The organism is Amycolatopsis sp. NPDC058986 (assembly GCF_042741125.1).
Lineage (GTDB): Bacteria > Actinomycetota > Actinomycetes > Mycobacteriales > Pseudonocardiaceae > Amycolatopsis.
This window is the reverse complement of sequence record NZ_JBHYJW010000008.1, coordinates 180,874-230,031: the sequence shown is the minus strand read 5'-3', so window position 1 is coordinate 230,031 and position 49,158 is coordinate 180,874. Positions and strand designations below refer to the sequence as shown.

Here is a 49,158-nt window from a genome sequence, read left to right as displayed (position 1 = left end):
CTCGCGGTGGTGCTCACCCCGGACTCGGGTCCCGCGGCGGAGGTCCGTGCGGGCCTGGCGATGCAGCGGGTTCTGTTGACCGCGACCTCGGTGCGCGTGGCGACGTCGTTCCTGTCCCAGCCGTTCGAAGTGGCTTCGACACGAGACGGGATCACCGAGCTGTTCCGTCCGTTCGGCCGTCCGCACACCGTGCTGCGTCTGGGCTACGGCTACTCGGCCGCGTCGTGGACGGGCCGCCGTCCGGTCCACGACGTCGTGGTGCCCGCCGGAAGAAGAGGACGCGATGGAGGATGGCGATGACGAGGTCACCGCACGGAGAATGGACACTCGGGGACATCGAAGTGCTGGCGAGGGCGGTGGTGCGTGCTCCGTCGGTGCACAACATCCAGCCGTGGACGCTGGAGGTCGGTGACGACGAGCTGTTCCTGCGTGAACGCCGTGATCTCGCGTTGCCCGAGCATGATCCGCGGGGCCGTGATCGGCTCGTCTCGTGCGGGGCGGCGCTGGCGAACCTGGAGCTCGCGGTGCGGGTGCTGGGCCGCCGGCTGCGCACGGAGACGTTCCCGGATCCCCGGCAGCCGGAACTCGTGGCCGTCCTGCGCCCGGATGGTGCCCGGCCGCCGGACGCGGGGGAGCTGCACCGGTTTTCCGCGATCGCGCGGCGTCGTAGCCATCGACAGCGTTTCTCGGCTCATCCGGTGTCGGCATACGCGCTCGCGGAGATCGTGAACGCGGGGGAAGTGGGCCGGGTGCAGGCGCGGCCGGTGACCGGTGAGCGCGAGCTGTCGGAGCTGGCGGACTTGCTCGAGTTCGCCGCGGAGGCTTACCAGCACGATTACGGCTATCAGCGTGAGCTGGCATTGTGGACGATCCACGACGAATATTCCCACCGGCATGGTGTGGGTATCGCGGGTAGCTGCCTGCCGCCGTCGACGTTGCCGTGGGCGGGGCTGGTGCGGTCGGCTACCGCATTGCCGGACCGTGCGGTGCTGCGGCGGAGGCTGGCCGACGAGACGTTGCTGGTGTTCATGACCGTCGACGACGCGCCTGTCGATCATCTGCACGCCGGTGTCGCCCTGGAGAACTCCTGGCTCGCGGCTGTCGACGGCGGGCTCGTCGCGTCGGTCCTGACTCAGCCGTTGCATCTGCCCGAGGTGCGTTCGGCGCTGTGTGAAGACCTGGGACTCACCGGTTTCCCGCAGGCGCTGATGCGCGTAGGACACCCGTTGGGCGACGTCGGCCAGAGCCCGCGCCGCGCCATCGACGAAGTCCTGCGGAAGGCCGCCGTTTCACCGGCTAGAACAGCCCCATCCCGAACGCGGTGACTGCCACGACGAACAAGGCGACCTGGTGGTACATCTCCGGCAGCCGGAGTTTCAGACAGGTGGTGACGAGGCCGTCCTCGCGGTCGTGCAGCGCGGTCTCGGCCCGCAGGGCGACCATGGCGATCGGGTAGACGTGCCCGATGATCAGCCGGCCCGCGAACATCATGGCCGCGGGCACGGTTGCCGCGATGAGGAGCATGATCGCTTTTCCCTGTGCGAAGCCATAGGCGACCAGGGCCGAGTCCAGCGCGATGAGAAAGCCGGTCAGCCGGACCAGCAGTGTGGTCTGATGGCGGACGGTCTCCAGGGCCTGTCGTAGTTCGAAGCGCAGGTAATCCTCGGATGTGCCGTGTTCTCCGGTGCCGGCCACGAGACTCCAACCCCCGCAAGGCACCCGCGATGACGCTGCCCGGCGAGATCTTCCACCAGCGCCACCCTTCCGCGCCCTATGCGACCTGGGACATGATCCGCCACCGAGTAGTACACAGTGGACACACGAAGGCGCGGGCAGGGGCGACGGCGGAGCACGCGCCGGGCCGAGTCCTCAGATCCGGTTGCGGGCGATGAGCTGGGCGGCGATGACGTTGCGCTGGATTTCGTTGGTGCCTTCACCGACGATCATCAGCGGGGCGTCGCGGAAGTAGCGTTCGACGTCGTATTCCTTGGAGTAGCCGTAGCCGCCGTGGACGCGGACGGCGTCGAGGGCGACCTGCATCGCCGACTCGGACGCGAACAGCTTGGCCATCCCGGCTTCCATGTCGGCGCGTTCGCCCGCGTCGAGGCGTTCGGCGGCGTCGAGCGTGAGCAGCCGTGCGGCGCGCATTTTCGTGGCCATGTCGGCCAGGAGATTGCCGACGGACTGGTGTTTCCAGATCGGCTTGCCGAAGGATTCCCGTTCCTGCGCGTACTTCACGGCGTCGTCCAGCGCGGCTTGCCCGACGCCCAGCGCGCGGGAGGCGACCTGGATACGGCCGACCTCCAGCCCTCGCATCATGTGTCCCCAGCCCTCGTTCGGGCTGCCGCCGAGCACGGCGTCACCGGGTACGGACACGCCGTCGAAGACCAGTTCGCACGCCTCGACCCCGCGATAGCCGAGCTTCGGGAGTTTTTTCGAGATGGTCAGGCCGTCACCGGGTTCGACGAGCAGGACGCTCATGCCGCGGTGGGCGGGTTTCACGTCGCGGTCGGTGAGGCACAGCAGGCCGATCAGCCCGGAGTGCGCGGCGTTGGAGATCCATGTCTTCGAGCCGGTGACGGACCAGCCTTCGCCGTCGGGGGTGGCGTGAGTGCGCATGGCCTGCAGGTCGCTGCCGCCGCCGGATTCGGTGAGGGCCATGGTCGCGCGGATGGTGCCTTCGGCCATCTTCGGCAGATACTTCGCGCGCTGCTCCGGCGTCCCGAAGGTCTTGATCAGGTAGGTGATCACGGAGTGGCCGCCGATCGCCCCGGCCAGGCTCATCCACCCGCGCGCAAGTTCCTCGGTGACCCGGGCGAAACACGCGGTGCTGACATCGACACCGCCGTACTCGGCCGGTGCGAGGAGTCCGAAGAAGCCGAGTTTCTTCATCTCGTCGATGAATTCGGCGGGGTAGATGTCGTCGGCTTCGAATTCGCGGACACGCGGGCGAACCCGTTCGTCGACGAATTCGGCAACCAGGGCCACCATCTGCTTCTCGTCGTCGGTGAGCGTCATGCTCGCATCCCTTCTCGTTGCCGCGGGAGGCGAGCACCAGCGCACCTTGCACCGGGCGAGCGCGTCGACGTCGGCCGGGTCGTCATCGCCGGGCCCTGCGGATCAGGCCGCCGCCGATGATCAACCGCTGGATTTCGCTGGTGCCTTCGTAGAGCCGCAGCAGGCGCACGTCGCGGTAGATCCGCTCGACCGGGACCTCGCGCATGTAGCCGCTGCCGCCGTGGATCTGCACCGCGAGGTCGGCCACGTTCCCGGCCATTTCGGTGCAGAACAGTTTCGCCGCCGACGGCCCGAGCCGCCGGTCCTCTCCGGACACGTAGCGCGCCGCCGTCTCCCGCACCAGGGCGCGTCCCGCCAGCACGCCGGTCTGCTGGTCGGCCAGCATCGCCTGCACCAGCTGGAACTCGCCGATCGGCGTGCCGCCCTGGGTGGCTGTCGCGGCGTAGGCGACGGATTCGTCGAGCGCGCGCTGCGCGGTGCCGACCGCGAGGGCGGCGATGTGGACGCGGCCGCGGGCCAGCGACGTCATCGCGGCGCGGTATCCGGCGTCCTCGTCACCGCCGACCAGGCTCGACCCCGGCACCCGGACCCCGGCGAACGAGACGGTGGCGGTCCAGGCACCTTCCTGGCCCATTTTCCTGTCCTTGACGCCGACTTCGAGGCCGGGCGCGTCCGCCGGGACCAGGAAGACCGCGATGCCGGTACCGGACTCGCCGGCGGGCCGGGTCCGGGCGAACACGACGAACAGACCCGCGATGGGAGCGTTGGTGATGAAGCACTTTTCGCCGTCGATCACCCAGTCGTCACCGTCCCGGACGGCCTTGGTGCGCAGTCCGGCCGGGTTCGATCCCGCTCCCGGCTCGGTGAGCGCGAAGGACGCCACCACCTCACCCGAGGCGATGCGCTCCAGCCACTGTGCCTTCTGCTCGGCGGTGCCGAAGTTCACCAGCACCTGACCGGCGATGCCGTTGTTGGTGCCGAACATCGAGCGCAGGGCGAGCGACGTGTAGCCGAGCTCCATCGCCAGTTCGACGTCCTGCGTCAAGTCGAGGCCGAGCCCGCCCCATTCCTGGGGGATGGCGTAGCCGAACAGGCCCATCTCCGCCACTTGCTCGCGCAGATCGCCGGGGATCGCGTCGCGGTCCATGATCTCCTGCTCACGCGGGAGCACCTTCGCACGGACGAAGTCGCGCACCAGCTCCAGAATCGGCCGGAAGTCCTCGGGGGTCACCGCTGCTGCCATGTCCTTCACTATGGACCGCGCCGCCGATAGTGAAAATACTTGATCGGAAATCACGAACGTGGTCACACGATCCGGCCGGTCCGCCGGTAAGTCATGAGTAGCTGTCCGCGCCGGAGGTGGTTGTCGCCGGACCCGAGCAGGTGTTCCGGAGCGCGACGGTCAATGCCTGCCGGTGGAGAGCGTCGAGGCGCTGCTGGATCTCGGCGGAGATCTTCGCGACCGAAGCGTCGATTTCGCAAGTGAGTGTGGGCTGCCGGACGGAAGCCGTCGCCGCCAGCTGCTCGATGATCCCCGTCGTGATCCGGTCCAGCTGGGGCCGGACCTCGGTGGCCAGATCCGGCCGGTGGGTGGGGCGAAGTTCCGGATGTGCGGTCCACAGCGCGTAGAGGCCGCGCTGCACGATCTTGTTCGCCTCGATCTGGTCCTGGAAGAACCGGACACTCGCCGCCGGATCGATCCCGGCGGCGAGCGACAACTGCCGGACCGAGTCGAGGACCTTTTGCTCCCGCACCGGGTCGTCGATCGGCTGATCCGTACCGAACTTCGCCGCCGCGACCTTGTCGCCGAGCAGGATTCGCCGCACCGCCAGATCCGTCAACGCACCCAGCGGCCCCCACGCCCGGAGCGTCGGAGCCGGCACGGGCGTGGGCACGGTGGCCGAGGCCTCCGAAACACCACCGAGCAGCAATGCGCCGATCATCGCGGACACCACCAGCGGACGGGTCAAACCTCGCACACCAGACATCGGGCCATCCTTCCGGAGTTGGACTACGTTCCCGCGTGCCAGTCAATCGCGAGAAACTGCCGCGAACCACCCCCGTCATCTTCGCCGAAGCCGGCAGGCGGCCGGGACCCGGCAGCCCGGGGCCGTCGCCCGGCCGAGTGCGGCCGATGTCCGTTGTGGACGTTCGCCGTAGATGGTCTCGCAGACGTCCTGATCTCCGGTGGGCCTCGACGGAGTGCGCGGATCACGGCCGCTTTGCCGGCGACAGCGCGTCCGTGCCCGCCGCGGTGACGGTGATGCCGACGTCCAGGGCGCCGAGGCCGGGCTGGGTGGCGATCAGGCCGCGGCCCCTCAGCCCGTCGAGCACCTCGGCCGTCCACTGGGGCACCACGCCGGCTTCTGCCCCGTCCGGGCCGCGCCAGCGGTAGCCTGCCGGGCCGCCCCACGTGCCGCGGTGGAAGAGCACCTCGTCGGCCGCCACGTAGCGCAGCGCGTCGAGTTCCTGGTCGTTCATGTCGCACCTCGTTGTGCTCCATGGCGCGGCGGGGCCGCGCGTGGCGGTCGAGCGGGCGTCCCCGCGGTCGCGGGCAGGGACGCCGACAGGTTTCGGGACGCTGTCGGACACTATGATCACGTGTCCGAAGAGGACGGAACATCCGGACAATTACGTAGATCGCTCCCCGAACCGGTGTTTACGTCGGATTCCGTACCTACGCACTTGCCGCGCCGCCACCCTCGCCGGGCTGGGCCCGGCACGGCTCGGCGACGCCCGCACCATCGCCGCCGCACTCACCCTCCGCGAACTCGGCCACCAGTGACCATCCGTCCACAATGGAGCGCCGCGAGGAGCGCGCCGGGTGCTGGCCGGTGAAGAAGAACCGGAAACTCCCGATCGTCTGGGCCCGTCCCACGGCCAAGCGGTGGCGCGGCCTTTCGCCGGCGCCACCGCGTGGCTGCTTTCAGCAGGACAGGCCGCTCCCGGAGAGCGGGTCCCGCCCGCGGGTACGGGATCGGCTCAGACGAGCAGGACCCGGCGCCCCCGCGTGTGTCCCGCCTGGCTGTCCGCGTGCGCCGCCGCGGCCTCGGCGAGCGGGTACGACTGGCCGACCGGGATGTGGAGCTTCCCGCGTGAAATGAGGTCGACGGCTTCGGCGAGCGCTTCGGGCATGTTGCCGCCGACGCCGGCGAATCGGATACCCAGCATCGGCGCCTCGAGGTCGGCGATGGTGATCACCTTGTCCGGGTCCCCGGTCAGGTCGAGGAGCCCGCGGATGACGCCTTTGCCGTTGAGATCCAGAGCGGCGTCGACCTGGCCGAGCTGACGTACCCGATCGACCCAGCCCGGGCCGTAGGTGGTGGCGAGGGCGCCGAGGCCGCGTACGTAGTCCTGGTTCGCGGCCCCGGCGGTGCCGATCACCGTGATTCCCCGGTCGCGGGCGATCTGCAGCACCGCCGACCCGACTCCGCCGGCCGCTCCGCTGACCAGCAGCGTCTGTCCGGGCTGGACGCCGACCATGCGGATGATCCGAAGCGCGGTCTCGACCACCGACGGGTATCCGGCCGCTTCGGCGAAGGTCAACCCGCCGGGTAGGCGTGCCCAGGAGGAGAGGACGGCGAACTCGGCGTAGGTGCTCGAGCCCCGGCCGAACACGGAGTCGCCGACCTCGATACCGGTGACGCCGTCGCCTACCTCGTCCACCACGCCCGAAGCGTCCTGGCCGACGCCGGCGGGCAGCGGGATCGGGCGGATCCGCTGGAACTGGCCCTCGCGAACCCGCCAATCGTGCGGGTTCACGCCGACCGCCCGCACGGCGACGCGTATCTGGCCAGGGCCGGCGTGGGGCTCGGCCACCTCCGTCAGTTCCAGGACGTCCGGACCGCCGTACTCGGCGAAGCGCATTGCTTTCATGGTTCCACCTTAAGACTAACGGTTAGTGTTTTGTAACTGCATCTATCATGGAACTGATAGCGCATGAGGGATCGGCTCAGACGCTGAGCCGGGCGGCGTCGGCCTCGGTGACGGAGACCTCCAGCGCGGCCGGATGCAGCTCGATCGTTTCGGGGGCACCGTCGACGAGGTCGAGCAGCCGGGGCAGGTATCGGGTCAGCACACCGGTGTTGTGGGTGTCGAGGGCGGCACGCGAGGGGTACTTTTCGACCACGGTCACCCGCAGCGGGTCGGAGTCCGGCTCGACGTAGAAGGCGTAGCGCAGCGTGTCGGGTTCGCCGCGCAGTACTTCGGGGACCAGTTCGGAGAACAGCGCGAGCATCTCGGGGCCGCGCCCCGGCTTGGCCTGGAGACGGGCGATGACGACGATCTCGGGCAACGGGGCTCCTCGCGGTAGTGGTGGTGGTGGGTGCTCATGCGCCGAGTACCGGCAGGTGCAGCGAAGAGGGCGCCGGTCCGCCGTGGTGCACGGTGTGCTGTGCGGTGACCGCCTCGTCGAGGGTGCCGAACTCCGGAACGGCGCGGGTGTGCAGATTGCGGCTGTAGCGGGGGAAGCTGAACCCGGCGATCTGCACCCGGATGCGGTGGCCGCGGCGGAACCGGTGCGCGACGTCGTGCAGGGTGACCGTGACGCGGCTGGGCTCTTCGGGGTCGAGCCAGTCGGTGTCGCCGCCGTTGCGGTAGCGGGCGCGCTGCGCGCCTTCGGCGACGTTGAGGGCGAAGCCGCCGGGTTCGACGTCCACGAGGGTGACGCACAGATCCGCGTCCGGCGCGGTGCTGGTGACGAACGCGACCAGCTCGGGCTGTCCGGCGATCGTCACGTCCTCGGCCAGTGGAGCGCTTGTGTAGACGAGCAGGTCGCCGCGCCCGTCGACCGCGCGCTGATCCTGGATGCCTCCTGGCGCCGCGGCGGGTTCACCCTCGAACATGATCACGCCGCCGTGGGTGGGGAAGGGGTCGTGCGGGTCGGCGGTGAACGTGTCGGAGCCCGCGGTCGTGATGTGTTCTTCCGTGTGCGTCAGCAAGCCGTCGCCGTCCGCCGTCCGCGCGTCGCCGCCGGAGGAGAGTGCCCACTGCTCGACGGTCGCCGCGGGTGGCCACGCGGGGGCGTGTGCCCAGGTGTCCGACCCGCCGACGAAGTAGGCGACCGGTCCGGGGCCGGACAGGTATGGCGCGGCCGCGGGGTAGGCCGAGCCGTCTCCGCCGCGCAGGTGGCGGTCGAAGAACGCGGCGAGCACCGGGCTCCAGGTCGGCACGCCGGCCGCGGCGTTGGGCAGTACCCGCGCACCGACGTCGCCGAACGCGCTGTAGGTGCTCATGTGGGTCCACGGCCCGGCGATCATGCTCGCCCGCTCGTTGCCCGCCAGCCGGGTGGCCAGCCGGAACTGGGTGGGGCTGGTGAAGTCCCGGTACCCGGTGACCTGCAGGAACGGGATGGTGATCCGCTCGGGCTCGGTGAGCAGGGTGGGCCGGTCCCAGAACGGGTCGTGCGGTGACCGCAGCCAGTCCGTCCAAAAGGGAGCGATCCGGGGATCGTCGAGCGGGGCGATGCCGGTCAGGGGCAGCCGGCCCACGGTGGCGCGGCGGTCGGCGAAGGCCTCGCTCAGCTGCTTGAGCGCGCGCTCCTGTTCGGCCGCGCTCAGCGAGGTGTGGTCGAGGCCCTCCAGGGCCATGCCGAGTCCGTACAGGGTCAGGAAGCTCAGTTCGAACGGCCCGCCGGGGCGGGCGGTGTGGGCCATGTCGGCGGTGCCGATCAGCGCGACCGCCGCCTTGAGGCGTGGATTGCGGGCGGCGACGGCCTGCAGCACGGTCATGCCGAGGTAGGACGAGCCGTAGATCCCGACGTTGCCGTCGCTCCAGGGCTGTGCCGCGGCCCAGTCGACCGCGTCGGAGGAGTCGTTGTACTCCTGGGTGATGAAGCCGAACTCGCCGCCGGACCCGAACCGGCCGCGGGTGTCCTGCACGAGCACCGCGAAGCCCTGCCGGGCCAGCCACACCGGGTCGGCCACCAGCGACGAGACCCGGAAGACACCCGCGCGGTCGTAGGGGGTTCGGTGCAGCAGCACCGGCCAGCGGCCGTCCTCGTCCGGGCGGTACAGGTCGCCGGTGAGCGTGACGCCGTCCCGGGTCGTCATCTCGATGCCGGCGTCGATGCGGGGTTGGTACATGTTCGCTCCTCCAAGGGAAACAAGGGAAACAAGGGAAACAAGGGAAACTCTGCCGTCGAGTCGTGCCTGCCGGGCGGGAGTGCGTCGGCCGTCGTCACGGGCCGGGTCCGCGGGGCCTGACGGGACCGAACGTAGCACTAACGGTTAGCTCATAGCAACGGTTAGGGTTTTGTGTCTGATAGCATCAGCGGGTGACCGCACCGACCGGACGCCGCGAGCGCAAGAAGGCCGCGACTCGTCAGAAGATCGCCGAGACCGCCCTCCGGCTGTTTCTGGAACGCGGATACGACGCGGTGGGTATCCGCGACGTGGCCGCCGAGGCCGACGTGGCCGTCACCACCGTCTTCTCCCACTTCGCCTCGAAGGAGGCTCTGGTTTTCGAGCAGGACCAGGACTTCGAGCACCGCCTCACCCAGGCGGTCTCCGACCGGGCGCCGGACGAGCCGCTCATTCCCGTGCTGCGCCAGGAGATCCTGGCGATGGTGCGGCATTGCACGGGCGACGGCGCGGCGCCGCTCTGGCGCATGATCGAGGGCTCGCCTGCCTTGCGGCAGTACGAGGAGTCGATGCGGTTGCGTCATGCGGAGTCACTGGCCGCGGCCATCGCCGCCGATCCCGGTCTGCCCCAGAGCACCACCGCCTGCCGCACGATCGCGAGGTTCGTGATCGACGCCTACTCGGTGGCTCGCGAGGCGGCCGACCCGGATGCCACGGTCGACGAGATCTTCCCGATGATCGAGGCGGCCTGGGCCGTCACTCGCCGTTCGTGACCTTGGCGGGAAACGGTTCCTCCAGGTGCTGTCACGGCGGCGCGGCCGGGCCGCCACCACGGCGTGAGCACGACGGTGCGTGGTTCAGCCGAACCGGTTCGGGTCGGTGAACCCCAGCGCGCACACCGGATCCCGGCCGAGCACCAGATCGGCGAGCACGTCACCGATGCCCGTGGCGTGCTTCGCCCCGTGCGCGTTGCAACCGCCCGCGATCACCAGGCGAGGGTCGCGGCGTGGCCGTCCGAGCACGAACTGCCCGTCCGGCGTCCGGCTGAACATGCACACCGCGACCTTCGCCGGTACGGGGTCCAGCCCTGGCAGCACTTCGGGCAGCAGGGGAGTGAGCGCCTGCCAGTCCGAGGCGGACACCGAGCGATCCTCGCCGTCCAGGTCGAAGGGGCGCGGATCGTCCCCGCCGTCCTCCAGCCCGAGCTTGACCTCGTGTTCGCCTTCCCTGCCGTTGCCCCAGAGGACGCGGCCGTCGTCGAGCTGCCGCATGAACACCGGGAACCGGTGCAGCGCGAACGGCTCCCGGTCGCCGTCCGGGGCGAACCAGTTGATCGGCATCCGGATGGCGTCCAGTGGCAGACCGGGAACCAGGGTGGGCAGCCACGCGCCTGCCGTGACCACCACCTGACCGGTCCGGAACGTCCTGGCCGGTGTGTGCACCAGGACGCCACCGGGGATCAGCTCGATGCCGGTGACCGTGGTGTGCGGATGGATGCGCGCGCCACCGGCCTCGGCCAGCCGGACGGCGGCGCGGACCGCGGCCTCCGGGCGGAGGATGCCTGCCGAGGGTTCCCACACTCCGATGTGGTCCGGGTGCAGGCCGGTGTGCTGCGGGTACCGTGCCCGCAGGTCGGCGGCGGCGAGCCGTTCGACGTCGACACCGTGCTCGGCCGCGGCGCGCAGGGTCCCACCGACCGTCTTCCCGTCCTCCGGGCCGATCAGCAGGCCGCCGACCGGATGGAAAAGATGGCTGCCCGCACTGGTTTCCAGTTCCCGCCACAACGCGAGCGAGCGTCTGGCCAGCGGCACCAGGCCGGGGTGTTCCAGGCAGGTGATGCGAAACATCCGGCTGCCGCCGTGGGACGAGCCGAACGCGTGGCCGATCCCGTGCCGTTCGACGCCGATCACGTCGACGCCACGCTGACGCAGCCGCCACAGCGCGGCCGAACCCCATGCGCCGAGCCCGATCACCAGCACGTCGGCATCCTGCCGGGTCATCCGCGCCGTCCTTCCGTTGCCGGCTCGGGGCACTACCCGGCCTGCCTGCCGGCGATTCCCCAGTGCGACGCCGGGATTCCTTCCAGTACCACCCAGGTCTGCTCACGGGCGTCCGGGCCGAGCGCGGCGCCCACCGCTTCGGTGAGCCGCTCGATCAGTGTCCGCTCGGTGTCCTCGGTCAGCCTGCCTTCCAGCAGCTTGACGGTGATCAGCGGCATGGGATCCTCCTTGGCCGGCGGGACGGACGTGGCACGGAACCGGCGAGCTCCCGCAGGCTGTCGTCCAGCACGTCCAGCAGGTAGCGCACCTGGTCGTCGGTGAGCTCCGGGTGGCACGGCAGGTTCACGTGCTGCTCGAACCAGAGACGCTCGGCGACCGGGCACTCGCCGTCGCCGTGCCCTCGGTGCCGCCACTCCGGAGTGAGGTGCAGCGGGAAGTACCGGAGCTGGATCTCCACTCCGCGCCGGTCGAGTACCCGGATCAGTTCGTCCCGGATCTCCCTCTCCGCGACGAAGAACGTGTAGAGGTGACAGGCGTGCCGGACACCACCGGGGGTGGTGGGCACCCGGACGAACGGGTACCCGCCGAGCACGTCGTCGATCCGGGCCGCGATGGCCCGGCGCCGCTCGACCAGCGCGTCGAGCTTGTCCAGCTGGGCGAGGCCCACCGCGGCCGCCGCCTCGGACAGGGTCGCGTTGGTGCCCGCCCGGCGGATACCGGTGCAGGAATGCCGGTAGACGTCGGCGGAGTACTTCATCCACGGCAACGCGACCGGGGGGTCGGCAGGCCAGGGGGCGGAGCTGAACGTGCCGTCGATCTCGTTGGAGCGTAGCCGTTCGAGCCGTTCCGCCCAGTCCTCCCGGTGACAGGTGATCATGCCGCCTTCGCCGAGAGTGGTGATGTTCTTGGAGCTGTGGAAGCTGAAACAGCCGAGGTCGCCGAGTGCGCCCGGACGCCGGGCGTGGTAGGCGGCGCCGAGCGCGTGCGCGCAGTCCTCGACCACGGTGATGCCCCGCGGCCGCGCCAGCGCCATGATCTCGTCCATCCGCGCCGGGTACCCGCCGAAGTGCACCAGCAGGATTGCCTTGGTGCGGCGGGAAAGGAGCGGACGCAGCGCGTCCGGGTCGAGGTTCAGCGAAACCGGGTCGATATCGCAGAACCGGACGTCGACGTCGTAGTCCAGCAGCGGCTGAATGGTGCCCTGGTAGGTCTGCGGGGTCACCACGACCTCGTCGCCCGGTTCCAGGTCGAGCAGGTGGATGGCGAGCTCCAGCGCGACGGTACCGCTGGTCACCGACACCGCGTGCCTGCTTCCGATGTGCGCGCGGAACCGCTCCTCGAACCGGGTCCGCCAGCCGCCCTGCGACAGTGGATCACCGGACTGGACGACCTCGGTGAGCGCGGCCAGGTCGGTGTGGTCGAGCACGCTGCCTCGGCGAGCCCAGGGTACCCGGTACCGGGAGTCCACTGTGGACTGTGGCGTCACCACGGGAAACGCCAGGCGGCACAGCGGGACTTCCTGGTGCGGTTCGGCTTCGCGCGTCTCGCCGTGGACGCTCGAGCCGGTCCGGACCCCGCTCGGGGCCGGCTGGGTGACCGTTGCCGCACAACGAACTCCTCGGGACGGGGCCGGAAGGTGCCGGCCGGACGAAACTCCTGCGGAAACCGGGCTCAGTGGCTACCGGCCTTGGCGGTCAGCCTGGCCGCCAGCGCCTTCTTGTCGATCTTGCCGAGACCGGTGAGCGGGAACGAGTCCACGACCTCGATCCGGTCCGGCAGCTTGAACTCCGCGAGCCCCCTGGCGAGCAGGAACCTGGTGATCTCGGCCAGGGTCGGTGCGGTGTTCGCCGCGATCAGGTAGGCATGGGTTCGCTCGCCGAGCACCTCGTCGGGGGTGGCGACCACCGAGGCCTGGCGGATGCCGGGGTGCGCCATCAGGTGGGCCTCGACCTCCGGCGCGGACACCTTGTCGCCGCCCCGGATGATGACGTCCTTGCTCCGGCCCTCGACCACGATGTTGCCGTCCTCGGTGCGGCGAACCAGGTCGCCGGTGCGGTAGAAGCCGTCTTCGGTGAACGCGATGGCGTTGTGTTCCGGCGCGCGGTAGTACCCGCGCAGGGTGTACGGCCCCTTGGTCAGCAGCTCGCCGACCTCGCCGGTCGGCACCTCCCGGTCCGCGGAGTCGACCACGCGCAGTTCGTCGGCGGGGGAAAGGGGGCTGCCCTGCACGGTGAGCACCGTCTCGGGGGAGTCGTCCCGGCGCGTCATGCACAGCAGTCCCTCGGCCATGCCGAACACCTGCTGCAGCCGGCAGCCGAAGGCGGGTTCGATCCGGGCCGCGACCGAGGTGTGCAGTTTGGCACTGCCGATCTGCAGCAACTCCAGGCTGGACAGGTCATGTGCGGTCCACTCCACGGCTTCCAGCCACAGGTGCGCGATGGACGGCACGATCGAGGTGAACGTCGGCCGTTCGCGCTCCAGCAGGGCGAAGCACTCGTCCGGGCTCGGGCTGCTCGCCATGATCACGGTGCCACCGGCGACGAAGGTGCCGATGATGCCGGGGCAGCCCCAGGGGAAGTTGAACTCCACCGGGAGCACCGTCAGGTAACGGGAGCCGGTGTCCAGCTCACAGGCCTGTGCCGAAACCCTTGCCTGGTACAGATAGTCGTCGTGGGTGCGGGGGATCAGCTTGGGCAGCGCCGTGGTTCCGCCCGACAGCAGGAAGAACGCCACGTCCGCCGGGTCGGGGCCGGGGAGGGTGACCGGGTCGGCGTCGAGTCCGGAAAGCGCGGTGAACTCCTCGGCGGCACCGGCAACGATGACGTGCCGGAGCGAGTGCACCGACTCGCGTACGTCCCTGGCCAGGGCACGGTAGTCGAAGCCGTTGTGGGTGTCCGCGATGAAGTAGGCGACCGCGTCGGAGTGCGAGCACAGATGCTTGATCTCGTTGCCGCGGTGTGCGGGCAGGGCGAAGACGGGCAGCGCGCCGAGGCGGAACAGGGCGAAGCAGACGACCACGAACTCCGGGATGTTCGGGAGCTGGACGACGACCCGGTCGCGCGGGGCGATACCGAGCCCGCGGAGACCGGCGGCCAGCCGGTCCGCCCGCCGGTCGAGTTCGGCGTAGGTCAGCCGGGTGGTCTCGCCGATCAGCGCCTCCTTGCCGCCGAGGGTGGCCGCGCGCCGGCGCAGCAGATCGCCGAGCAGTTCCCCGCGCCAGTAACCGGCCGCGCGATAGCGTGCGGCGTCCTCGGCGGGGCATGGAACACATCCGTCAAGCATGGTGTGCTTTCCCTACTTTCTGCATCGCGGTGGCGCGGCGTCGCAAAATCGCCCGGCCGGCGTTCACAGTTGCTCGGAGGTGACCGGGAATCGGTAAGACATTGCCTTCGTGCACGGTTTCGGTGAGTGGCATTCGCCCGGAGTCGGCAAGGTATTTCAGATAATGGAATGCCGCTCGGCTGTTCCGGTACCACCGTTTGCGCGCGCGGGTTGCTCCGCTCGGGGCAAGGTTTTGCCTGTGGGCTGGCATTTTTGCAGGTGGTTGCCGGTGGTCGAGTATCGGATCGGCTCTTGTCCGCACACGAAGTCGTGGTTGGCAAAACTGTTGTGCTAACTGGTTGCGAACTGGTTGCGAACTTTTCGACAGGGTCGAACTTGCGGTTCGTGAATCAATTGTGTTAGGCAGGAACGGTAACGGCACCACGACCGATCGTGACTGTTTTCGTGTTCCAGGCCGCGTGCTGCCGCCCGTGTAGTGGGAGACCGAATATGGGGTGTTGTCGTGGATTTCGGTGTCAACCTGTTTCCCGTGCTCAGTCCCGCGGAGAAGAGTGCGAGTGACTACTTCGACGAAAGCCTCGGCATGGTCGGGCTCGCCGAACGGCTCGGCTTCGAACACGTGCAGATCGTCGAACACCATGGTTCGCCCTACGGTGGGTACAGCCCGGACCCGGTGACCTTCCTCGCCGCGGCGGCGCGGAGCACCAGCCGGATCAGGCTGGCCACCGGTGCGGTGATCCCGGCGTTCATCCACCCGGTGAAGCTCGCCGGCAAGCTGGCCATGCTGGACAACCTCTGTCACGGCAGGCTGGACGTCGGGTTCGGCCGGGCCTTCCTGCCCGACGAGTTCGAGCTCTTCGGGGTGCCGATGGCGGAAAGCCACGCGCGGTTCACCGAGGGCATCGAGGCGTGCCGGCGGCTGTGGTCCGAGCAGGACGTGGTCTGGGACGGCCCGTTCCACCGGTTCGGGCCGGTGACCCTGTTGCCGCGTCCGGTGCAGCGGCCGCACCCGCCGATCTTCGTCGCTTCCGCGACCAGCCCGGACACCTGCGCCGCGGCGGGGAAGGCGGGTCACTTCCTGCAGGCCGTCCCTTCGGTGACCACCACCGGGCGATTGCAGGAAATGCTCACCGCCTACCGCGAAGCCCGTGCCGCGGCCGGGCACGACCCGGCCGCCACGCGCATACAGATCAAGTACACCTGCTATCTGTCGGCCGACCGCGCCGAGGCACTGCGCACAGGCGAGACCTACGAACGCAACTACGTCGCCAAGATGGGGGAGGCGATCCGGTCCTGGGCCACCACCCGCAGCGCGCAGTACCCCGGCTACGAGAAGTTCGTGGACAAGGTCGCCGGCTACGACTTCGGCCGCTCCCTGGCCGACGACAAGGTGCTCGCCGGCACCCCGGACGACGTGCGCGGGCAGCTCGACCGCATCGCCGAACGGTTCGGTGACGACGTCACGGTGAGTCTCCAGTTCAACCCCGGATACCTGCCGGTCGGCCAGGCGCGGGCCGCGATGGAGATGTTCGCCCGGCACTTCATGCCGGTCTCGGCGGCCGTGCCGGTGCCGTGATCGCCGTCCGCTCCATCTCCGACCTACGCGAGGGGAACACGTGTCCGCCGGAAACCTTGATCTGGACCTGATCCGCCGGACGGTTGCGGAACTGCTGAACGTCGAGCCGGAAGTGGTCGGCGACGACGACCCGCTCATCGAACTGGGTATGGACTCCGTCAAGCTGATGCGCCTGGTCGGGCGCTGGCAGCGCGGCGGTGTGCCGGTCACCTTCAGAGAGCTGATCGAGCGGCGCACCATCGGCGGGTGGTGGGAGCTGCTCGCCGGGCGCCGGCCCGAGGAGGTCGCCCCACCGGCCACGGAACCGGTCGTCGAGCCGGGCGCACCGTTCTCGCTGACCGGGGTGCAACAGGCGTACTGGATCGGCCGTGGCGACGAGCAGCCGCTGGGCGGCGTCGGCTGTCACGCCTACATGGAGTTCGACACGTCTTCGATCGACCCCGTCCGGTTGGAAACGGCGGTACGCCGGTTGACCGAGCGGCACGGGATGCTGCGCGCGGTGTTTCTCCCGGGTGGCTACCAGCAGATCCTGCCGGAGAGCCGGTGGCAGGGACTGACCGTGCACGACCTGCGTGAGCTCGGTCCGCAGCGGACGGCGGCGCGACTGGAGCAGGTTCGTGACCGGTTGTCCCACCGGCGGCTGGCGGTGGAGTCCGGCCAGGTCTTCGACGTCCAGCTGGCGTTGCTGCCGGGCGCGGCCTGCCGGCTGTACGTCAGCATCGATCTGCTCGTCGCCGACGTGCTCAGCCTCCAGGTGTTCCTGCGGGACCTGGCGCGCTACCACGCCGATCCGGGCGCCACGCCGGCGCCCATCGACTACAGCCTGCCGCGGTATCTCGCCGAGCAGCAGGCGCTTCCGGCGGCGACCAGGGAACAGGCCGAGGAGTACTGGCGGCGGCGCGTCGCCGGGCTGCCGTCCGGGCCGCGGCTGCCACTGGCCGTCGACCCGGACACCGTGCGGCGGCCCCGGTTCACCCGCCGGGAGTTCCGGTTGTCCCCGGCGGATCTGGATCGCCTGCGCCGGCACGCGATCCGGCATGACGTGACGCTGGCTTCGGTGCTCGCCACCGCCTACGCCGAGGTGCTCGGCGCGTGGAGCGAGCAACCGCGGTTCCTGCTCAACGTCCCGCTGTTCGACCGCCAGGACACCCATCCGTCCATTCCGGACATGATCGCCGACTTCACCAGCCTGGTGCTGCTGGAGATCGATACCGGATCCGAGGAGTCCTTCAGTGAGCGGGTGCGTGGCGTGCAGTCCCAGCTGCACCAGGATCTGGCTCACGCGGGCTATTCCGGTGTCGAGGTGCTGCGTGAGATGGCCAGAGTGGACAGTGGGCAGGCGAGAACCGCACCGGTCGTTTTCGCCAGCAACCTCGGCGACGACTTCCTCGGACCCGAGTTCCGCGCCGAGTTCGGCGACCTGAGCTGGATGATCTCGCAGACGCCCCAGGTCTGGCTCGACCACCAGATCTATCCGATGGCGGGCGGGCTGCTGCTGAACTGGGACGCGGTGGAGCAGTTGTTCCCGCCCGGTGTGCTGGACGCGATGTTCGACGTCTACCGCCGGGTGATCCACTGGCTCTGCGACGGAGACTGGTCGGCACCGGCGCCGGTCGCCTTGCCGGAGGCGCAACGGACGGTGCGGGCCACGGTGAACACCACCGCCGCGCCGGAGAGCGAAGCCTTGCTGCACGAGGGTTTTTTCGCCATGGCGAAGTCCGATCCCGGTCGCACCGCGCTGCTGTTCGGCGATACCGGGCGGATGAGCTACGGCGAGCTGGCCCGGCGCGCGCTGAGTGTCGCCGGACGGTTGCGCCGGCACGGTCTCACCGGCCGCGACCCGGTCGTGGTCACGCTGCCGAAGGGACCCGACCAGATCACCGCCGTACTCGGGGTGCTCGCCGCCGGTGGGCACTACGTGCCGATCGGGGTGGACCAGCCACCGGCGCGGCGGGACCGGATTCGCGGCCGCGCCGGAGCCAGGCTGGTACTGACGAGCGAGGCCGGGCGGGCGGGCACGACATGGCCAGCCGGAGTCGAGGTGCTGACCGTTGACCAGACGATGACCGAGGAACCCCTTGCCGGGCCGGTTTCCGTACCACGGACCGATCCGGCGTACGTGATCTTCACTTCCGGCTCGACCGGCGAGCCCAAAGGCGTGCAGATCAGCCACCGGGCCGCGGTCAACACGGTGACCGACATCAACGAGCGGAACCAGGTCGGCCCGGCGGACCGGGTGCTCGCGGTGTCCGCATTGGACTTCGACCTGTCCGTGTACGACATCTTCGGTCTGCTCACCGCCGGCGGGGCACTGGTGCTGGTCGAAGAGGAGAACCGGCGGGAGGCGCGACGCTGGCACGAACTGGTCGAGCGGCACGGGGTGAGTGTGTGGAACTCGGTTCCCGCGTTGCTGGACATGCTGCTGGTGGCCGCGACCGGCCGGGAGCTGCCGGGTCTCCGGCTGGTGCTGCTGTCCGGCGACTGGATCGGGCTGGACCTGCCCGGCAGGCTGGCTGCCCAGACCGGCGGCCGCGGCAGGCTGATCGCGATGGGTGGCGCGACCGAGGCCGCGATCTGGTCCAACGCCTACGAGGTGGGCGAGGTTCCGTCGCGGTGGCGATCCATCCCGTATGGATTTCCGTTGCGCAACCAGCGATATCGGGTGGTGGACACCCAGGGCAGGGATCGGCCGGACTGGGTGGCGGGCGAGTTGTGGATCGGCGGCACCGGGGTGGCCGACGGCTACCGGGGTGACCCCGGGCTGACCGCCGCCCGATTCGTCGAGTACCAGGGGGATCGCTGGTACCGCACCGGCGATCTCGGCCGGTACTGGCCGGACGGCACCCTGGAGTTCCTCGGCCGGGCCGACCACCAGGTCAAGATCGGCGGGCACCGGATCGAGCTCGGGGAGGTCGAAACCGCGCTGGCCGCGCATCCCGAGGTACGGCACGCGGTGGTGGTCGTGGTGGGGCAGCGGGCGAAGCGGCTCGCGGCGGCGGTGGTGCCGCGTGGCGGCGCCGCCGGCGGTCCGGCCGGTCTCGTGGACTGGCTCGCCGACCGGCTTCCGGGCTACATGATCCCGGACACCGTGCTCACGCTGGACGAGCTTCCGTTGAGTGGCAACGGAAAGGTGGACCGGTCCGCGGTGGGGCAGCTGCTCGCCGGCGCGGGAGAACAGCGGCCGGACGCCAGCGGGCCACTGGACGGCCCGGTGGAGAAGGAGCTGGCCGGGCTGTGGGCGGAGCTACTCGGCGTACCGGGTGTCGGGCGGGACGAAGACTTCTTCCGGCTCGGCGGGAACAGCCTGCTCGCCACCAGGCTGGTGGACGGGATCGGCCGCCGGTTCGGCATCCGGGTCTCGCTGCGCGAACTGTTCGGGAGCCCCACTGTCGGCCTGCTCGCCACCCTGCTCGAGCGGCAGCTCGCCGAACTCGAAACCCAGGGACTTGAGGACGGAGAACTGTAGATGATCGGCGACCTGATCGCGGAGCTGACCGCCGCCGGGGTCACCCTGTGGACCGAGGACGGACGGCTTCGTTTCCGCGCGCCACGCGGATATCTGACGGCACAACGGCTGGACCGGTTGCGGGAGCACAAACAAGCCATTCTCGAGCACCTGCGCCAAACCGAGGCGAGTTCCTCGATCACGCCCGACCCCGGTGCGCGGCACGAGCCCTTCCCACTGACCGACGTGCAGTCGGCCTACCTGCTCGGCCGCAGTGACGCCTTCGACTACGGAGCCGTGGCCTGCCACGGCTATCTGGAATTCGCCTTCGCCGAGCTGGATCCGGTCCGGCTGGAGCCGGTGTGGCGGGACATGATCGCCCGGCACGACATGCTCCGCGCGGTGGTCTCCCCGGAGGGCTACCAGCGAGTGCTGGCCGAGGTACCGGCCTACCGGATCGAGGTCGAGGATCAGCGTGGCGAGCCGCCTGCCAGGGTCCAGCGGGCGATCGAGGCGACCAGGCAGCGGTGGTCGCACCGGGTCCGCCGCACCGACGAGTGGCCGCTGATCGACCTGCTGGTGACCAGGACCGACCGGCAGGACATCCTGCATGTCTCGGTGGATCTGCTGGTCTGCGACTACTTCAGCGTCCAGTTGCTGTTCGCCGAGCTGGCCAGGCGGTACGCCGGTGAGGACGTGGGCCAGGACCCGGAACCGACCTTCCGGGACTACGTGCTCGCCGAGCGCGGGCTGCGGGACAGCGCCGGTTACCGGGCGGACCGGGACTACTGGTGGCAGCGGATCGACCGGCTGCCGCCCGGGCCCGAGCTGCCCGTGCTGGAGCGCTCGGCGACCGACTCGCCACCGAGGTTCGCCCGCTGGGAGACCCGGTTGTCGAAGGCGGAGTGGGGCGAGCTCGGCCGGCGGGCCGCGGCACACGGGATCACCGTGTCCACCGCGGTGCTGGCCGCCTACGCCGAGGTGATCGGCCGCTGGAGCAGGCGATCGGCGTACACCCTCAACCTCACCCTGCTCAACCGGCTCCCGCTGCACCCGGACGTCGACCGGTTGATCGGGGACTTCAGCTCGGTGACCCTGCTGCCGGTGGACACCGCCGGCGGCGCACCGCTCGGCGAGCGGGCGCGGGCCATGCAGGCACAGCTCTGGTCCGATATGGACCATCGGTCGTGTTCCGGGGTGGAGGTGCTGCGGGAGCTCGGCAGGCGGCGTGGCCGGGACGCCGCGCTGCTGCCGGTCGCCTTCACCAGCACCCTCGGCGTCGGAGCCGAAAGCGGGGACGGCACCGGGCCGGCCGGCTTGATGCCCGGCGCGGAGCTGGTCTACGGCATCAGCCAGACACCGCAGGTGTGGATCGACTGCCAGGTGATGGAGGGCAAGGAAGAGCTGCTGGTCAACTGGGACGTGCGGGAAGGGGTGTTCCCGGACGGGCTGGTCGAGCCCGCGTTCGCCGCGTTCACCACGCTGCTGCACGAACTCGCCGCCGGGGACGACGCGTGGACGAGCAACGATCCGGTCCGGCTCCCCGCCGCACAGCTGGCCGTCCGCCAGGCGGTCAACGGGACCGCCGGGCCGTTGCCGGACGGGCTGCTTCACCACGAGGTCGTCGCCACGGCCCTGCGTACCCCTGATCGGACGGCGGTGCGCAGCACGCGGCGTGCCCTGACCTACCGGGAGCTGCTGGACCGTGCCGGCGCGGTCGCCGACGAGCTGTCCTCGGCGGGCTGCGAGCGGGGCGAGCTGGTGGCCGTGGTGATGGACAAGGGCTGGGAGCAGGTGGTCGGCGTGTTCGGCGTGCTGCTCGCCGGAGCGGCCTATCTGCCGATCGACACCAACCAGCCGCCGGCCCGCCGCGACGCCATTCTGCTCGACGCCGGGGTTCGCCGGGTGCTCACCCAGCCGTGGCTGGCCGGCTCGCTCGGGTTGCCGGACGGTGTCCGGCATCTGACCGTCGAGGCGGAAGATCCGCCGGAACACCGGGTGCGCGCGGTTCCGGAACAGGCGGGGCCGGACGACCTCGCCTACGTGATCTACACGTCGGGTTCGACCGGACGGCCCAAGGGCGTCATGATCACGCATCGGGCCGCGCGCAACACCATCGACGACATCAACCGCCGGTTCGGCGTCGGCGACGGCGACCGGGTACTCGGTCTCGCCAACCTCGGTTTCGACCTGTCCGTCTACGACCTGTTCGGCCCGCTCGCCGTGGGCGGCTCCCTGGTCCTGCCGTCGGCCGGCCGACGGGGCGACCCGTCGCACTGGGCGGAGACGATCGACGAGCACGGCGTCACGCTGTGGAATTCGGTGCCCGCTCAGCTGCACATGCTCGGCCAGTACCTGGATTCCGGCCACCCGGCCGAAGGCGGTGGTGGTGTCCTGCCCACCCTGCGGCTGGCGTTGCTGTCCGGGGACTGGATCCCGGTCGGCCTGCCGGACGCGATGCGCCGCCGGCTGCCGGGGCTGAGCCTGGTCAGCCTCGGTGGCGCGACCGAGGCGTCGATCTGGTCGATCCACTACCCGATCGGCCAGGTCGACCCGGCATGGCGCAGCATCCCCTACGGCACTCCGCTGACCAACCAGAGCTTCCACGTACTGGACGAGGCCATGCGGCCGTGCCCGGATCTGGTGCCCGGCAACCTCTACATCGGCGGAGCCGGTGTCGCGTCGGGCTACCTGGGTGACGAGGAGAAGACCGGGGAACGGTTCGTGACCCATCCGGTCACCGGGGAGCGGCTGTACTCGACCGGCGACGTCGGCCGCTACCTGCCCGACGGTGTCATCGAATTCCTTGGCAGGGAAGACTTCCAGGTCAAGGTGCGCGGCCACCGGATCGAGCTGGCCGAGATCTCCTCGGTGCTGGCCGAGCATCCCGCCATCGCCTCGGCCGAGGTGCTGGTGGACGGGAGCGACGCGCTGGATCGTCAGTTGGTCGCCTTTGCCGAGACCGCGCGGAACCCGGAGACCACGCACGCCGTTCCGGATCTGAGGGCGGTGGCGGAGGCGGCAGGCGCGGAGCTGAGCACCCGCGTCGACGGCGAGGCGCTCACCGAAATCTCCGGGCTGGTGGAGCGGGTCGCGCTGGCTTCGATGGCCGACGCGCTGTGGCAGGCCGGGCTGTTCACCGACCCCGGCGTGGTACACGGGCTACCGGAGATCCTGACCGCGACCGGAGCGGCCGAGCGTAACCACCGGCTGATCCGGCGCTGGCTGAAGGCGTTGTCGAAGGAGGGCATGCTCGAGCGGGCCCCGGCGGGCTACCGCGATCTGCGGGCGCCCTCCCGTGCCGCGATCGAGGCGATGTGGCGGCGGATCGACGAACTGGAGCCGGTGGTCGACTGGGGCGTCGAACTGCTGCGTTATCTGCGGGTCGCCGAGCAGAACCTGCCGGAGCTGATCCGCGACGAACTCGACCCGTTGAGCCTGCTGTTCCCCGAGGGCAGGCTGGAGGTCGCCGAAGCGGCGTACCGGGAAAACCTGATCAGCGGCTACCTGAACCGGGTCGTGGTGCACACCGTCCGCCGGATCGCCGAGGGACGGAGAGGTGGCGCTCCGCTGCGGGTGCTGGAGATCGGCGCCGGCGTCGGCGGCACCAGCAACGACCTGATCCCCGCGCTCGCCGAGTTCGACGCCGACTACCTGTTCACCGACCTGTCCCAGTTCTTCCTGAACGAGGCAAGGCAACGGTTCGCCGAACAGCCGTGGGTGCGCTACGGGTTGTTCGACCTCAACGAGCCGTATCGGAGTCAAGGGGTCGCGCCGAACTCGGTGGACGTCATTCTGTGTGCCAACGTGCTGCACAACTCCAAGCATGCCGGGAACGTGCTGGCCCGGTTCCACGAAATGCTCGCGCCGGGTGGCTGGCTGGTGTTCATCGAGGCGACCAGGGACACCTACCACGCGATGGCCTCGATGGAATTCAAGGAGGGCCTGACCGACTTCGTGGATTTCCGGGCGGAGCAGGACACCACCTTCATCGGCCGCGAGCAGTGGCTGGAACTGCTGACCGAGGCAGGCGCGGAACCCGCCTTCTGCCTGCCGGCGCCGGACGACCCGTTGTCCCGGATCGGCCAGCACGTCTTTGCCGCACAGGTGAAAACCGGACGGATGCCGGTGACCGCGGCCGAGCTGACCGGACATCTCGACGAGCGGCTTCCCGACTACATGGTGCCGGCCGAGATCCAGGTGGTCGACTCGATTCCGTTGAGCGACAACGGAAAGGTCGATCGCCGGGCCCTCGCGGACTGGCTGCCGAAACACGTGGCGCGACAGCGGCCGGCCGGTGGCACCGCCCCGGTGGGCGCCAGGGAACGCGCGCTGGCCGAGGTGTGGTCGGAGGTGCTCCAGGTCCCCCAGGTGGGCCGGGACGAGAACTTCTTCGCACTGGGCGGCGACTCGCTCCTGGTCGCGCAGCTGATCGGGCGGGTTCGGGAGCGGTTGCCGGAAGCGGCCGGGCGCAAGTGGGACAACCTGCTGCGGCAGATGCTCAACCAGCCGACCATCGCCGCCACCGCGGCATACCTGAGCCGTGGTTCCGGCCAGGACGCGACCACGACGGGCTCGCTGATCCGGATCAACGACGTCGCCGGCGGCACGGCGATGGTGTTCGTGCACGACGGTGCCGGCACCATCGCGCCGTACCGGGCGCTGCTCGACGCGCTCGGCGACCACGGCCCGAGCCTGGGGCTGGCCCTGGCCGACATAGAGCCGTTCCTCGCCGCCGACCCCGGCGATCTGATCAAGCGACTGGCCGGCGATTACGCCACCGAGTTGCTGGCAGCGGGACACGACAAGGTGCGCGTCGTCGGCTACTGCATGGGCGGGCTGCTGGCGACCGAGCTGGCGAGCGAGCTGACCGAACAGGGTGCCACCGTCGAGAATCTCACGGTGATCAGCAGCTACCGGGTGCCGTTCCTGGTGGAAGACGATCTGCTCGCCGAGTACATCTTCGCCAGGGTGATGCGGGCCGACCCGGTCGCACTCGGTTATCCGGCCGACGAGGTCGCCATGCGGCAGACCATCGCGGCGGTGCTGGCGAAGACCCCCGGCAGGGTACCGGCCGGGACACTGGCCGAAGTACCGGAAACCGGCGAAGTGGCCGAAGCGGTCCGTGCCTTCCGCCGGCTCGCCGGGCGGGAGCAGTCCGAACGGCTGGCCGCGATCGGCGCCACGATGCGTTACGCGGGCTCGGAACTCGGCTCGGCGGAACGCGTCCGCGATCAGTACCGGGTGCTCAAGCACAGCCTGACCGCGGTCGCCCGGCACGACGCCACTCCCTACCGGGGACCGGTGACCTTCATCCGGCAGCTGGGCGAAACCCAGGTCCTGCCGGGCATGCGCAAGGACATGAGCACCTACTGGGAGCAGCTCTGCCTCGGCGAACTCCGCGTCGTCGATGTGCCCGGTGACCACTTCAGCTGCCTGCACCCGCCGAACGTCAGCTCGGTGTTCACCGCGTTGACCACCGACCGGGGGACCGGGCGGACGGTCGGGGCGCCATGACCCCGGGCCCGCTGGTCGGCCTGGTCGGCGGTTATGGCGCGGTGGGGCGAGCGGCGGCCGAAGCGCTCGCAGGGGGAGGACCGGGCCGGTCCGGCCCCATCCGGCTCCGGGTGGGCGGGCGCAGAGCCGACGTGGCACGGCGATTCGTGGACACCGTGCTGGCAGGCGAAGGAGAGGCTGTCCCGGTCGACGTGTTCGACCAGGACAGCGTGGCCCGGTTCTGCGCCGGCTGCGCGGTCGTGCTGAACTGCGCCGGCCCGTCCTACCGGGTGCTCGACCGGGTGGCGGGCCCGGCATTGGCGGCAGGCGCGGACTACGTCGACGTCGGTGGCGACGATCCGCTGCACGAAAAACTCACCGGCCGGGTGCCGGGCGGGCGGCGCGCGCTGCTGTCCGCCGGGATGCTGCCCGGCCTGTCCGCTCTGCTGCCCAAGGTCCTGGCCACCCGGTTCGAAGAAGCCACCGGGCTGACCGGCTACTTCGGCGGAATCGGGCGGTTCACGCGCAGCGCGGCGGAGGACTTCCTGCTCAGCCTCGGCAACGGGTACGGGACGGGGTTCGCCGAGTGGCGGGACGGGGCGGTGCGGCAGGGTTCGCTGACCGTGCTGGAGGACGTCGAGCTCCCGCTTTTTCCCCGCCGCGTCACCGCATACCCGTTTCTCAGCACCGAGCTACGGCGGCTGGCCGAACACCTCGGGCTGCGCGAGGCCCGCTGGTACAACGTCTTCGACGGTTCCGCCGCGCTGTCGATGCTCACCGGCTGGCAGGGCAGGGCGGCTACCGGGTCCGCGGACGACCATGCCGCTGCCGTTTCGCGGCTGGTCCGGGCCAGCGAAGTGGACGCCGCCGGCCGCGCCCCGTACCAGGCCATGTCGCTCCGGATGACGGGCTCGCGCGACGGCGTGGAACACACCGCCGACGCGGTTCTGCGAGCGGCCGACGGCTCCCGGCTGACCGGCACGGTCGGCGCGATCACCACGGCCGCGGCGCTGGCCGGCCGGGTGCCGTCCGGCCTGCACTACGCGGCCGACGTCCTCGATCCGGGCGCGGTGCTCGGCGAGCTGACCGAGGTGCTGCCCGAGGTGACACTGCGCGAGTTCCACGGCACACCGGCGTCCGGCGCGGTGTTCGACGAAGGACTGTTGTGACCGGACGATCAAGGCACCACGAGAAGTCAGGAGAATGATGAGCAAGGACACGGCGCTCCGATTCGGCGCTTTCGCGGTGACGAACCGGTATCCCGGCCAGTCCGACGCCCAGGTGCTGAACCGGGCACTGGCCGCGGTGGACGCGGCCGAGCAGGCCGGCTTCGACGACATCTGGATAACCGAGCATCACTTCAACGACTACGGGGTGAACCCGTCGGGGCTGACCTTCGCCGCGAACATCCTGGGACGTACCAAGAGGATGCGGGTCGGTACCGCGGTGACGATCCTGCCGCTGCACTCTCCGGTCCATACGGCGGAACAGGTGGCGTTGCTCGACCATGTCTCCGGCGGGCGGTTCGACCTCGGGGTCGGCAGGGCGGAGCCGGTGCTGGACTACGAGGCGATCGGCCACGGTGTGGAGTACTGGCAGCGTGGTCTGGCCGAATCGCTCGATCTGCTGCTGCAGTCCTTCGGCGGCAAGGTGTCCTCGGACACCGACCTGTACCGGTTCCGCGAGGTCCGGCCGCAGCCGCGGCCGCTGACCACTCCGCACCCGCCGGTCTACGTGGCTTCGAACTCACAGTCCTCATTGGAGCTCGCGGCCAGGCAGGGCCTGCCGATGCTGTTGTTCTACGACAAGAACGACGTCACCAAGGCGGAGATGGTCGCCAGGCACAGTGAGCTGGCGGCCGCGGCCGGGCATCCGCGGGACGGTTACGACCATGCCTTCGCGGTGTTCACTCAGGTCAACGACACCGTGGCGGAGGCGCAGCACCTGGTGCGGGACGTGACGATGCCGGCACTCGCCGCGGCGCAGGCCGACTACCACCATCTGATCGAGACGAAAACCCATTTCGAACCGGAGGCGTTCATCGGCCGGTTCGGGTCCTATGTGCTCGGCAACCATCCTGTCGGCACACCGGACATGTGCATCGAACGTCTGGTGCGGAGCATCCGGGTGTCGGGCTGCCGCCGGGTGCTGTGCGAGGTGCTGGCCAGCGGCGACGACGAGGGCACCCTCACCAACATCCGGCGGCTGGGCGCCGAGGTGCTCCCCGAGGTGCGTGCCCGGCTGGCCGGGGACTGACGCCCGCCGGGCAGGAGTGCCCGCATGGCGTGGGCGGGTGGCGGTGGCCGGCCGGCACCCGCCCACGCCCCGGCCACCGCGGGCCTGGGGGGAGAGCACCGCGGTGGGGGGAGCGGCGGTCAGCCGCCGGTCATCGCCCGCAACCGGGGAATTCCCCTGGTACCGAACAGTTCCACCGACCTGCGGATCAGTGCGGGGTCCAAAGTGGAGAAATGCGCGTGCAGGCTCGCGATCTCGAACCCGCCGCACTCCTCGTGATAGCGCAGCATCGACTCGACGACCTCCTCCGGGGTGCCGGCCAGCATCGACCCGTTCTTCACCGAGCTGTCGAAGTCCTCTTCGGCCATCTTGGCCAGCATCTCGGGATAGCCGGGGTAGTCGGCGCTGGTCGTGCCCGCCCAGTCCGATGCCGCGTCGATGAGGCTGTGCAGGTAGTGGTTGACGGCGTCCCTCGGTGCCTCCAGCGCCTCGGCCGAGGTTTCCGCGCAGTAGGTCTGGAAAGCGATCATGACCCGTCCGTCGCCGGGGTGTCCCGCCTCCCGCCACGCCTTCCGGTACGCCGCGATCAGCGAGCTCATCGCGGAGGTCTGCAGCGCGGTCGTCATCACGCCGTAGCCGAGTTCGCCGGCTCGCTGGAAGCTCTTCGCGCTGGAGATCGCGGCGATCCAGAACGGCGGGCGCGGGCGTTGCAGCGGCCGGGGCAGTGAGGTGGTCTCCTCGAACGAGTGGAACTGCCCGGAGAATGCCGAGTTCTCGTGCTCGAGGAGTCCCTCGACGGCGGCGATGCCCTCGTCGAACCGAGACCGGCTTTCGTTGATGTCCACGCCGAACCGGCGGAATTCGTGCGGCAGGAAGGCGCGGGCGAACCCGACCTCCAGCCGCCCGTCGGAGATCGTGTCCACCATGCCGATCTCGCCGGCGAGCTTGAGCGGGTTGGTGAAGATCGGCAGCACCGCTCCGGTGATCAGCCTGAGGTTCTTGCTGCGCTGGGCCGCGGCCGCGAGGAACAGCAGCGGGTTCGGCGAATACCCACCATAGGCGTGGAAGTAGTGCTCCACGGTGCGGACGTGGTGGTACCCCAGTTCGTCCGCCAGCTCCACCAGGTCGAGGCATTCGGCGAAGTAGTCCTTGGCGGGTTTGCTTCGGTGGTCGCAGTCCGGGAAGAAATGCAGCCCGACGTCAATCATCGGCAACTCCAATCAGCGGGAACGTCCTGGTATCGCGCCGCGGCGGGCGCTTGTGGTCAACGCGTGTTCGGGTGCGCGGCGGTCGGCCGGATGGCAGGCGCCAGCCACACGAACAGCAGCAGCGCCGCGAGCAGGAGGGTGGTGGTGATGAAGGGCGCCAGTGGCGCGAGCTGGTAGAGCCCGGTCCCGATCAGCGGGCCGAACACGAACGTCAGCGCGTTGTTCGCGCCGACGATCCCGGCCACACCGCCCTGTTCGTCCGGACCGACCAGCAGCGTCGGCCCGGACATGTAGCCGGGCAGGCCCATGCCGAGGCCGAGGCCGAGCACGGCGAGGCTGACCATGGTGCTGATCAGTTCCGCGCCGAGTGAGACGCCGAGGAAACCCAGGCCCGCCAAGGTGATCCCGATCCGGAGCAGCCGCAGTGGTGGCCAGCCCAGCTTGGGCACCAGCGCCGCCTGCGCGAGCAGGTAGGGCACTCCGAGCGCCAGCAGCGCCCACGAGGTGTACTGGGCGGCGTCCCCCGGGGCCAGGTCGAGCCGGTCCTGGAGGAGGAACCCGACGGTGATCTGCATGATGCCGAGCGCGAGGAACAGACCGAAACCGGGGACCAGGAACGGCCACAGCCGTCGGTCGAACGGGCTGAGCTTGGCCGCCTTCGGCTTGTCCACGTGCCTCGACTCCGTCGGCAGCCGCAGCCACACGATCGCCGCGACGAACGCCAGCACCGCGGGCGCCACGTACATCGAAAGCAGCAGGCTCGCCTTGCCGAGCAGCCCGCCGAGCAGCGGGCCGACGACGATCGCCAGCCCGCTCGCCGCGCCGACCCAGGACAGCCCGCGCACCCGGGACCGTTCGTCCGGCGTCACGTCCGCCACGTATGCCTGCGCGGTCACCGGAATGGCGGCGAGCAACGCACCGTAGACCAGGCCCCTTGTGCACAGCATCATGACGAACGCGACCGCTCCGCCGACGGTGTGGTTCAAGCCCAGGTGCGCCACCACGGCGAACAGCAGCAGCGCCGCAGCCCCGCCGAGCAGGGTGAGCACCAGTACTCGTTTGCGGCCGATCGTCTGGCTGCGGCGTCCCCAGAACGTGCTTCCCAGCACCACCATGATGGCCGAGGTGGTGATCACCATGCCGAGCTGGAACTCGCTGATGTCCAGTTCACGGGCCAGCGGCGGCAGGATCGGCGCGATGATGTACTGACCGCAGAAACCGCCGAAAACGGCCAGGTAGACCAGGAACAGTGCGCCAGGCGCGGCGGCCGGAGTGTCATCGGCGGGGTGGCCGGTGTGCTCTGGTGCGGTTCTTTCTTCCATGGTCCTGCGCTGCCCTCCCGGAGTCGCGGCTGACGACCTGCGCGGGTACTCGCCGACCTGGTTCGGCACCCCCTGCGCACCGAGTATTGCACACCATTCAACAAGTAAGTGTACCCTTATTTTTTGGTGGGGTGCCGATCGTGCAAGCAGGAGAGATAGGGTTTCGTCATGGTGGAGTCTGGGCCAGGAGGGCGGTCGCGCTGGGCGGCAGGGCTGCCGCCGATCACCCGGAGCGGTGTCATCGATGCTGCGTCGCAGCTCACCAGGGAACACGGACTCGAGGGCTGGACGGTACGCCTGCTCGCGTCGCGGCTCGAAGTCTGGCCTGCGGTGATCTATCACCATGTCGGCGACCGGGAGGCGGTGATCCAGGCGGTCACCGACCATGTGGTCGCGCAGATGCCGTTGCCGGACGCGGACCTGCCCTGGCGGGAATGGTTCTACACGCTGCTCGTGGACGGGCGTGACGTGCTCCGCCGGCATCGCGGGGTCGCCCGCCGGATGCTGGTCCAGCAGGGGCCGCTCGTGCCCTCCGCGCTGCGCCTGATCGACACCGGGGTGCAGGTGCTGCAGCGGGCCGGGCTTGGTGACGAGGAAGCGCCGAGTGTGTACAGCTACCTGCTCAACAGCGGTGTCACGCTGATCGCGGTCGAGGACGACCGGGAGACCAACGCCAAGGCCAGGGCGACGGCGGTGGAGGCGCTCGGCTTGTTCCGCGACGACACCGAGCAGCCCGGTCTTGCCGCGCTGGGACGGTTGCTGCATCGGGAATACGCCGACGCGGAGTCGGCGCGTACCTACCAGCGCGAATTTTTCGCCTACTCCGTCCAGCGTTCCCTTGATGGTGTGCAGGTCCGGCTGGACGAGCTGAAGGCTGAAGAGGGAATCGGCTGAACCGGTCATCCGGCTCACCGGACCGTGCTTCGTTCGGGGTGGCCGGGGAGCGGGCCGACCCGATCCGGCGACCAGTTCCGGTACTTCCGCCGGAAGTAGACGATCGGGTAGGAGTCCTCGCGCGGCGGCTGGCCGATTTCGGCGCGGCCGATGAGGACGACATGGTCGCCGACCACGGATTCCTGCGCGACCGAGCATTCCAGCCACGCGATGACGCCTTCGCACAGCAGGGGCAGGCCGCTTTCCGTCCAGCGCCACGGCACCTCGGCGAACTTGTCGTCCCCTTTGCCGGCGAACGCGTGGCAGATCGCATCGTGCCGGTCGGCCATGAAATGGACGATGAAGCGCTTCCTGGCGCGTAGCGCGGGTAATGTCCTGCTGCTGAGCCCGATGCAGAGCGACAACAGCGGGGGATCGGCGGAAATACTGCACAACGCGTTGGTTGTCAGGCCGGCCGGGACCCGGGCCGTTGTGGAGGTCGTCACGATCGCCACTCCCGTCGGAAAAGCGCTCATGACCGCGAAAAACGTCTGCTGGTCCATGTTCGGATATTAGCGCGCGATCACCGGGGGTACGGCGTGTGAAACATTTATGACGGACTCCTGCAAACTCCTTGCGACTTGCCTGCGACAGGCTCACGCTAAATTAACCGGTAGTCAACGACTGCGATTTCGGCTGCCTCGAAGAATGGGGTTGGTGGTGCATGGTGCTGATTGGCCAGGACGACCCGTGGCTGCGGTGTTTCACTTCCGGGCAGCGGGCAGCTGTGCGTCTGGTGTGTTTCCCGCATGCGGGAGGCACCGCCGGCTTCTATCGCGACTGGCAAACGGCGCTGCCGCCGGACGTGGAACTCCGCGTGGTGCAGTATCCGGGACGCGAAGAGCGCATCAACGACCCGTGCGTCGACGACATGGCGGAACTGGCCGACCGGATCACCGCTGCCGTGCTGCCGCTGGCGACCCGGCCGCTGGTGTTGTTCGGGCACAGCATGGGTGCCGCGGTCGCCTACGAGGTGGCTCTCCGCCTCGAGGAGCGGCGCCGCCCTCCGGAGCGGTTGCTCGTTTCCGCGCATCCCGCACCGCACCGGCAGCGCGGCGGCTCGGTGCACCTGCTCGACGACGACGGACTGGTCGCCGAACTCCGTGGCCTCGGTGGTACCGGGACCGGCGTGCTGGACAATGCGGCACTGCGCGAGGTCGTGTTGCCGGCGGTGCGCGGCGACTACCGCCTGATCGAGAACTACCGGCCGCGCGCGGTGCGGCCGCTGGCCACGCCGGTCGTCGGGCTGCTCGCCGACCGCGATGGTGAGGCCACCCATGACGAGATGAGCGACTGGGCACTGGCCACGACCGGCCGATTCGAGCTGCGGGTGTTCCCCGGCGAGCATTTCTATCTCGTCGGCCACCGCCATGCCGTGATCGAGGAGATACTGCGCGGTCTGCGCCTGCCACACGCCGGCCGGGTCAGCTGGCCGTCCACGCCCTGACCGTGGCCGAGCCGGTGAGCCGCCACTGGGCCGCCCTGCTGCGCTCGGTCCAGAACGCGGCGTAGCGGCCGCCCGCGGCCAGCAGTTCGTCGTGGGTGCCGCACTCCGCGATCCGGCCCTCGTCCAGCACCGCGATCTGGTCGGCGGCCTTGACCGTGCTCAACCGATGCGCGATGACCAGCAGGGTCCGGTCGGTGCTCAACGCGTCCTGCACGGCGGCTTCGGTTTCCCAGTCCAGTGCGGCGGTCGCCTCGTCCAGGACCAGAATCGGCGCGTCCTTCAGCAACGCCCTGGCGATGGAGACCCGTTGCCGCTCGCCGCCCGAGAGCAGGGCACCGCCCTCGCCGACCATCGTGTGCCAGCCGCCGGCGAGCCGTGCGACGATCTCGTCCACCCGCGCCCTCCTGGCCGCCTCGATCACGTCCGCGTCGGGCGCGTCCGGCCTGCCGACCCTGATGTTCTCCATGATCGTGTCGTTGAACAGGTAGACGTCCTGGAACACCAGGGACATCCGCGCCATAAGCTCGTCCTGGTCCAGCTCGCGGACGTCGGCCCCGCCGATCCGCACCGCGCCGGCGTCCACGTCGTGGAATCGCGCGATCAGTTTGGTGACCGTGGTCTTGCCTGCCCCGGACGCACCGACCAGCGCGGTCATACTGCCCGGCGGGATCCGCAGGCTGACCCCGTCGAGCACCGGGCGGTCACGGTAGGCGAAGCGCACCGAGTCCAGCTCGATTCCGTTGTCCGACGGCGTTTTCGGGTCATCCGGTGTCGGCAGGGGCTCGGCGGCGAGCACCTCGTTGATCCGGATGAGCGCGTTGCGCGCGACCCTGGCGGCGCCACCGATGTCCGAGGCCGTCATGATCGGCTCGACGAACCTGGTCGCCAGTACGAGCAGTGCCAGCAGTTCCGCCGCGCCGAGGGAACCGCCGAGCGCCAGGTAGACGCCGAGGATCAGGATCGCGGTGTAGGCGGCCTGGATCACGAGCGCGAAACCGATCGTGCCGGGCAGCCCGAGCAGGATCATCCGGCGGCTCGCCGCGTGCTGCGCGGCCAGCGATCCGGCGAGCGGCTCGTGGCCGCCGGTCGTCCGGCCGAACGCACGCAACACCTGCTGGGCCCGTGCGAACTCGATCACCCGGTCGGCCGCTTCGGTGGTGGCCTCGTCCCGGACCAGGTCGGCCCGTTGCACCAGGGAACCGCTCCACCGGTAGGCCCCCACCAGCACCGGCGCCGCGATCAGCGCGGCCAGCGCCAGCCGCCAGTCGAAGCCGAACATGAGCACCACCACGGTGGCCGGGGTGACCAGTGCGGTGACCAGTGGCTGCAGCAAATGCGCCGGGACACCGATGATCTCCAGGACGTTCTGGCCCGCCAACCGGCTCACCTGGCCGACACGGGCGCCGGTGAACCAGCCGAGCGGTAGCCGCACGAGGTGGTCACCCAGTCGCTCGTGCAGCTGGCGGGACAGCGCCGCGCCGCTGGCGTAGCCTGCCAGCTGCGCGCGGTACTGTGCCACCGCGTAGGCGATCGTCACGACGGCGAGTACGCCGAACCATCGCCACGCCGCGGGATAGTCGGCGGCGAACAAGGCGCGGAGCACCGGAACGAGCAGGACGAAGGCGACGCCCTGGAGTACCGCGGTCAGCCCGAGGCCGAACAGCAGAAGCCGCAACGGCCTGGTGTTGCCGGCACCGAGCGCCGCGATGAGCTGGCGGATCACGGCCGTTCCTCCTTGACGTCCACTGTGGATTGATCGGATCGGTCGTGCGAGTGCCACATCCTGGCGTAGGTACCGTGCAGCCCGAGCAGTTCCTCGTGGGTGCCCCGTTCGACGACCCTGCCGTTGCCGAGCACCACGATCTGGTCGGCCCGCACGATGGTGGACAACCGGTGCGCGATCACCAGCAGGGTCCGCCCGGCCACCAGCGTGGACACCGCGTCCTGGATCGCCGACTCGGACTCGGAGTCCGCCGACGCGGTCGCCTCGTCCAGCACCAGGATCGGTGCGTCCGCCAGCAACGCCCGGGCTATCGACATTCGCTGGGCCTCACCACGGGAAAGCTCGATGTCCTCGCCGATCACCGAGTCGTATCCGTGCGGGGCGGCCAGCAGGCGCTCGTGCAACCGCACGGCGCGTGCCGCGGACCGAACCTCGTCGACCGTGGCGTCCGGGCGGGCCAGCCGGAGGTTGTCGATGGCCGGGGCCCGCAGCAACTGCACGTCCTGGAAGACGAAGGCGACCAATCTGTACAGCTCGGCGGGGGGAATCCGCCGGATGTCCACCCCGCCGATGCTGATCGAGCCGGCGGTGGTGTCGAAGAACCGGGGCAGCAACGCCGCGATCGTGGACTTGCCCGATCCGGACGGCCCGACCAGCGCGGTGACCGTTCCGGGCGAGAGGGTCAGGTCCACCCCGCGAAGGACGTCGACCTGGTCGTCGTAGGAGAAACGGACATCCCGGAACTCCACCGTCCGCTCCTTCGGTGCCGTTCCGCCGGCGGGGGTGGCCAGTTCGGGGGTGGCCAGCAGGGTGGTGATCCTGGCCGCGGCCAGCCGTCCGGCCCGCAGGTTGTCCCCGCCGTGACCGAGTGCGGCCACCGGCGCGGTCAGTGCGAGGCCGAGCAACGCGAACGGCAGTACGTCGACCGGGGCGAGCGCGCCGCCCGCGGCGAGCCCGATGCCGCCCGCCAGCAGCACCAGCAGCGAGAAAACGGGGGAGAGCAGGAAGTTCCGGCTCGCGGCGAGATGGACCACGGTACGTACCCAGCCGAGGAAGAAGTCGGAGAAGTCATGGGCGGCCGCGCGGAACCGCTCATGGGCCCGGCCGGACTGGCCGAACGTCTTCACCACGGCGATGCCCTGTACGTATTCCACCGCGCTACCGGCGATCCGCGCCATGGCACGGTCCACAGTGTCCTGTTCGCGTTTCCGGTCGCCCGCACCGAGCCGGAAGTGCACCAGCAGCCCGAGCGAGGGCGGCACCAGTGCGACCAGGGTCATCCGCCAGTCGACGGTGACCAGATATCCCAGCGACACCAGCGGAACGACGATCGCCGACGCGAGCTCGGTGGGGGAATGCGCGACGAGATGGTGCAGCGCGGTGACATCGCTCTGCAGTGCCTGGTTGACCGACCCCGAGCTGTGCCGGCCGAACCAGCCGAGCGGCACCCGGGCGAGCCGGTCGGCGAGACGCCGCCTGATGCGCAGCTGGAGATCGTTATCGGCGAGGTGGGTCACCAGGCCGGCGAGCGCCAGCAGGATCAACCGGAGCAGCAGCGCGGTGGCGCCGACCAGGGTGATCGTCCACGCGCGGCCGGCGTCGGCGGGGCCGTCGGCGAGCAGCACCCGGCCGAGCTCGGCCACCGCGATGAACGGGACCACTCCGGCGGTGGCGGAGAGAATCTGCAGCCCGACGGCGAACGCGAGCCGGCCGCGGACCGGGCGCACCAACGCCCGCAGCGCGGACCTTTCGGTGCCGCCGCCGGGTGCCGCGGGGGAGGTGTCCGTGGGCTCGGTGTCGGTTGCCACCATGGTCATGGCCCGAGTATTGCACAGTGTCTAAGAAATAAGCACACCCTTACCAGTTGGCCGGTCAGGACAGTGTGTAGCCACCGTCGATCACGATCTCGCTGCCGGTGTGGAACAACGGCTCCGGCGCTGCCAGGTAGACCGCCAGCCTGCCGAGATCGGACGGCTCGCCCCAGCGGCGTACCGGGGTCCGGCCGGTCATCCGCTCGGTGAATCGCTCGGACCGGCGGAATCGGCTGGTCATCGGCGTGTCGATCCAGCCGGGCACCATGGCGTTCACCCGGATCCGATGCCGGGCCAGCTCCACCGCCACCGACTTCGCCAGCGCCAGCACACCGGCTTTGCTTGCCGCGTACTGGGAACCGAGTGCCTGGCCGCGGAGCCCGGAGATGGACGAGATCGCGACCAGCGACCCGCCGCCGTTGTCGATCATGTGCCGCGCGGCGGTCTGGAAGGTGAGGAACGTTCCCTCCAGGTTGACCTGGACGACTCGGTGGAATTCCGCGGGCGAGGTGCCGGCGAACGTGGACTGTCCTGCCGTGCCGGCGGCGGCGAAACACGAGTCGAGCCGCCCGAACCGCTCGACAGTGCCCGCCAGGCTCCACGCCAGCTGTTCCGGGTCGGTCACGTCGCATTCGGCGGTGTGTACCTCGGCGCCGGCGGCCATCAGCTCCTTGGCCGCGCCGGCGTTCTTCTCCGTGTCCCGGGCCCAGATCGCGATCCGGGCACCCGCCTGTGCCATCGCCTGTGCGATGCCGAAGCCGATTCCGCTGTTGCCACCGGTGATCACCGTGACATGACCGGTGAGATCGCCGAGCGTGCTGTCCGTGTCCACCATGCACCTTCTCCCGAAAGGAATTCCGTTCCTCGCCGACCCGATGAACGCCGGGCGCGCCTACAACGCGCCTTCCTCGACGACGTCGGCGGTACCGAGCGGTGTGTCCAGCACGGTCAGCACGTCCACCACGCCGGAAGCGCGCAGTTCGTCGTAGGCGGCCTGCGGTGCCAGCGCCTCGTCGGCGTGGTGCACACCGGCGCCGATCTCCCCGCCCAGCACGGCCAGCGCGGTGCGGGCCGCGATCGTGCCGTTCAACCGGTAGGGCTCACGCACCCGGAGCAGCAGGGAGCGGGTGGCGGGCCGGCCGTCCAGCTCGCCGTCCAGTTGCGCCAGCAGCACCAGATACGGCTCGGAGCCGACCAGGTCGACCTCCGCCGAGCGGCTGAGGTCGAGCACCATCGCGGCGGATTCCCCGGCGCCCTGCCAGTGCGCGCGGTTCAGGGTCGCCAATGTCTGCCTGCCGGGGTAGACGTTGTACCAGCTGAGCTCGGCGAGGCCGAGGGCGGCACCGAGCCGTTCGGCTTCGGTGCTCAGATACGGCAGGGCGGTCACCGGCTCGGGGAACAGCGGCAGTTCGGCATCGGGCAGCGGGCTCAGCGCACGGGAGGCGCGGGCGCCGCCCCGCCACATCGCCAGCGACTCGCCGAACCCGTTGTGCAGGCTGGCCAGGAAGTCGGCCGCGCCCGCGGGCGGGAAGTGGTCGAGGCCGCCCATGTAACACAGCAGGCGGCGTGGCCGGCCCGGGTACTGCCCGGCAAGCCAGCGCGGCAACAGTCCGGAGAGACCGGGCAGGACACCGGCGGAAAGCACGGCGGTCCGTCCCGGTGCGGTGCCTGCCAGCAGCTTATGGGTGGCGTCGTAGCCGCCGACGTCCACGTAGTCCGCACCGGCGGCGAACGCGGCCCGCGCGACCCGGTCGGCGATCCGGTAGGACGGCCCGGCGCAGTTCAGCACGACCCGGCAACCGGCGCAGAACCGCGCCAGGCTGTCGCCGTCGGTGAAGTCCACCGCCATCGCCTCGGCAGGCGGGCCGGACGTGGCCGGCTCGGTGGTGACCAGTTCGCGCGCGGCGGTGAGGTTCCGGCCGCCGATCCGGACCCGCGCCGCCGCGGAGCGCAGTATCCGCCTGCTGGCCGTGGCGCCGACCGCCCCGTAGCCACCGACGACGCCGATCAGCGGCGGTCCGGTCATCGGGTCCACACCTCCCTGGCGAGCAGTTCCGCCGAGCGGCGCGCGTTGCCGGCGTCGAGGCAGTGGAAATGGTCGCCGGGGATCTCGCGCACCCGCAGCGTGCCGTGGCACAGCTCGCCCCAGAACTCCTCCAGGTTCGCCGGCTGGCCAGGCAGGAACTGGCCGGCACCACTGTGCCGGAGCAGGGTGAGGTCGCCGGTCCACGGTTCGGCCCGGTGCTCGATCACCGCGCGCAGGCTGTGCTCGAAAACGTCGTACATCGGGCCGAGCCGTTCCGGCTTCCGCACGTCGCCCGCCGGTGTGGATCCGTTCTTCACCGGCGACATTTCGGTCAGCGCCGATCCGGTCGCGACCAGCTCCCGCGCGATCTCGCCGAGCCGGTCCTCCCGGCTGCGGGTGGCCAGGTCCCGCATGGTCGCGGCGATCGCGTCCAGCTCGGGGTCGCCACCGATCCTGCCGAACGCGCCGGGCACCAGGTGGCCGGGGTTGTCCGCGAGGGCGGATCGCAGCGCACGGCCGAACAGCTCGTCGTCACCGGGGAACCCGGCCCGCCCCGCTTCGATCCCCATCACCCTGCTGAACAGGTACTCCATCAGCAGGGGGTCGTCCACCCGATAGGGCGGGCGGTAGCTGCTGATCACCGCCAGGGTGGTCACCTCGGCGCCCCGGCCCGCGAGCCGGCGGGCGAGCTCGGTGGCCAGCAGCCCGCCCATGCAGTACCCGACCACATGGAACCGCCCGCCGACCTCGGTGACGAGCCGGTCGGCGTAGTCCTCGGCGAGCCGTTCGAGCAGCGTGGCCGAGTCCATCGCCAGGTACGGCCCGACGTCGTTCACCGCGAACCCGACCATCGGCATCGTGCTCCGGTACCTTCCGGTCAGCTCGCCGACCAGCGCCCGGTACGGCGCAAGGGTTCCGCTGCCGTCGTGCACGAACACGCCGACCGGCTGATCGCTGTCGAGCCGTCGTGGCAGCCGATCGCCGACGACCGGCATCAGCGGGCTCACCGGGTGACCGTGCCCGGATCCGTGGTGCTGCCGGAAGTGCGTGGCCAGCGCGGCGACGGTCGGGCGGAGCAGCATTCTGCGCAGCAGGCCGTCCCATTCCATGCCTCCCGCCTCGGCCACCTGTTCCCGTAGCCTGCTGACCAACTGGGCCACCAGCAGTGAGTCACCGCCGAGTTCGAAGAAGCTCCGGTCACGGGAGACGGCGGGCAGGCAGAGTACTTCGGCCCAGACCGCGGCGATCCGCCGTTCCAGGTCGCCGACCGGTTCCGCGCCTGCCGAGGTGACCTTTTCCGCGGTGCCCGGCAGCCAGGACTCCAGGGCCCTGCGGTCCAGTTTCCCGTTCGCGGACAGCGGGATCGCGTCGACCACCTGAATTTCCGACGGGATCATGTACTCCGGCAGCCGCTCGGCGAGATGCTCGCCGAGCGCTTCGACGTCCACAGTGGATTGTCCGCTCTTGAAGCGGGCCGCGAACACGTGCTGACCGAGGCCGGACCACACGTCGTCCTGCTCCGGCAGGCACACCACGGTCTCCGCGCCGGCCTCGTCGAGCAGCTTCTGCCACTGTGCCCTGGTGATGAAGGTCTGATCGAGGCTCTGCCGGAAGTCGACGAAGTCGGTGAGTCCCTCCTTGAACTCCATCGACACCATCAGCTGGTAGTTGTCCTTTGTGGACTCGATGAACACCAGCCAGCCGCCGGGGGCGAGTGCCTCGCGCAGGCGGGCCAGCATTTCGCCCGCTTCCCGGCCGTTGTGCAGTACGTTGTTGCACACCAGCACATCCACCGAGTTCGGCGGGTAGCCCTGCGCGCGGTAGTCCTGGTTGAGGTCGAACAGGCCGTAGCGCACCCACGGGTAGGCACGGTAGCGCTGTTCCGCCTCGTTGAGAAAGAACCGGGAGACGTCGGTGAAGTGGTAGTCCACAGTGAACTCGTCGAGCGCCGGGATCAGCTCGGCGCTGGTACCGCCGACGCCGGCGCCCACCTCCAGTACCCGTAACGGCTTGCCGGACGGCCGTTCGGCGGCCAGCTCCCGCAGTACCGCGATGGTGACCTGGTTGAGGTACCTGCTGAGCAGGTTGTCCTTGTACGCGGCCTCCGCGGTGTCGAACCGGCCTTCGGGGAACAGCAGCGCCAGCGGATCGAGCTCGTCCCGCATCAGCTCGGGCAGCCGCTCACTGCTGATCTTGAGGTAGTGCATCACCTTCTCGCCGTACCCGACCTGTTCGGTGATGACCTCCATCCGCTGCCAGAGCGCGTCGATCTCGCCGGGCTGGATCTCCCGCAGGCCGTGGTACCGGCCGGTGTCCGGTTCGCGGCTGAGCATCCCCTCTCGTTCCAGCACGTTCAGCCATCGACGCAGCAGCCGGTGGTGCCGTGGGGCCGCCTTGACCGCCTCCAGGATCTCCGGCAGCTCGTGCGTCCTGCCCGGCGACCCAAAGAGGTCGTGTTCCCTCAGCGTCTTGGCCATGCAGCGCAACGCGACGTCGTCGAACAGCCGCACCAGCTCGCCGAGCAGGCCGGGGTCGACGCCGTCCGCGACCGCCGAGGCCGCCTTTCCGGCCGCTGTGCGCAGCGCACTCAGGTGTTCGGCGTCGGCGGGATCGGCCTGATCCCGTTTCGCCGCTTCGACGAAGGCGACGAGGCGGCGGTCGAACGCGTCGGAGCCGGCCACCAGCGCCACCGCGGATGCCAAGCCGGGGAAGGAGCCGAGTGCCGCGTCGACCTCGGCCAGCTCGATCCGGTGGCCCCGGATCTTGACCTGGAAGTCCTCCCGGCCAAGGAACTCGATCACTCCGGAAGGCAGGTGCCTGCCAAGGTCCCCGGTGCGGTAGAGCCGCTCCCCGGTGACCGGATGCCGCACGAATCGCTGTCTGGTCTTCTCCTCGTCGCCGAGATAGCCGATGGCGAGCCCGGCGCCGCCGATGTACAGCTCGCCGGCCGTCCAATCGGGACACTCGTGGAACCGGTCGTCCAGCACGTGGAAGGTCTGGTTGGCCAGTGGCGTGCCGTAGGGGATGCTGTGCCACTCCGGCGGAACCTCGCCGATCGGGTGGTGGATCGACCAGATCGCGGCCTCGGTCGCCCCGCCGAGGCTGATCAGCCGGAGCTCGGGGACACGCGCGCGGATCTGGTCCGGCAGTGCCACCGGGATCCAGTCGCCGGAGAGCATCGCCAGCCGCAGCGACGGCAGCCGCAGATCCGGTTCCGCGTCCAGATAGTGCTGCAGCATCTGCAACTGCGCCGGAACCGAGTTCCACAGCGTGACGTCGTGCGCTGCCACCGATTCGGCCCAGTGGGACGGGTCGGACCGGCGTTCCGCCGACGGCAGCACCAGGCAGCCGCCGACCGCGAGCGGGCCGAACAGGTCGTAGACGGACAGGTCGAAACCGAGGTTCGCCAGTCCCAGTACGCGGTCGTCCTCGGTGACGGCGAACCGCTCGTTGATGTCGGCGATGGTGTTCAGCGCGCTGCGGTGGCTGATCATCACGCCCTTGGGCACGCCGGAGGATCCGGAAGTGTAGATCACGTACGCCAGCTCGTCGGGTTTCCGCTCGGACGCCGGCGGCTCGGCCGGCCCACCGGCGGGTTCGATGGTGTCCACCGCGAGCAGGTCGACCCCGTCCGGCGCCGGGTCGCCGGTCAGCCACGACTGGGTGAGCACCTGCCGGACCCCGGCGCCGGCCAGCATCATCGATCGCCGGGCGGCCGGCTGGTTGGTGTCCACCGGCAGGTAGGCGCCGCCTGCCAGCAGCACGCCGAACACACCGACGACCTGTTCCCAGCCCTTGTCCATGAACACCGCGACGACGTCGCCCTGCCGGCAGCCGCCGGAACGCAGCGCGCCGGCCACCGCGGTCGCGCGGGCGACGAGTTCGTCGTAGCACAGCGTCCTGGCCTCGGAGATCACCGCGGGCCGGTCCGGGGTACGCCGGGCCTGTGCCAGCACCGGCTCGTGCAGCAGGCCGTCCGGAACGGTGGTTTCCGTGGCGTTGAACCGTGTCCTGCTGTCCCGCTGGGCCGGCGGCAGCGGCACGGGGCAGGCGTCCGACCAGGCCTGTTCGCCTGTCGCCAGCTCACGCAGCAGGGCGGTGAACGCCGCGAACCCCGCTTCGATCACCTCACCGGGCAGCACTCCCTCCCGCACGTCCCAGTTGATCAGGAGCGTGCCGTCGCGTTCCGACGCCTGACAGTCGATCCACACCTGCGGGGTCTGGCTGATCCCGTAGCCGAGGCGGGCGCCGAGCAGCTTGTCCCCGATGTCTCCGGTGTTGCCGCCGAGCGTGCTGGTGAACACGACCGGCATGAGCGCGGCCGCGGCGTCCTTGCGCCGGCTGATCTCCCGCATCACCTCGACACCGGAGAACGTGCGATGCGACAGGTCCTTGCGGAGCTGGGCGTGCAGATGCCTTGCCCTGTCCCGGAAGCAGTCGCCGGCGGTCAGGTCGGTCGCCAGCAGGCTGACCGAGGTGAAGTCGCCGATCAGCTTGCCGACATCCGGGTGCAGGGGGAGCCGGTTGAGCAGCGTCAGGTTGAGGGTGAACCGTGGTGAACGGCTCCACCGGCCGATCACCTCCGCGTAGGCGGCCAGCACCGCGCCGGAGACGGTCACGCCGTTGGCCGAAGACACCTTGCGCAGCGCCGACCACAGCTCCGGCTCGATCTCGGCGTGCAAACGGCGGAACCGGGCCGTTCCGGATCCGCCTGCCGGGGCCGCGGCATCGGCCGCGTCGCCGGAGGCGAGCGGAAGTTCCGGTGCGCCGGGCAGTTCGCCGACCCGGTCCAGCCAGTACCGGCGGTCCCGGTGGTACCGGGAACCGGACCTGCCCTTCCGCTCGGCCAGTACGTAGTCCCGGAAGGTCACCGGCACCGGGGGCAGCACGCGATCCGGTTCCCGGTACAGCTCGCTCAGCTCGCCGAGCAGGAGCTGGATGCTCATGAAGTCCGCGATCAGCAGGTCGATCGACAGGTGCACGATCGCACCCTGGCCGGTGTGCGTGAGGCACAGCTCGAACAGCGGCCACCGGTCGGTCCGGTAGACCCGGTGGGACATCTCGTCCCGGATCGTGGTGAGCGCGTCGGCCAGTTGTCCCGCGTCGGCGCCGCGGAGGTCGCGCACGCCGATCTCGTAGTCCGGCACGGTGTCCCGCACGTACTGGTAACCGTCCGGGTGGACCACCGCGCGCAGCATGTCGTGCCGCTCGATCAGCTTGCGCAGCGCCGTTTCCAGCCGCTCGGGCCGCACGTCGGGCAGTTCGAGCTCCGCATAGCCGTGGCAGGCGACACCGCCGTAGGCGAAGCCGTCGTGCCTGCCGAACAGGTAGGCCGCCTGCACGTCGGTCAACGGGAACGGCTCGTGCCGGTGCTCGGGGTCCGAGCTGAGCTCCGGCTCGGCGTCCTCGGCGAGATGGCGCAGTATTTCGGATTTTTGCCTGCGTAGCTCGGAAATCCGCTCCTCGGTCAGCACGCCCTTGGGGGCGCGGAACTTCAGCTGGCCCGACTCGGCCCACAGCCGGACACCGGCCCGCTCCAGTTCGTCGATCAGGTGCCGCACGCTCATAGAGATCCGTCCTCGAAGACATCGGCGTTGGTCACATCGGCGGCCAGGTTCGTCGTCACCAGCGTCACCCACGCGGCGAGCGTGGGGCGGTCGAAGAGCTCGTCGAACTCCAGCTGGATGCCGAGATGGCCGAACTTGGCGGCGAGGTCCATCACCATGATGGAGTCCAGTCCCGCGTTGATCAGGTCGTCGTTCTCGCCAAGGGTTTCCGGTGGTATCCCGATCAGCTCCGCGACCGCGTCCCGCAGTGTGTCCACTGTGAACAGTGCACCGTTCGGTGCCGAATCGGCGGGTGGCGCGGGGACCGGGATCGCCGCGTCCATCGGGTACCAGTGCCGCTGCCGCTGGAAGGGATACAGCGGCAGCGGGCTGTTCGCGCGCGGTCCGGTCAGCCTGGCCCGGTCTTCGGCGGTCGGGGAGTCCACCGCGGGCCAGTCCAGTGGCGCGCCGCGGAGGTAGGCCTCGGTGAGCGCCGTGCGGCCGCCGTCGGCGGGATCCAGCGCCACCGTGCCGACGAGGTCGCCGCCGCCGACACCGAGCAGCAGGCCGACCTCCGGCGCCCGGTCGACGAACGGTGCGGCCACGCCGGCCGCGGCGAGCTCCGCGCGGACAGGTTCGTCGCACACCAGCGCGTCCGGTCGCAGGCCGAGTTCGGCCAGCACCGCGAGCAGCGTCGCCGCGCCCGGCCGACCGGCCGCGGGCCACAGCGCGGCGGGCAGCCACGACCGCATCATGGCGAGCAGTGAGCCGATCGGGTCGCCCGCCCGCAGCCGGATGGTCAGCCAGACCGAGCCGCCGTTCTCGGAGAAGGAGTCGAGCGTGTCGAGCCGCCGCACCAGTTCGGCAGGCTCGAAGGCGGTGACCACGGCACGGCACGGCAGGTGGTGGTCGCGTCCGCAGCGCCACAGTGTGAGCAGGTCCGCCTGCTCACGCTCGCTCCGGCCGGCCAGCGTCCTGGCCAGTGCTCGCGCTCGTGCTCGCGCCGCGGTCTCGGTCGCGCCGGACACCGGAATCCAACCCAGCCAGCTCGGCTCGGCACCTTCGCCCGCGATGGCCGTCTCGGCCCGCTCCAGCACCAGGTGGGCGATCGTGCCGGTGAACCCGAAGGAGCTGACGCCGATCCGGCGCGGCCGCCCGTCGTCCGGGATCGGTGCGGTTTCGGCGGGGAACCGGAAGGTGCCCGGCATGGTGCGCAGTTCCGGGTTGAGCCCGGTGAACGTCCCGCTGCCCGGCCACACGTCGTCCCGCAACGAAACCAGTGCCCGCACCATGCCGGCGGCGCCGGCCGCGGCTTCCAGGTGCCCGATATTCGTCTTCACCGATCCGAGCAACAGCGGACGGCTACGGGCACCGTGGACCTCGCGGAGCGCCTCGACCTCGATGGGATCGCCGAGCGGGGTGCCGGTGCCGTGCAGTTCCACCGCGTCGATGTCGTCCGGCCGCAGCCCGGCCGCGGCCAGCGCCGAGCGGATCACCCCGGCCTGGGCCCCGGCGTTGGGCACGGCCAGCCCGCCGGAGGGGCCGTCCTGGGCCACCGCGCTGCCCCGGATCACGCCGAGCACCCGGTCACCGGCCCGCAGGGCCGCCCGCAGCGGACGCAGTACGAACAGCACGACGCCTTCGCCGCGACCGTAGCCGTCCGCGTCGGCCGACAGGGTCGAGCAGCGGCCGCGCGGGGACAGCATGCCTGCCGCGAGCAACGACTGTTCCATTTCCGGTGACAGCGCGACGTTCACGCCACCGGCCACCGCGAGGTCGCACGCCGAGTCCCGCAGGTACCGGACCGCGGTGTCGACCGCTACCAGCGAGCCGGAGCAGGCGGTGTCCACCGCGATGGCCGGGCCACGGAAGCCGAAATGGTAGGCGATCCGGCCCGCCGCCGAGCTGAGGCTGTTGCCCTGCGCGTAAAAGGCGCGGACCCAGTCCGGCCGCCCCGCTCTGATCGGGAGCGCGGCGTAGTCGTTGTTGCCCTGCCCGACGAATACCCCGACGGGCTGGTCCCGTAGCCGGTGCGCCGGCAGGTACGCGTGTTCCAGCGCGTGCCACGTGGTTTCCAGCAGCAGCCGGTGCTGCGGGTCCATGGCCTGCGCTTCCGCGCCGCCGAGTCCGAAGAACCCGGCGTCGAACCGGTCGATGTCGTCCAGTGCGGCCATCGGCAGGGTCAGTCCCACACCCAGTTCGGCGCGTTCCCGTGGCGCCGGGCCCGTCTCGTTCTCCCCGCGCGGCAGCCAGCGGGCGAAGGAGTCGAAATCGGTGTGCCCGCCGGGAAGACGCAGCCCGACGCCGATGATCGCCACCGCGTCGGTGGTGGGTTCCGGTGCCTGCCGGTCCGCGCCGGGCGTGTCGTCGGCCAGCGCCCGGCTCAGGCCGCGCAGGTCGTTGAACCGGTACAGCGACGCCACCGGAACCGGGCGGCCGAGTCGTTCGCCGAGCTGGTGTGCCCACCGGACGGCGAGCGCCGAGTCCATCCCGAGCTCGGCGAACCGTTCGTCCGGGCCGATGGTCGTCCGTCCGAGCAGGCCACACAACGATTCGTGGATCGCCTGGAACACCCCGACGCCGGCCGCGGGATCGCGGACCGGCGTACCCTGCTCGCCGGGCACGGCGTCGAGCCGATCGACCATCAGCGTTTCCAGCGCACCGTCCCGGTACCGTTGACCGGTCGCCTGACGGCGGATCTTCCCGGAGGAGGTCCGCAGCAGGAGGCGGCGGCGGATCAGCACGACCTCCTCCGGCACGATGTCGTGCCGCGCGACGATGGTCGCCCGGATCTGCCTGGCGATATCGGCCAGCCGCTCGGCGGGCAGGTGCCGGTCGACCTCGGCGAACAGCACAAGCCTGCCGTCCTCCGCCAGCTGGACGGCGCATGCCGCGCCCACCTTGACCGCGTCGACCTCTCGTTCGACCGACATCTCCAGATCGTTGGGATGGTGGTTGCCACCCCGGATGATGATCAGGTCCTTCAGCCTGCCGCAGACGAAAAGCTCGTTGTTGTCGAGGAAACCGAGGTCTCCGGTGCGCAGGTACGGCCCGCTGCCGTCCGGCAGGGTCGCGTGGAAGGTCTCTTGTGTCTCCTGTGGACGGTTCCAGTAACCGGACGGCAGGCCGTCGCCTGCGACCCAGATCTCGCCGATCCGGCGTTCGGGCAGTTCGGCCCCGGTCCGCGGGTCGGCGATGGCGACCCGCCAGCGATGGAAGAAGTCACCGCAGCCGACCACCGCCCGGCCGGCGCCGGCCGCGACGGGCTCCGCCCTGCCCTCGGTCAGCGCGTTCGCGGCGTACCGGCCGACCCGGTAGCCGCGTGGCTCGCGGGAAAAGGACACGATCAGCCCCGCCTCGGCCAGACCGTAGGCGGGGGTCAGCGCGGCCGGATCGAGGCCGCAGCCACGGAACCGGTCCCGGACCCGGTCCAGTGTCTCCGGCCGGACCGGTTCGGCACCGTTGACGAAGTACCGGACGCTGCGCAGATCCAGCTCGGCGAGCTCGTCGTCGGAGAACGCCTTGCAGCTCATGGTGAAGCTGAAGTCCGGCCCGCCGCTCCAGGTGCCCCGGTAGCGTGAGATCGCGGTGAACCAGCGCCTCGGGTCGCCGGTGAAGGTGGCCGGCGTCATGAAGGTGAAGGTGCCGCCGCTGAGGATGGGAGCCAGCAGCCCCATGATCATCCCCATGTCGTGGTACAGCGGCAGCCAGCTGACCATGTGGATGGGCTCGCCGTCGCCGTTCACCTGGTGCACGAAGCCGACCTGGAACAGCAGCGCGGCATGCGTGTCACAGACCGCCTTGGGCATCCGGGTGGAACCGGAGGAGTACTGCAGGTAGAGCAGGTCGTCGGCGTTCCGTGCCGGCGGGCGGAAGTCGATGTCCCCGCTGGGCAATTCGTCCACGGCAAGGGTGTCCGCGTGGTGGGGAGCGAGCAGGCCGGCGGCGGAGCTCAGGGTTCTGCGGGTCGACAGCAGTACTCCCGGCTCGGCGTCGGAGATGATGTGGTCCAGCCGCTCACTGACCCGTTTGAGCATTCCGGACTCCGGCACGTGCACCGGGACCGCGATCAGGCCGGCGTACCCGGCGGCCAGGAACGCCAGCGTGTGGTCGAGATTGCTGGGCAGGAGCAGCAGTGCTCGCGTTCCCGGCCGGTAGCGCTCCGCCAGCACCGACGCGTGGCCGCGGACTCGCCTTGCCAGTTGGGCGTAGGTCCACTCTTCGACGTTGTCATCGCCACGAATGAACCGGATGGCGACACGTTCGGCGAAGCGGCCCGCGATATCATCGAATAGTGCCGAGAATGTCGAGAATGCCTCGGAGCGACGGGTGCCACTCGTCATTGGTCGCTGCCCCCTCATGCGCTGTTGTGGACGGCACGGTGACTTTCGGTAGTTGCACCCCTACCTGTCATGCACGCTAACCGGCCCGCTTCGCAGGTTTGTTGCATCGGTGTTGCGATGGCCGCATTGAACTGCGTCCGGAAAGTGCGCCCGAAGCCGGGAAAGAATTCGCGGGTCCGGCTGGTGTCGCCGTATTGGATGAAAATCAAAATCAGGAGAACGGATTCCGTTGCCTAACCTGTGTTAGCCTTCATCTGGCCCGCGTTGGCTTTCAGCTAACCTCTGTTAGCCGAAATCTAGGCCGTTCGGTCGCGTTCGCTGGTGCTGTCGGCGTAGCAAGCGTGGGTGATTCACTGGTCCGGTCAGTGGTTTGGTGGCGGACACCTCCGTGGAACACTTGTCGACTGTACAAGCTTGTCGCTTGTACAAGAAAGCGCATGCCGCTGCTGAAGGAAAGTCGCTGGGGATGGGGTTGGTGTGCTTATCTGGGGGCGCGCAAAAGTAATCTGAAAAATTCGGCGAATATGTGCGCCCGGATGATTGTGCTCGGCCTTGACTGGGGGACTGTCGAACAAGTCGTGATTTTCCGCGGAGCGCGCTTCGACGAGGGCGGCGGCGGTGTCAGTCAGTACTGGGAGACGGGGGCCACATGGACGTGCGAGTGCTCGGATCGGTCGAGGCCAGGGTCGGCGGCGCCAAGATCGACCTGGGATCGCGGAAGCAGCAATTCATCTTCGCCGTGCTCGCGCTGGAGGCCAACCGTCAGGTTTCCGTCGAACGCCTGGTGGAGCTGACCTGGGGCCAGGACCGGCCGCCGTCGGCGAACCAGGTGGTCCGAACGCATATCTCGCGCCTGCGGCGGGTACTGCGGAACGCGCAGGTCGATCCCGATGACGTCGCGCTGGATCGGCGGCCACGGGGTTACCTGTTGCGCATCGACCAGCAGCGAGTGGACGCGCACCGGTTTCGCGCCATGGTCGACCAGGCCAGGATGGTCGACGACGTCGAGGCGGCCAAGCATCTCAAGGAGGCGCTACAGCTGTGGCGGGGTGAGCCGTTGGCCGGTCTGTGTCAGGAGCACGTGCGCCAGTACCTGTGCTGCGGACTGCACGAAGCGCGGTTGCTGGCGTTCGAGGACCGGATGGACCTCGAACTCGGACTCGGCCGCCACGGCGCGGTGCTCGGTGAGCTGTCCGAGTTCGTCGCCGGGTATCCGGACCGGCAGCGGGCCACCGCGCAGCTCATGCTCGCGCACTATCGCAGCGGGCAGTTGAGCCAGGCGCTGGACACCTACCGCAGGCTGCGGGTCCGGCTGGCCGAGCAGAGCGGGCTGGACCCCAGCCAGGGGCTGCAACGGCTGGAGACGGCGATCCTGCGCGCCAGCCCGCACCTGGAGCTGCCTGCCGGCCTCGCGTCCGGTGCCGCCAGTGCGCCGCGTGCCGCGCCGAGGCAGCTGATGGCGAACACGGACAGCTGTACCGGGCGGGGAGAGGAACTCGAGCTCCTGGATACGGTGCTGGAGAAGGACTCGGTGGACGGCAAGGTGCCTACGGTGGTGATCACCGGTGGCCCGGGTTTCGGCAAGACTTCCCTTGCCGTGCAATGGGCACACCGGGTGGTGAACCGGTTCCCGGACGGTCAGCTGTGGGCGAACCTCGACGGGATGT

Annotated in this window: 32 protein-coding genes and 1 pseudogene (1 of these 33 only partly in view); 11 read left to right on the top strand and 22 right to left on the bottom strand. The window is 69.9% G+C overall.

The features are described 5' to 3' along the window. Window positions 1-300 (top strand): annotated as a pseudogene (locus ACFW0G_RS10770) (hypothetical protein); the annotation flags it as partial. Next, complete coding sequence (locus ACFW0G_RS10765) at window positions 297-1,325, top strand: Acg family FMN-binding oxidoreductase (protein WP_378324749.1); 1,029 nt, start codon at window positions 297-299, stop codon at window positions 1,323-1,325. The pseudogene ACFW0G_RS10770 and the gene ACFW0G_RS10765, both read left to right, overlap by 4 nt. Here ACFW0G_RS10765 and ACFW0G_RS10760 read toward each other — a convergent pair. The 9 genes from ACFW0G_RS10760 to ACFW0G_RS10720 form a co-directional block, all read right to left on the bottom strand. Further along, window positions 1,297-1,695: a hypothetical protein gene (locus tag ACFW0G_RS10760; RefSeq protein ID WP_378324748.1), complete on the bottom strand. Its 399-nt coding sequence runs from the start codon at window positions 1,693-1,695 to the stop codon at window positions 1,297-1,299. The two genes, ACFW0G_RS10765 and ACFW0G_RS10760, sit on opposite strands and share 29 nt — an antisense overlap. Window positions 1,696-1,869: 174 nt before the next feature. Then, window positions 1,870-3,018 (bottom strand): acyl-CoA dehydrogenase family protein, encoded by a 1,149-nt coding sequence (locus ACFW0G_RS10755; protein WP_378324746.1) that lies wholly within the window; start codon window positions 3,016-3,018, stop codon window positions 1,870-1,872. A gap of 82 nt (window positions 3,019-3,100) precedes the next feature. Further along, window positions 3,101-4,261 (bottom strand): acyl-CoA dehydrogenase family protein, encoded by a 1,161-nt coding sequence (locus tag ACFW0G_RS10750; protein WP_378324745.1) that lies wholly within the window; start codon window positions 4,259-4,261, stop codon window positions 3,101-3,103. Between the two features lie 91 nt (window positions 4,262-4,352). Then, window positions 4,353-5,006 carry a gamma subclass chorismate mutase AroQ gene (gene aroQ / locus ACFW0G_RS10745; protein WP_378324744.1) on the bottom strand — a complete coding sequence of 218 codons (654 nt, stop codon included), beginning with the start codon at window positions 5,004-5,006 and terminating at the stop codon, window positions 4,353-4,355. 223 nt (window positions 5,007-5,229) lie between these two features. Then, on the bottom strand, window positions 5,230-5,499 hold the full coding sequence (locus ACFW0G_RS10740; protein ID WP_378324743.1) for a hypothetical protein: 270 nt from the start codon (window positions 5,497-5,499) through the stop codon (window positions 5,230-5,232). Window positions 5,500-5,695: 196 nt separating this feature from the next. Next, window positions 5,696-5,896: a hypothetical protein gene (locus ACFW0G_RS10735; RefSeq protein ID WP_378324742.1), complete on the bottom strand. Its 201-nt coding sequence runs from the start codon at window positions 5,894-5,896 to the stop codon at window positions 5,696-5,698. Window positions 5,897-6,000: 104 nt separating this feature from the next. Continuing rightward, complete coding sequence (locus ACFW0G_RS10730) at window positions 6,001-6,894, bottom strand: NADP-dependent oxidoreductase (RefSeq protein ID WP_378324741.1); 894 nt, start codon at window positions 6,892-6,894, stop codon at window positions 6,001-6,003. A 76-nt stretch (window positions 6,895-6,970) separates the two neighbouring features. Beyond that, window positions 6,971-7,312: a putative quinol monooxygenase gene (locus ACFW0G_RS10725; protein WP_378324740.1), complete on the bottom strand. Its 342-nt coding sequence runs from the start codon at window positions 7,310-7,312 to the stop codon at window positions 6,971-6,973. 34 nt (window positions 7,313-7,346) lie between these two features. Continuing rightward, window positions 7,347-9,101: a CocE/NonD family hydrolase gene (locus tag ACFW0G_RS10720; protein WP_378324739.1), complete on the bottom strand. Its 1,755-nt coding sequence runs from the start codon at window positions 9,099-9,101 to the stop codon at window positions 7,347-7,349. Window positions 9,102-9,292: 191 nt separating this feature from the next. Here ACFW0G_RS10720 and ACFW0G_RS10715 point away from each other — a divergent pair, with 191 nt between their 5' ends. Then, a complete protein-coding gene (locus tag ACFW0G_RS10715; RefSeq protein ID WP_378324738.1) occupies window positions 9,293-9,871 on the top strand; it encodes a TetR/AcrR family transcriptional regulator in 579 nt (192 codons plus the stop codon). An 84-nt stretch (window positions 9,872-9,955) separates the two neighbouring features. On the opposite strand, the gene solA is transcribed toward ACFW0G_RS10715, so the two are convergent. The 4 genes from solA to ACFW0G_RS10695 all read right to left on the bottom strand — a co-directional run bounded on the left by solA (window position 9,956) and on the right by ACFW0G_RS10695 (window position 14,380). Continuing rightward, window positions 9,956-11,098: an N-methyl-L-tryptophan oxidase gene (gene solA, locus ACFW0G_RS10710; RefSeq protein ID WP_378324737.1), complete on the bottom strand. Its 1,143-nt coding sequence runs from the start codon at window positions 11,096-11,098 to the stop codon at window positions 9,956-9,958. 32 nt (window positions 11,099-11,130) lie between these two features. Continuing rightward, the gene (locus tag ACFW0G_RS10705) at window positions 11,131-11,316 is read right to left on the bottom strand and encodes a 4-oxalocrotonate tautomerase family protein (RefSeq protein ID WP_378324736.1); all 186 of its coding nucleotides are present in this window, start codon (window positions 11,314-11,316) and stop codon (window positions 11,131-11,133) included. Then, complete coding sequence (locus ACFW0G_RS10700) at window positions 11,307-12,587, bottom strand: DegT/DnrJ/EryC1/StrS family aminotransferase (protein WP_378324734.1); 1,281 nt, start codon at window positions 12,585-12,587, stop codon at window positions 11,307-11,309. The genes ACFW0G_RS10705 and ACFW0G_RS10700 overlap by 10 nt, the downstream gene beginning before the upstream one ends. A 182-nt stretch (window positions 12,588-12,769) precedes the next feature. Beyond that, window positions 12,770-14,380, bottom strand: coding sequence for a (2,3-dihydroxybenzoyl)adenylate synthase (locus ACFW0G_RS10695; protein WP_378324733.1), 1,611 nt, complete (start codon window positions 14,378-14,380; stop codon window positions 12,770-12,772). Window positions 14,381-14,882: 502 nt separating this feature from the next. On the opposite strand from ACFW0G_RS10695, the gene ACFW0G_RS10690 reads away from it, so the two are divergent. The 5 genes from ACFW0G_RS10690 to ACFW0G_RS10670 are packed head-to-tail and all read left to right on the top strand — an operon-like array spanning window position 14,883 to window position 27,153. Then, window positions 14,883-15,956 (top strand): LLM class flavin-dependent oxidoreductase, encoded by a 1,074-nt coding sequence (locus ACFW0G_RS10690; protein ID WP_378324731.1) that lies wholly within the window; start codon window positions 14,883-14,885, stop codon window positions 15,954-15,956. 40 nt (window positions 15,957-15,996) lie between these two features. Next, window positions 15,997-19,422, top strand: coding sequence for an amino acid adenylation domain-containing protein (locus ACFW0G_RS10685; protein ID WP_378324730.1), 3,426 nt, complete (start codon window positions 15,997-15,999; stop codon window positions 19,420-19,422). Next, window positions 19,423-24,918, top strand: a complete 5,496-nt coding sequence (locus tag ACFW0G_RS10680) for an amino acid adenylation domain-containing protein (protein WP_378324728.1) — start codon at window positions 19,423-19,425, stop codon at window positions 24,916-24,918. Beyond that, window positions 24,915-26,066: a saccharopine dehydrogenase NADP-binding domain-containing protein gene (locus tag ACFW0G_RS10675; protein ID WP_378324727.1), complete on the top strand. Its 1,152-nt coding sequence runs from the start codon at window positions 24,915-24,917 to the stop codon at window positions 26,064-26,066. The genes ACFW0G_RS10680 and ACFW0G_RS10675 overlap by 4 nt, the downstream gene beginning before the upstream one ends. Window positions 26,067-26,103: 37 nt before the next feature. Continuing rightward, window positions 26,104-27,153 carry an LLM class flavin-dependent oxidoreductase gene (locus tag ACFW0G_RS10670; RefSeq protein WP_378324726.1) on the top strand — a complete coding sequence of 350 codons (1,050 nt, stop codon included), beginning with the start codon at window positions 26,104-26,106 and terminating at the stop codon, window positions 27,151-27,153. A 119-nt stretch (window positions 27,154-27,272) separates the two neighbouring features. Here the strand turns inward: ACFW0G_RS10670 and ACFW0G_RS10665 are convergent, their stop codons facing one another. Both ACFW0G_RS10665 and ACFW0G_RS10660 read right to left on the bottom strand, forming a co-directional pair. After that, window positions 27,273-28,340, bottom strand: a complete 1,068-nt coding sequence (locus ACFW0G_RS10665) for an LLM class flavin-dependent oxidoreductase (protein ID WP_378324725.1) — start codon at window positions 28,338-28,340, stop codon at window positions 27,273-27,275. Window positions 28,341-28,396: 56 nt separating this feature from the next. Next, the gene (locus tag ACFW0G_RS10660) at window positions 28,397-29,662 is read right to left on the bottom strand and encodes an MFS transporter (RefSeq protein ID WP_378324724.1); all 1,266 of its coding nucleotides are present in this window, start codon (window positions 29,660-29,662) and stop codon (window positions 28,397-28,399) included. Window positions 29,663-29,830: 168 nt separating this feature from the next. On the opposite strand from ACFW0G_RS10660, the gene ACFW0G_RS10655 reads away from it, so the two are divergent. Then, the gene (locus tag ACFW0G_RS10655) at window positions 29,831-30,556 is read left to right on the top strand and encodes a TetR/AcrR family transcriptional regulator (RefSeq protein WP_378324723.1); all 726 of its coding nucleotides are present in this window, start codon (window positions 29,831-29,833) and stop codon (window positions 30,554-30,556) included. A 14-nt stretch (window positions 30,557-30,570) separates the two neighbouring features. On the opposite strand, the gene ACFW0G_RS10650 is transcribed toward ACFW0G_RS10655, so the two are convergent. Next, complete coding sequence (locus ACFW0G_RS10650; protein ID WP_378324722.1) at window positions 30,571-31,098, bottom strand: flavin reductase family protein; 528 nt, start codon at window positions 31,096-31,098, stop codon at window positions 30,571-30,573. 161 nt (window positions 31,099-31,259) lie between these two features. On the opposite strand from ACFW0G_RS10650, the gene ACFW0G_RS10645 reads away from it, so the two are divergent. Further along, window positions 31,260-32,042 carry a thioesterase II family protein gene (locus ACFW0G_RS10645; protein WP_378324721.1) on the top strand — a complete coding sequence of 261 codons (783 nt, stop codon included), beginning with the start codon at window positions 31,260-31,262 and terminating at the stop codon, window positions 32,040-32,042. Here ACFW0G_RS10645 and ACFW0G_RS10640 read toward each other — a convergent pair. From ACFW0G_RS10640 to ACFW0G_RS10615, 6 genes are read right to left on the bottom strand one after another with little or no spacing between them, the layout of a single operon-like run. Continuing rightward, window positions 32,020-33,765, bottom strand: a complete 1,746-nt coding sequence (locus tag ACFW0G_RS10640) for an ABC transporter ATP-binding protein (RefSeq protein ID WP_378324719.1) — start codon at window positions 33,763-33,765, stop codon at window positions 32,020-32,022. The two genes, ACFW0G_RS10645 and ACFW0G_RS10640, sit on opposite strands and share 23 nt — an antisense overlap. Continuing rightward, entirely contained in the window at window positions 33,762-35,582 is a 1,821-nt protein-coding gene (locus tag ACFW0G_RS10635) for an ABC transporter ATP-binding protein (protein ID WP_378324718.1), read from the bottom strand. Before ACFW0G_RS10635 ends, ACFW0G_RS10640 begins: the two co-directional genes overlap by 4 nt. Before the next feature lie 55 nt (window positions 35,583-35,637). Next, window positions 35,638-36,411: an SDR family NAD(P)-dependent oxidoreductase gene (locus tag ACFW0G_RS10630; protein WP_378324717.1), complete on the bottom strand. Its 774-nt coding sequence runs from the start codon at window positions 36,409-36,411 to the stop codon at window positions 35,638-35,640. A gap of 57 nt (window positions 36,412-36,468) precedes the next feature. Beyond that, complete coding sequence (locus tag ACFW0G_RS10625) at window positions 36,469-37,602, bottom strand: saccharopine dehydrogenase NADP-binding domain-containing protein (RefSeq protein ID WP_378324716.1); 1,134 nt, start codon at window positions 37,600-37,602, stop codon at window positions 36,469-36,471. Further along, window positions 37,599-43,169, bottom strand: a complete 5,571-nt coding sequence (locus tag ACFW0G_RS10620; protein WP_378324715.1) for an amino acid adenylation domain-containing protein — start codon at window positions 43,167-43,169, stop codon at window positions 37,599-37,601. The genes ACFW0G_RS10625 and ACFW0G_RS10620 overlap by 4 nt, the downstream gene beginning before the upstream one ends. Beyond that, on the bottom strand, window positions 43,166-47,491 hold the full coding sequence (locus tag ACFW0G_RS10615) for a beta-ketoacyl synthase N-terminal-like domain-containing protein (protein WP_378324713.1): 4,326 nt from the start codon (window positions 47,489-47,491) through the stop codon (window positions 43,166-43,168). The genes ACFW0G_RS10620 and ACFW0G_RS10615 overlap by 4 nt, the downstream gene beginning before the upstream one ends. Before the next feature lie 649 nt (window positions 47,492-48,140). Between ACFW0G_RS10615 and ACFW0G_RS10610 the strand changes: the two genes are divergently transcribed. Next, window positions 48,141-49,158, top strand: partial view of a BTAD domain-containing putative transcriptional regulator gene (locus ACFW0G_RS10610; RefSeq protein WP_378324712.1) — the 5' portion only. 830 nt of this gene lie beyond the right edge of the window; only the first 1,018 of its 1,848 coding nucleotides appear in the window; it begins with the start codon at window positions 48,141-48,143; its stop codon lies off the right edge, out of view.

Excerpts from the sequence above, each read along its gene's own strand:
- ACFW0G_RS10765 (WP_378324749.1), top strand. The coding sequence starts at position 297 with ATGACGAGGTCACCGCACGGAGAATGGACACTCGGGGACATCGAAGTG.
- ACFW0G_RS10755 (WP_378324746.1), bottom strand. The coding sequence starts at position 3,018 with ATGACGCTCACCGACGACGAGAAGCAGATGGTGGCCCTGGTTGCCGAA.
- ACFW0G_RS10750 (WP_378324745.1), bottom strand. The coding sequence starts at position 4,261 with ATGGCAGCAGCGGTGACCCCCGAGGACTTCCGGCCGATTCTGGAGCTG.
- aroQ (WP_378324744.1), bottom strand. The coding sequence starts at position 5,006 with ATGTCTGGTGTGCGAGGTTTGACCCGTCCGCTGGTGGTGTCCGCGATG.
- ACFW0G_RS10740 (WP_378324743.1), bottom strand. The coding sequence starts at position 5,499 with ATGAACGACCAGGAACTCGACGCGCTGCGCTACGTGGCGGCCGACGAG.
- ACFW0G_RS10730 (WP_378324741.1), bottom strand. The coding sequence starts at position 6,894 with ATGAAAGCAATGCGCTTCGCCGAGTACGGCGGTCCGGACGTCCTGGAA.
- ACFW0G_RS10720 (WP_378324739.1), bottom strand. The coding sequence starts at position 9,101 with ATGTACCAACCCCGCATCGACGCCGGCATCGAGATGACGACCCGGGAC.
- solA (WP_378324737.1), bottom strand. The coding sequence starts at position 11,098 with ATGACCCGGCAGGATGCCGACGTGCTGGTGATCGGGCTCGGCGCATGG.
- ACFW0G_RS10705 (WP_378324736.1), bottom strand. The coding sequence starts at position 11,316 with ATGCCGCTGATCACCGTCAAGCTGCTGGAAGGCAGGCTGACCGAGGAC.
- ACFW0G_RS10695 (WP_378324733.1), bottom strand. The coding sequence starts at position 14,380 with ATGCTTGACGGATGTGTTCCATGCCCCGCCGAGGACGCCGCACGCTAT.
- ACFW0G_RS10680 (WP_378324728.1), top strand. The coding sequence starts at position 19,423 with ATGATCGGCGACCTGATCGCGGAGCTGACCGCCGCCGGGGTCACCCTG.
- ACFW0G_RS10675 (WP_378324727.1), top strand. The coding sequence starts at position 24,915 with ATGACCCCGGGCCCGCTGGTCGGCCTGGTCGGCGGTTATGGCGCGGTG.
- ACFW0G_RS10670 (WP_378324726.1), top strand. The coding sequence starts at position 26,104 with ATGAGCAAGGACACGGCGCTCCGATTCGGCGCTTTCGCGGTGACGAAC.
- ACFW0G_RS10665 (WP_378324725.1), bottom strand. The coding sequence starts at position 28,340 with ATGATTGACGTCGGGCTGCATTTCTTCCCGGACTGCGACCACCGAAGC.
- ACFW0G_RS10660 (WP_378324724.1), bottom strand. The coding sequence starts at position 29,662 with ATGGAAGAAAGAACCGCACCAGAGCACACCGGCCACCCCGCCGATGAC.
- ACFW0G_RS10655 (WP_378324723.1), top strand. The coding sequence starts at position 29,831 with ATGGTGGAGTCTGGGCCAGGAGGGCGGTCGCGCTGGGCGGCAGGGCTG.
- ACFW0G_RS10650 (WP_378324722.1), bottom strand. The coding sequence starts at position 31,098 with ATGGACCAGCAGACGTTTTTCGCGGTCATGAGCGCTTTTCCGACGGGA.
- ACFW0G_RS10645 (WP_378324721.1), top strand. The coding sequence starts at position 31,260 with ATGGTGCTGATTGGCCAGGACGACCCGTGGCTGCGGTGTTTCACTTCC.
- ACFW0G_RS10635 (WP_378324718.1), bottom strand. The coding sequence starts at position 35,582 with ATGACCATGGTGGCAACCGACACCGAGCCCACGGACACCTCCCCCGCG.
- ACFW0G_RS10630 (WP_378324717.1), bottom strand. The coding sequence starts at position 36,411 with ATGGTGGACACGGACAGCACGCTCGGCGATCTCACCGGTCATGTCACG.
- ACFW0G_RS10625 (WP_378324716.1), bottom strand. The coding sequence starts at position 37,602 with ATGACCGGACCGCCGCTGATCGGCGTCGTCGGTGGCTACGGGGCGGTC.
- ACFW0G_RS10620 (WP_378324715.1), bottom strand. The coding sequence starts at position 43,169 with ATGAGCGTGCGGCACCTGATCGACGAACTGGAGCGGGCCGGTGTCCGG.
- ACFW0G_RS10615 (WP_378324713.1), bottom strand. The coding sequence starts at position 47,491 with ATGACGAGTGGCACCCGTCGCTCCGAGGCATTCTCGACATTCTCGGCA.